Source organism: Actinomyces oris (assembly GCF_006546825.1).
In the GTDB taxonomy this organism is placed as follows: Bacteria; Actinomycetota; Actinomycetes; order Actinomycetales; family Actinomycetaceae; genus Actinomyces; species Actinomyces oris.
Map to the genome: position 1 here is coordinate 115,343 of NZ_VICC01000004.1, position 54,921 is coordinate 170,263.

Genomic DNA, 54,921 nt, shown 5'->3' on the forward strand with positions numbered 1-54,921 from the left:
GTGCGCTGGCGGGGGTCAGGCCTCGAGGAAGCCGCGCAGGCCGCGTTCGAGCAGGGCGCCGCGCACCTCGGCGACAAGATCCCGCATGGAGGACTCCGCCGCTGTGGCATCCCCGGTCGCGATCGCGCCGGCAACTCGCTCGTGGAGCTCGAGCGCCTCTGGCTGAGGCACCTGTACCTGGCCGGTGAGTCTGGCCCGTCCGGAGAGCACCTCCGCGACGACCTCGGTCAGTGCCTTGAAGGTGTCGTTGTGGCTGGCTTCCAGGATGAGCCGGTGGAAGGCGATGTCGTCGTCGAGATAGGAGGCGACGTTTCCGGTGGTTCCCTTGGTGCGGATCGTGGCAGCCAGTGCCAGCAGGCCGGAGCGCTGTTCCTCGGTGGCTCGGCGGGCGGCCGCCGCGGCGGCGACCGGCTCGATGGCGGCGCGCAGCTCGGTTAGGGCTCCGAGTGTGGGGCCGCGCGGATCGGCCTCGAGCTGCCAGCGCACGAGCTGAGGCGCCAGAGCTGACCAGTGCTCGCGTGGTAGGACCACAATGCCCACCCGACGTCGTGAGGTGACAACGCCGACGGACTCCAGGGCGTGGACGCAGTCGCGCGCCAGGGTTCGGGAGACGCCGTAGCGGGACTGGATCGCCTCCAGCGTCAGGCTCTGGCCCGGAGTCATCTCCCCGGTCACGATGGCGCGCCCGAGGGAGTCGAGGACGTCGCGACGTCGGTTGGTGGGGGACATGGATGTGCTCCCGGAGGGTGGTGCGAGATGTCTGTGGGAGATGCTATCCGACCCTTTTAAAAGTACTACGTTTGAGGTAGATTCGTCGTATCAGTTCACGACAACGGCGTCATCAAGGAGCAGATATGAGCCGATCCGTTGAGCACCTCGTCCTCATGGGAGTGTCCGGCTGCGGCAAGACCACGGCCGCGCTCAACCTTCACAACGCACTGGGGTGGCCTGTCGCCGAGGCCGACGACTTCCACCCCAAGGTCAACATCGACAAGATGAGCCGCGGCGTCGCCCTGACCGACGAGGACCGCTGGCCCTGGCTGGAGTCCATGCGCGACTGGATGAGCGAGCGCGCCGCAGACGGCGTCAAGACGATCGTCACCTGTTCCGCGCTCAAGCGCTCCTATCGCGACCTGCTCTCCGGCGCGCAGGGGCGAGTCTTCTTCATTCATCTGCTTGCCCAGGCCGATGAGCTCCAGGAGCGCATGGCTCATCGTGAGGGACACTTCATGCCCCCGAGCCTGCTGCCCTCCCAGTTCGCCGCCCTCGAGCCCCTGTCCGACGACGAGGACGGGGTCACCGTGGTCTCGCAGGCCACGCCGGAGGAGACCTTCGAGGCGATCCTCGCCGCACTTGAACGGGCCTCGTCCAACGCCGTGTGAGCACTGTTCCTCGCTGAGGATCGCCGGCGTCCATGCCAACCAGCCGGAGCGCGCGGTGCGCAGCCCCCCTGGCCCGCTGAGCCCAGCTCACGTTCACCCCGTCCTCACCCCACCTCCTCCCACTGACAACGGAGACAACAATGACGTTCACTCTTGCAGCTCAACCAGTTGCGTTGCCGGCCGCGGACACCGTGAGTCACACGGACAATCACGCCCAGCTCATCGCGGCCGCACTGCTCGGCATCGCCTCGATCATCGTGCTCATCGTCTGGCGCAAGATGCATCCCTTCCTCGCGCTGACTCTGGGCTCGGCGGTCCTGGCCATCGTCGCAGGCATCCCGCTGACCGATACCTTCACCGCCTTCACCAAGGGAATGGGCTCCACCATCGGCGACGTGGGCACCCTCATCGCCTTCGGGGCGATCATCGGCCGTCTCCTCATCGACTCCGGTGGTGCCGACCAGATCGTCGACACCGTCTTGGACCGCACTCCCGGCCCCCGCCTTCCCTGGGCGATGGCGTTCATCGCCTTCGTCGTCGGCATCCCGCTGTTCTTCGAGGTCGGCATCGTTCTGCTCATCCCCGTGGTCATGATCGTCGCCCGGCGGGCCCGTCAGTCCCTCATCCTGCTGGGCGTGCCCGCCCTGGCCGGTCTGTCCGCGCTCCACGGCCTCGTGCCGCCGCACCCCGGACCGCTCATCGCCATCAACGCCGTCAAGGCCGACCTGGGGCTCACCCTCGGACTGGGGCTCCTGGTCGCCGTGCCCACGGTCATCATCTCCGGGCCCGTTGCGGCTCGCTTCATGGCCAGGTGGGTGCCGATTGAGGCCCCCGAGCCTCTGGGAGCCTCGGACCAGGAGCACGACGGGCCGCGTCCCTCCTTCGCGACGTCGATCATGGTGGTCCTGCTGCCCGTGGGACTCATGCTTCTGCGCACCATCGTCGAGACCCTCGTCCCTGAGGACAGCGACAATCCGGCAGTCCACGCGGCCCTGTTCGTGGGCAAGCCGATCGTCGCCTTGCTGATGACGGTCCTGGTCGCCATGTACCTCTTCGGGACCCGTCTGGGCCTGGGTGCCGACGACGTCAGCGGACGGGTCGGGGCCTCGCTCGGGCCCATTGCCGGGATCCTGCTCATCGTCGGGGCTGGAGGAGGGTTCAAGCAGACCCTCGTCGACTCAGGGATCGCCGGCATCATCGCCGCATGGATCCAGCAGGCGGCCGTGCCCGCCCTCCTAGCCGGATGGCTCGTCGCCGTCGCCGTGCGCCTAGCCACCGGATCGGCGACGGTGGCCACCATCACCGCGGCCGGGATCATGGCTCCGCTGGCCAGCCACATGCCGCAGACCGGCGTCGCCCTCCTCGTCCTCGCGATCGGTGCCGGCTCCGTCTTCCTCTCTCACGTCAACGACGCCGGCTTCTGGCTGGTCAAGGAGTACTTCGGGATGACTGTGGGGCAGACCTTCAAGACCTGGTCGCTGATGGAGACGATCCTGTCCGTCGTCGCGATGGCCACGATCAGCCTCCTCGCACTCGCCCTGGGAGTCTTCTGAGGGGCCCTCAGGTGTCACGAATGGCGACTTTTCCGCTGGTTCTGCGGCCGCTGTTTCTCGGGCGTGCCGTAAAACCGCTGGTCACAGCGTTTCGCGGGTCGCCGCATCGAATGCCTGCACAGTGAATAGTCGCCCGTAGTGACACATTGCGGGATCTCGGGCAGGATGGCTCCCTGGTCCGGGCGCCGCCCGACCTGGCTGGTGCCCCGGCCCCGGCGCGCGTCGATTCACAGACGCCCCGCGCCGTTGAGCCGCGTACGCCGGCACCTCACGCACCGACGCGCACGCTGCCAGCGACACGCGCCGGCGTGCCCGCGGTCCCAAACGACAGGATCCTCGTGGCCGCACACCGCACCTCCGCCTCACACCGCTTCGCCTCCGGGAAGACCCCGGCCGCGGGTGAGCCCACCTTCGCCGACCTCGGCGTGGACTCAGACCTCGCCGCCGACCTCGACGCCCGCGGCTTTACCACGCCCTTCCCCATCCAGGCCGCCACCCTGCCCGACACCCTCGCCGGGCGTGACGTGCTCGGCCGCGGCCGCACCGGCTCGGGCAAGACCCTGGCCTTCAGCCTGCCGCTGGTCCAGCGTCTGGCGCAGCAGGACAAGGCCCGCCCCGGCCACCCCATCGGCCTGGTCCTGGCCCCCACCCGTGAGCTCGCCCTCCAGATCGCCGAGGTCATCGAGCCCCTGGCCCGCGTCGTCGACATGGACGTCACCACCATCTTCGGCGGGGTCTCCGCCAAGCCCCAGGAGAAGGCCCTCAAGGCGGGGGTCGACGTCGTCGTCGCCTGCCCCGGCCGGCTCCTGGACCTCATGGGGCAGGGACTCGTCAGCCTCGACGAGGTCGAGATCACCGTCCTGGACGAGGCCGACCACATGGCCGACCTCGGCTTCCTGCCTAACGTCCGCCGCATCCTGCGCGCCACCCCGCAGCGCGGCCAGCGCCTGCTGTTCTCCGCCACCCTGGACAACGGCGTGGACACCCTGGTCAAGGAGTTCCTCCACGACCCGCTGCAGCACTCCGTGGACCCCTCGACCTCGCCCGTGGACGCCATGACCCACCGTGTGTGGATGGTCGCGGACAAGACCGCCAAGGACGGCATCGTGCGGCGCCTGGCCTCGGGGGAGGGACAGCGCATCCTGTTCACCCGCACCAAGCACCTCGCCCGGCGCCTGGCCCGCAAGCTCGTCCAGGCCGGGATTCCGGCCGTCGAGCTGCAGGGCAACATGAGCCAGAACGCGCGCGAGCGCGCCATGCGGGCCTTCTCCACGGGGCAGGTGCACGTCATGGTCGCCACCGACATCGCCGCCCGGGGCATCGACGTCTCCGGCGTCGAGCTCGTGGTCCACGTCGACCCGCCCGCCGAGCACAAGGCCTACCTACACCGCTCGGGCCGCACCGCGCGCGCCGGGGCCGCCGGGAGCGTCATCACCCTGGTCCTGCCCGAGCAGAAGCACGATGTTCAGGTCCTGCTCAAGAAGGCGCGGATCCGAGCGGACATCGAGCGCATCCGTCCCGACGACGACGCCGTGTCCGCCCTCGTGGGGCAGGTCGCCGAGGCCGTCGCGCTGGAGGACATGCCCGAGGGCGTGGCCATCAAGGGCGGCAGCCCCAGCGGGCGGGCCTCCACCGGGCGTCCGAGGCACGGCCACGGAGAAGCGGCGCGCGGCCGGTCCGGTCGCGGGGCCAAGGGTGGTCAGGGCGGCCGGGGTGGCCGCAGCGGGGGAGCGCGCGGCGGGCGCGGCGGGAATGCTGGGCAAGGCGGGCGCAGTGCGAAGCGACGTGGCGGAAGCGGCGAGCAGGGCGCTGGGCAGTCCTCCGGTCGGGTTGGCCGCAGCGGCGGCTCCCGTGGACGTGGAGGCCGCGGTCGCGGGGCCAAGGGAGGTCAGGGCAGTCAGGGCACTCCCGCCTGAGGCGTCGCGTGAGGCGGCATTCGGCGCGCGCTCTTGGGTGTTGAAGGTGCCGCGCTCCCGCGCTGAGCCCCTACCCGCCTTGGTGAGCGGCGCCGGTGGCACGGTGGTTCAGCCCTCGCTCCGGCCGAGCGGAACCGGGATGCCGGTGCTACCGTCGAGTGGCTGACGGTGATCGGGAAGGTGGGTGGAGAGCGTGGCGGCGCACCTCTCTCGGCGAGCCCTGACCGGTACGATGGCGGGCCTCATCCTGGCCGGCTGCGCCTCTCGGGGTCCGCAGCGAGCGGCAACGCACTCGACTCCGCCGCCGTACCTGCGCTCGCGCGGGGACGGTGCTGCGCCGAGTCTGCGGCCGACGTCGGGTGACCTGTCGGTTCCCGCTGCGTTCTCCTACACCGATGACGAGGACGAGACCTCCGACTGCATCTTCTACGCGACTACGGGAGCACCGGTCGGACTGGTCGTCTACCTCGACGGCGACGGGCAGTCCTTTCACAGCCAGGGGAACCAGGACCAGGACGAGAGGTCCCGCGGTGGCCTGGCCGGCGCCGGGGGAATCGTCGAGGCGGCGAGCGCTCGCGGGTACGACGTGGTCTCGGTGCGCGCTCCCGGAGACGACGGAACCTGGTGGATGGAGGATCAGGACGGTAAGGTCCGCTACCTGGAGCAGGCGCTCGACTACGTGGTTGCCGAGTGCGGCGCCACCATGGATCGGGTCTGGCTCGTGGGCTACTCCGGCGGCTCGGAGTTCATCAGCCAGTGGTTCTTCCCGGCCTACGCCGAGCGCATGGCGGGCGGGGGCTTCCTGCTCTTCGGGGGCGGCGACGCGCCCGAGGAGCAAGCGGCGTTCTCCTCAGGCGCTAAGGAACGGCTCTGGCTGAACTGGGTGACCGGGACGCGTGATGTGCCCGCCAACAGCCTCGACGGATTCGACGGCAGCGGGCACGCCCGCAACAGCCTGGCCTACTACCGCTCGGCGGGCTTCGGCCATATCTGGAGCGAATGGCCCGACGATGACCACGGCAGCATCACCGAGAAGTTCGGCAGCTACGTCGGTCGCGTGCTCGACGCCGCCGCAAGCGGAAAATGACTGAGCTGCCGCGGAGGCTGGATGGTGAGTCCCCGGAGCAGTCCGCGATCCGCAAGGTGCGGTCCTCGTGCCTGGGTGTGTTGCTGTGGCTGCGTAATCAGTACTCGCATCCGGTTATCTGGGTGGTGTCAATCAAGCGAGGCTCAACGCGGGCGTTCTCTCCCGTTCCCGCTGGTCGAGGCGTCCGCCCCGCCTGGATTGTTGCCATCTGAGCTCACCGGATTTCCGCAACCATCACGTAGCCCGAAAGTATGTCCCGGTAGGGCGGCGTGAGTGCGATGCTGCCGGCGCCCCGGGTATGAAGAAGGCCCCGGTCTCTTCCGGGGCCGAGGCCGGTGCGGTACCCCCTGTGGGGCTCGAACCCACGACCTTCGGATTAAAAGTCCGGCGATGACTCATGCAATCAATCAGGGAGGCGTTGACTTTCCTTTGGAATCGTGCGGGTGGTGCCAGCGTGTCGTTCGCATACTACAGAGAGGGTGTGGCCCGTTGTGTAGCCATTGGTTGAGTGTGAGGAGCAGGCTATCGGCGGACTGTGGAGAGTCTCCCGGACAGCAAGACGAGATTGGGGCCCCTCCAGCCAACGGCTGGAGGGGCCCCAATCTAGCCTGGACGGTACAGATCATGAACCTGGCTGGCTGAGGTTGGCGAGGGCTTCTGCGATCAGTTTCTGGGCCTGCTCGAGGTCCTGGCGCATCGTCTCGGCCCACGCGGGGTCACAGGAGGCAGGATCCTCTGGCGTCCACTGAGTGAGTGCGCGGGCGATGGCGTCGGCGATCATCTGGCTGCCTCCAACGCAGTGACTCGCTCGTCGAGGCGGGCGTGGGCGCGCTCGGCCGAGGCGGTCAGGCTGCGGATGTCATCGCGCATCCCGTCAATCTGGTCCTCGGCACGGCGGTCCCGTCTTTCGCGAGTGTCGCGCTCCTCGATCCGGGCGAGCTCGGCTGCGTCCATCCGTCTGAGGATCGTGTCTACGGCGTCTCGTACCTCGTCGAGGTCGTCGCGGATGTGGGTGCCGTGACTGTTGGTGGTGGCATCCACTGCCTGCTCTGCTGCCTCTCTGGCTCCCTTGGCTCGGTCCCCCACCTCAGCGACCTGTGAGTGCAGGGCTCCGATCTGAGTCTCGACCCAGGCGCGCGCCCAGCGCACGCCCATCGTGGCCAGGCCGATGACGGCCAGGATGAAGACGCCCGCCGCCGCCGCGACCTCTTGCGAGGAGAAGATCTCCACGAAGGGGTGCGACGGCATGACGGTGTTCATCAGAGCTCCGTCCCACCCTGGGCGCCGGTTGCGTGGCGGGGAGTGTAGTCGGTGCGGGTTTCGCCGCCGGGGGTGAGGATTCCGGCCCACTCGATCACGGTGATGCCGTGGATCTTGATGTGGGACAGGGCCTGGAACGCGAGCCAGGCGAAGCCGAGGAAGCGGCCGGTCTGGGCGGCCAAGGTCTCGACGGCCAGGGGGTAGGCGCTGATGGCCCACGCGCCGGTCGTCAGGACAATGGCGGCTACGATGACGAGGGTGACGCGGCGGCCTCGGGTCCACCAGGGGCGGTCCAGGGCCGCCTGAATGAGGGGCCACAGAACCCCCAGGACGACGGTAGTGACGAACGGGTCAGAGAAGAGTGCCTTCACGGCTAGTCCTTTCGGTAGATGGTCACCAGAGGCGGCCGGAGCCAGCCCTGGAGTTGTTGAGTGCGCGCTGGAGGGCGCCAATGGTCGCCGGGCCGGCCTCCCCGTCCACCCAGTCGCCGAACTCCCAGTCCGGGGGCAGGTACTCCTTGTGCCAGGCGATGATGAGGTACTGGAGCGTGCGCCACGTGTCCGGGCCGAGCACGCCGTCGACGTCGAGCGCTGGCGAGTCGTTCAGCGCGACCTGCGTGTCCGCCGGCACCGCGGAGTTCAGGAACGCCTGGAGCCTCTCGATCGCAGGGCTACCGTCGTCGTCCAGGGCCCCGTCAACGGGCGTGCCCATGACCTGCTGGAGGCGACCAATCGTCGCGGGCCCGAAGACCCCGTTGCAGACAAGCTCGCCCTGGCCGTCCGACCGATTCCACTTGCCGGTGTAGGGGCTCGCCTGCGCCGCGGACGCGGCCGGGGCCGGGGCGTTGACCTGGCCGCCGCCGACCATCCGGTCCCAGGTAGCGCGGTCGCGCAGCCGGTTGAAGTCCAGCTCCCCGCCGTAGCCGGCCAGGCGCCCCCTCTGGGAGTACTGGTGAATCAACGGCTGCCCCCAGAACCGAAGCAAGGGGACGGCCGGGTCGATGTAGCCGATGTAGGTGGTGTTGTAGTTCGTCGGGTCGGCGTACCACAGCGGGTACCTCGCGGCGACGCCAGCCCAGTCGTAGTCGTTGACAGTGGAGCCGTTCATGTAGATGCCCGGCGTCGTGCCGGTAGCAGCTGCCACGGCGTCGAGCCAAGCCAGAGCCCACCCCGGTCCCTGGGCCGGGGCGTCGTCCTCCCAGTCCAGCCACAAGGTCGCCCGCCCGAGATAGGGCCTGGCAGCGGCCAGGAAGTACCGCACCTGGTCGGAGACGTCGCCGGGACGCGCGAAGTGATAGAGCCCCAATCTCTTGTCGCTGCTCAAGGTCGCCTGGGCCTGCGCGCCCATGCACGGGTTCGTGTACCCATCGCCCTCAGTGCACTTCACGATCACGAAGTCCGCCCACAGGTCCGCGATGTCGATTCCCTCCTGGTGGGAGGAGACGTCAATGCCGTGAGCATGAGCCGGCACCGACGGCGTCGCCGGCGTGGGGGTCGGCGTGGGCTTGGGCGTCGAGGTCGTCTTGGCGAACTCCGGCCACTGGGCCATGAACCGGTCGCTGTCGAAACGGTGGCAGCTCGTCCAAGCCCCCGACCTGGTGTACGGGTGCGTGCTGTAGGGGACGGTTCTGGTCTCACCCCCGGTCTGATCCCCTAGGTAGCCGTCAATGCTGCCGTCCTCGGCGATCCAGGCTTCGCTGAGGAGGTCGTTGGCGGCGTCGGTGATGATGATGACGTGCCCCTGGCCTCCCTCGCTGGCCACCGAGAGGACAACGTCGCCGGTCTGGAAACCACCATCCGGGTAAAGGTTGGCGTCCTCCCAGGGCACCTCCTGGAAGCCTCGGGCCTCCAGGCCGCCCCTCATATTGCCCGTCCAGAAATCATCAATCTCGAGCAGAGCCTTGTGCCCCCATGGGACACCAAAAGCATCATGCAAACCATAATTGACGGCCCCGCACACCAACGACGAGCAGTCAGCATTCTGCGGGCTCTTGACGTGACCCTCCCAGTCCGCCACCGAGTACCACGTTCTACGGCCCGGTTGCGAGTAACCAACATCCTCCACATCGCAGATACGACGTGCGATGCGGGCTGCGACTGACGCGACAGACATGCGAATCCTTCCTGATTCTGGGTACAGAAAACCCCGCCACCAGGCTGGCGCGGGGAGAGTTGACTGACTGGTTGTCAGTAGCCGATGGCTTGCCACATGAGTGAGTGTGCGGTGGATTGCTTCTCGCCGGGAAACATTACTCGAAACCCGGTCCTGTCTAGCCTGTCTACCATGGGTACAGCATTAGAGATAAATTTAAATTTCCCGCTATTGTTGTATAGTTTGGTGATGTTGATTGTTAGGCAGGCCTTTGGGAATGGCTGTGGGAACGGTTGGAATGAAAAGAATCCGGCTCCGTTTGCGTGTCCGTACGTTCCATTGGAGAGTCGACCGGTCTGCAGGATCATGATTTCGTTCGGACCTGGCTGGCTGTAGGCGATTCCGCTGTCTCCGGTCTGTTGGGTCTCGATGCGAAACCGGCTGGTTCCTGCCCAGCGAAGACCATCCCACACCAGAAGCGCTCTGATGTCTGAGCGCCACACGAATACGGGGTTGCTCTCAGTGATCTTAACTCCGGCAGCCTTGAGGGCATTGATGTGCTGGATAGCTGCTGTCTCTGAGTCGCAGGCTTTGACTGAAGGGACGGACTGAGAGAAGTCCAGAAGTGACTGGCGGGATGCTGGCTCGCTCCCATTTGGCACCAGATGGCCTCTGACGTCGATCGATGGCATATGCGATTACTCCTCTCCCTCTGAGGGGGTGGTCGTGGAATCTGTTGTCTCTGACTCGTCTGTTCGGGTGTTTTCTCCCGCATCGGATTTTGGTGTGTGTTGGAGGGCTTCCACGATCTCGAGTACGCCAGTCTCGTGCCAATAGACGTGACCAGGAATGTCAGCGACAACGACGCCGCACAGGCCGCACACCGACCAACCGCCGCTCATGACTCAACCTCGCACTCCAGGGATAGCACCATCGATTCGCCTTGCCCGCGGATACCGCCGTAGACGGCGCCCACCAGAGCGATTCCCTGGCCCGCAAGCAGGCCGGCCGCGAGCGCGGTGATGTCGATGCTGCTGGTTTGGTTGCTGGTGATGGTTCCGGTGGCCTGGGGGCCTGTGGGTTGGGGGCCGGCGTCGGTGTAGGTGGCGCATTGGAGGACTGCGTTCCAGGTGTTGGGGTTGGCGCCGTTGCCTACTGCGGTGAGGATGGCCCGGGTGATGCTGGTGGTGCCGATGGCGGGGATCTGTTGGCCGTAGGTGGCTAGGCCTGTCAGGGTGCCGGTGCCGGCGTCTCCTTGGCTGAGGTCACGAGGGTGGCCGACAATGGCGGCGCCGAAGCGGTTCCATCCGGTTGGGGCGTGGGTGCCGGTCCAGGTGGGGTGGGCGGTGCAGGTGACGGTGTTGGTGGTGGCCTCGGGTGGGCTGAAGGACATCGGGCCGGTCTTGGGGGCTGGGGCTGGGCCGAGGACGTGGATCGGGCGTCCGGTGTCGGGGTCGAGGAGGACGTAGGCAGTTTCGACGCCTGTCCAGGTGGAGGCGGTGGCTGGCAGGGTGATGCCCGCGGAGCCGAGGAGAGAGACGGTGACTGTGGTGCCGCCGTTGGCGACGTCGAGCACGCGGGCGACGGCGATCATGGCGCGGTCGGATCCTGGGCGTGGTCCTTCGTCTGCTGGCGCGGAGCTGAGGAGGTCGAGGATGGGCAGGCTCATGATGTGGTCACCACCTCGACGTCGGAGCGTGACGTCCCGCTGTAGACGAGGGGGATCTCGGTTGAAGTGACGATTCCCCACTGGGTGATCGTGGCTGCGCCGTCGATGTTGGCGGTGATGAGCTCGACCGGGGTGTCCAGAGTGAGAGTCGGGTTCGGTGTGTGGGTGACGGGGACCGTGGTCTTCTGTCTGACTGAGGTTGCGAGCATCGTGGTGGCGGAGTTGAGTGCCGCCTGTTTGGAGGTGATGAGGGGTGAGCTGAAGAACCTGGTGACGATGCCGTAGGGGCCGGAGGTGCGTAGGGGGCCGGTGGTCTGGTCGATGATGGCTTGGAAGCGCGGTTGCCCAGCATCGTCCTGCTCCTGTCCTCGGGCGACGATGCGGTTGAATATCCCGGCGCGGGAGCCTTGGCGGGTGACGCCGATGACGGTGCCGGCGTCGCCGTCGGTCAGGGTTGTCTCCGGGTGCTCGGTAATAGCCGGAACGGGTGGGAGGACGTAGAGGACCCCATCGGGGCCCTCGCGCAGGCGGGCCGGCCAGGCGTCGGCGATCTCGTAGACGGCGTCGATGCGGGACTCTCCCCAGGACATCGAGGGACAGGGCCGGTTGGTGAGAGTGTCACTGACGATGACGCCCATGTGGCCTCCCACCAGGCGGCGCAGCTCGGAGGCGAGTGTGCCGCCCGAGTAGGGGACGGTCGGTGAGGTGAGGCGGTCGTCCTCAAGGTGCTGGAACAGTGACTTGCCCGTGATGCGGATATCGGTTGCCCCGACCTCCCACTGGGTGATGAGGAAACGGCCGAGGGGGATGTCCCATCGGTCGGTGGAGACGAGGGAAGCGACGGTCACCTGCACATGGAGGACCTGTCCCATAGTCGCGAGCGGGGAGTCAGGCGCGAGCGGGGTCCAGTCGCGGGCTCCTTCATCTTGGCTGACGGCGCCGATCCTGGGCACTGTCAGGCTCAGGGTGCCCTGGACCTGCTGGCTGGTCGTCCAGGTGACGGATCCGGCCTTGACGGGCACCCGGCCCAGCCAGGTCTGGCCGAGCCATGAGTCCACGCGAGCCTCCCAGGAGAACGCGCTGCTCAGGGCTTCGGCGGGAATCTTGGGGCGCTGGAGCATCGGCTACCGGACCTCCTGCCAGATTGTGGCGTCGAAGTCGTCCCAGGACAGGTCCATGGCGTCGAGGCGTACCCAGGTCAGAGCCGCCGCGTCGAAGTCGTCCCAGACGGACAGGCCGACGATGCGCTGCGGCTCCGGGACCGAGCAGATGGTTCCTTTGATGGTCCAGGCACGCTCCGCTTGATCCTGGCGGGGCGTGCGTGCCTGCGACACTGAAGTCAGGGCCATGACCGTCGTCAGCGGTACGTCGCAGACCCCGCGGCGGCACTGGAAGCACCTGGCGGGATTGTGGAACAGGAGCGCGATAGTCGGGCGGGCGGCCAGAGCTGTCATCGTCTGCGTGTGAGCCCCACTCGTGCGGGCCGTCAGCGAGACCGTGCCAGCCCCCATGACTGGGGCGAAGGCCAACACCGGGGTTGGGCGCCCGGGGATCTCATGAGCGGTGATCCGCTGGTCCGGCGCACGAGAGTCGTCTCCCTGCCAGATCAGGTCCAGACGGCCGCCCCCGATGACGTCGGTCATCAGAGACCGCCCCGACCACGGGCGTGTCACCGGCGTCGACTCGACCGTCTGCCCGTCCCAAGACCGCACGATACGGTACGTCAACGGCGTGTTGACGGGTGCAAGCGCGTCACCGAGCACCAGCTGGGAGTCGTTGCCCATGCTGCCACTGCCACGCACCGTCCAGGAGAACCCGTTCTCGGCGTGGCCGGTGACTCTCACCTGGGTTCCCGATCGTGCATAGAGGCCAGGCACGATCACCTGCACGACTGGGGCGTCCCCGTCGGGGATGATCGCGGTCAGGGTGAAGATCGGCCACCGGCCGACCTCTTCACGCGACGGAGAGCCTCCCGGCACCCCGGTCCAGGAGTAGACCAATGCCTTCCCGGTGTCGCCGATCCTGACCGGACGGGTGTCGCCGTCGAAGAAGGACGTGTCCGATACGTCCCCCTGCGCGTCCCCGAGCTGGAGGATCGTGTTGTCTGCCCAGAGGGTCTGGGTGGTCTCGTCCACCACCTCGACGCGGGTGAACGTCGCCCCTGCCGCAAGAAAGACGACCGGGTAGACGACCTCGACGCCGTCTTCAGCCAGGGTCTCGGCTGAAGGAATGGTGACGGAGTCCTGATAGGTGGTCTCCGTATCCGTCAGCCCCTGGAAGCCCCTGGCGAGGTAGGACTTCTTCAGAATGCCGTCGGCAGTGACACCATAGAAGCCGCCTCGTTGGACGAGGGCTCCAGCCACGGTCGTTGAGGCGCTCCACGACAGGCCCAGGGTGTGGCCGGCGACAGCCGCCGCTGGGACGCCCATGCTGAGAGTCCCGGTGACAGTCGCCTTCCCATCAGACACATCGGCCCCTGCTGGCACGACCCAGGCCCCGGCGGCGACCCCGTCAGCGGCCTGGACCGCCGCTCCCAGTTCCCACGCGTCCCGAGACGAGAGCGGAGGATAGGCGGCAGCCACGCCGCCGGTTGAAGCGGACAGGGCAGCCTGCACCGTGGTGGCGCCAGCCGGTGCCTGCGCGGTCACGACGACGCGGCCCGTGCTCCCGGCGGGAGCGGACGCCCTCGGTGCCGGGCCGTCTGTGCCGGCAAACCGTAGGCACAGGTCCACCGTGGAATCGCCTGCGGTGATGTCCGCAGCCAGGGACACCCACTGGCCCGGGGTCACCGGCGTCGAGTCCGAGGACACTGTCCACGAGCTCGACGACGGGATCACCCGCATCCGCCCGGAGTCTGCGGAGATCGTCGCCTGCTCGGCAGTCCAGCCGGTCACTCCGCTTCTGAATGCCCCGTTGAGCAGGAGGTTCGTCCGGGTCATCAGCGTCGTCCCCTTCCCAGAGTCCGTGCGCGGCGATCCAGGACCCCGGCGGCGATAACCTCAACATGCGCGTCCAGTGCCGTGGAGTCATCGACGACGAGGCGGACCTCAGTTCCGTCCAGACCTGCCAGCAGAGCCTCGTTCGAGGCCCCCTGGGCGGCGAGCTTGGAGACATCCGACCACTGCCGTGCGGTCAGGACCGCCTCCCGGCTGCGGGTCTGGTTGACCGCGGTGTGCGCACCCGGGGGCAGCCAGCCGCCGGCGTCGTACTTCCGGGCGCCACCGTAGCGGCCGACCGTGGGGGAGCCCCAGATGGAGATCTCACGGCCGGACAGCCCCTCCCGAGGCTCCTCAACCATCTTGCCGCCGCCGGCGAAGATGGCGACATGGTGCGCCGGTGAACCCCAGAACAGGAGATCGCCGGGCACGGCCGCGTTCCATGAGATCGGCGTCGACCCGGACTGGTATCCGGCCGCAGTCAGCCTCGGCCAGCCCAGTCCGAGCTGCTTCGCAGCCCAGTAGACCAGGCCGCTGCAATCCAGACCCGGTGGGATCGAGCTGCCACCCCAGACGTAGGGCACACCTATTGCCTTGCGTGCGGCCCCGACCAAGCCGGAGCCGCCGGACAGGCCTGCCTCCTCGGTCTTGGACTTGAAGAGGTTCTTCAGCGACTCGAACCACAAGGGCGGCATCGCGCCCACCGTCTGCGCCCAGAAGCTCGAGCCGACAGACTTGAGGAGCTCCTTCGCTGGGGAGATCACCAGGTTAGTGACCGCACCGATCGGGTCAGAGACTATGTCCGCGACCGCCGAGGCCGTGTTCTTCACCCAGCTGATCGACGAGGACACCGATCCCTTGACGCGGTCCCAGATACCTCCCTTGGCGAAGGCGACCTGGCCGCGTCTTGTGCCGGTGTCACCGACATTGGCCAGGCCCTTGCCCCGGGAGGCGTTGACCCGATCCAGCCAAGGCTTGCCGCCCAGGGCCCGCAGCGAGTCCGGCCGGATGATCCCCTCTCCACCCGACAAGCGCAGGGAGCCGCCGCCGTCGGGTGAGAAGAAGGTGAACACATCCCTGCCCGGCGTGTAGCCGGGCGTCATTGTCCGCCACTGACCACCCGAGGCGTACCCCGGGATCGTGCTCACGCTCGGCAGGCGCAAGGACAGGCCGACCTTCTCCGCAATCGTGTCGAACGCCTTCTTGATGCCGTCGCGATAAACCGTGCCGATCACGAAGTTGATCGGTGTCGCTGCGGCGCCCTTGATGGCGTTCATCGCCGTCTGTACGCCCGACTTGAAGGTATCGAAACCGGACTTGGCGTTGTCGATCGCGGTCTTGATCTTCGGGAAGACGGTATTAGACAGGAAGTTCACTACCGTGGAGATGGTCGTGGAGATACCCTGCCAGACCGGCTTGACGACGTTATTCCAGAGGAAGGTGAAGATCGGTGCCAGGACGTTCGAGATGAATGCCCACAGCCCCATGAGCGCAGGCTTGATGACCCACTCCCAGGCGGTCTGGATCGCCGCGCCGATGAGCCGGAAGACCGGCTGCACCACGTTGGCCCACAGGAACTGGATGATCGGTACAAGCACCCCGGTGATGAACGACCACATCGCCGACAGAGCCGGGGAGATGACGTTGGCCCAGGCAGAGGCGATGAAGTTAGAGACGGCTGACCACACGGGCTGAACCACGCTGGTCCAGAACTCCTGGAGCGCGGGCGCCAGCGTGTTCTTGACCCACCCCCAGAATGCCGACAGAGCCGGATAGATCACCGAGTTCCAGGCGTCTGAGATCACCGAGGAGATCGACTGCCACACGGGCTGGACCGTGTTCCACAGCCCCTGCAGCGCCGGCACCAGGGAAGTCGTCAGCCAACCCCACAGGGCGGACAGGGCAGGGTAGATCACCGAGTTCCAGGCCGTGGAGACCACCGTGGCGAACCCGTTCCAGAGAGGCTGGACCACGTTCGTCCAGAGGAACTGGAGCACCGGGATCAGCACGTTCGAGATGAACGACCACAGGCCGCTCAGCACCGGCGAGATGACGCTCGTCCAGGCCGTAGAGACCACGGTGGCGAACCCGTTCCAGAGAGGCTGGACCACACCGGTCCAGAAGTTCGCTAGCGCCGGCGCCAGGGTCCCCGTGACCCATGACCAGAGGTCAGACAGGGCCGGCTGGATGACGTTGGTCCAGGCGTTCGAGATCGCCTCCCCGGTCGCGATCGCCCCCTCACGCAGGGTGAGGAGGAAGTCGACGAACGCAGAGTCCTCCTCCAGCCCGAACAGGTTCCCGTCAAAGTCACCCTTCGTTAGGAGATTCCAGATCGACTGAATGCCGGGGATAAGAGTGCCGGATAGCCATCCCCATACCTCGATCGCGGTGTCGCGGACACTGAGGAGGAAATCAATGACCGCGGAGTCCTCCTCCAACCCGAACAGGTTCCCGTCAAAGTCACCCTTCGTCAGAAGGTCCCAGACCGACTGGATGCCGGGAAGCAGGGTCCCGGAGATCCACTCCCATACAGCCGAGATGGCCGGCTGAATGTGTTGCTGCCAGATCTCGACGACGGTCCTGCCGAGCTCCTGCACTTTGAGGCGGAAGGCCTCGTTCTTCTTGTACAGGAGCACCAGGCCGGTGACCAACAGGGCGATCGCGGTGACGACGAATCCGATGGGGTTGGCCTTGAACGCCGCGTTCAGGCCGTGCTGGACCAGGGTGAGGCCCTTGATCCAGCCGATGACCGTGGGGATGATGGAGAAGCCCGCGTACGCGGCGACGGCGACGCCCACGCCGATGGCGAGGGCCTGCATCTCATCCTTGTGCTGCTTGATCCAGGTGACGGATCCGCCGATGGCATCGGCCAGCCACCCCATCAGACCGGTGATGGCAGGCTTGACGTAGTCGATGAGGTCCTTGATCGCGCCGACGACGGTGGCCTGGAGGTTGCCTGCGGCGCCCTCGATCGTTTTGGTGGACCTGGCGGCCGCGACCGCCGTCTCGTCGGAGCCGAGCTGGAGGATCGCGGCGTTGAACTCGTCAGCCGAGATCTCCCCTTTCTGCATCGCGTCCCTGAAGTTGCCGGTGTAGGCGCCCATATCGAGCAGGGCCTTCTGGATTTTTCCAGAAGCACCAGGAATGGCATCGGAAAGTTGATTAAAATTTTCCGTCGTCAGCTTTCCTTGCCCGGCGGTCTGGGTCATGACCATTCCGACGGACTTGAAAGTGTTCGCATTTCCGCCTGCGACAGCATTTAAATTGCCTGCCGCCTCTGCCAGCTTGTCGAATCCGTCGACGCCGTTTGACGCCAGCTGTGCGGTGATCTGCTGAATATCGGCCAGGTCGTAAACGGTCTCGTCAGCGTACTTCTGGGCAGACTCCTTGAGCCGGTCAATGGTCGAGGTGTCCAGGCCGGAGAACTGGAGCGTGGAGACGAACTTGTCGGTGGCGTCGGACGCCTCGATGGCCTCTGAGGCGAAGCCGCCGATTCCGACGGCCGCGCCGAGGGCGAGCATTGGAGCGATCGCTGAGCGGGCCAAGGAACTGATGGAGGAGACCTTGGCGCCCGTCTGAGCGGTGGCCGCGCCGGCCTTCTCTGCAGCTGTGTCGACGTGGTCGAGGTTGGTGGCGTATGTCTTCAGCGCGGGGTTGGCCTCGGCGACCTCACGCTTGGTCTTGCCCGTCTTGGAGGCCAGGGCGCCGACGGCCTGGTCCGTGTCGCGGGCGGCGGTCTCGACCTTGCCCATGGCCCGGGAGTGGTCGGCTGCGGCCTGGTCCGCGGCCTTGTTCGCCGCCTTGGAGCGGTCCAGAGCCTGGGCGTAGCCCTCCTCGGCGCGTGCGATCTGGGCGGTGTTGCCTGAGGAACGGGCCTGGTGGAGGGTGTTCTCCGCGGTGACCAGGGACTTGGCGGCGGCCTCCTCGCGACTGCGGGCCTGTGCCAGGTTGCCCGAGGAGGCGGCGACCTCCTTCTGGGCGGAGGCGAGCGCCTGGCCGGCGGCAGTTGCCTCCTGCTTGAGGCGGGCGGTGGTCTTGCCGAGCGGGTCGGCGAAGGAGTTGGCGATGTCGGCGCCGGTGGTGGAGGTGGTCTTCTTGAAGGCGTCAGCGAAGGAGCGGGCCGCCTCGTTGCCGGCCGTGGGCATCTGGGCCTTGACGTCGGCGTTGATCTCCTTGAGGAAGCCCTTCATGGAGGGGACGACGTCGACGAAGACGGTGCCTGCCTGGAAGCCTGCCATGGGGGCACCACCACCTCTCGTGAGCTGCGTGGTGCCCCTATGGGGCGGGTTACTCGAGCGCCCAGGGGGTCAGGACGGCGATGACGCCGTTCGCGGCCGCCAGCGTCTGGGAGGTACGCATCTCCTCGACGACGGCGGTCACGATGGGTACGGGCCGGGGGTAGGTCTCCTTGCCTCCGGCTGTGGCGATGAGGATGTCGGCGATGTCCTGGAGTATGCGGACCTCTGGGGTCTGACCGACCAGAGAGGTGCTCTCCTCCCCGACGTCGTCGTCCTCGTCCTCCTGGGCGAGGATCGTCTCGGCCATCAGCCCGGCCCGGTCGGTGTCGTTGAGGATGGCTGAGATGGTGCGCGAGTGGCTGGGCAGTCCGTCGATGAGGTCGAGCAGGAAGGTCCAGCGCCGCGCGCGGAACAGGGCGGGCATGTCCCAGCCCTGTTCCGCGAGGTCCTGGGTGATGGGCCTCCGGTACCGGGTCAGGCGGTCGCGGAGGCGCTGCCTTCCCCCTCGTCGCCCAGGAACGACGCGTAGTGCTTCCTGACCTGTGCGAGCAGGACTCGGGTCTTGCGGACGCTGAGGCTCTTGATGACGAGCTCGGCGTCCTCCTCGCTGAGCCACCGGTTCAGGGTCGCCTTGATCGACGTGGTCCCCTCAAGGTCGGCCATGAGGCTCTCGCTCTCCTCGATGCTCAGTGCGAAGGGGTCGGGGAAGGTGACGATCTTGGACTTGAGCCCGAGGGTGAAGGGTTCCGGGTCGGCGGCGCCGTCGATCTTCTCCAGGGCGGACAGGGTCAGGGTCGGCTTCGTGGTCATGGGTGATCTCCCTTGTGTGGTTGGTGGTCAGGACAGCTTGGTGAGGGCGTTGGTCAAAGCTGCCGGCACGGGCGGTGCGGGCGGAGTGGGTTTGGGGCCCGATCCGGCCTCGTCATCGGTGTCGTCGGAGACCTGCTCCCATCCCGAGGCGCGCAGGGTGGTGATCTCGGCGGGGTCGTCGGTGACGCGCTCGAGGGTGAGGTCCTCACCGTTGTCGGTCGTGATGGTCTTGGTCAGTGCGGGCACGGGTTCCTCCTTGCGTGCGGGATCTCCCGTGTGGGGTGGTGGTCGAGCCGGCGGCCGGGGAGATCAGCGGCCGCCGGCTCGACGATGAGGCGAGAGGCCGGGCTCAGGCGGCCTTCTCGAAGCCGATGGCGTCCAGGTGCTTGATCGCACCAGTACCGCCCAGGTAGTGGCGGCAGGGCGTGCCCAGGACCTCGTCGGAGAACACGGAGAGCTCCAGGTCGAACTGGACCGGGTCGGACGACTTCCACGCCTCCTCAGGGATCGTGCCGAGCTTGACGCGGGGGAAGCCCCGGCCGACAAGCCACTCGTCGTCGGCAGGGCCGTCGGACATGATGGCGAGCAGCCGGAACTCCTCGAGCAGGGGCAACGGGGCCTCGTCGAAGACGATCTCGCCGGTGTCCTTGTTGGCCTTGACCTGGGAGAGGTCGACGCCGTAGACGAGCTGCTGCAGGTGCTTGCGGTAGGGCTCGAGCACACTGAACTTGACGGTCTTGGGCGCCTTGACCAGGTCGGTGCGCACGGACTCGACGTAGCCGAGCGCCTCGACCTCCTCGACGCTGGCGTCGGCGGAGAACGCCATGCCGTCCTTGGTCAGCAGGCCGACCGGCAGCCAGCCGGCAGGCAGCTCCTTGAGCTGGCCACCGGCGTCGGTCAGGGCATCGGGCAGATCGACGGTGGTAGGAGCCAGGAACGCGACGGCGTTCAGACCCTTGCGGACGTTGCCACGCCGGTTGTGCTTCTTCTTCAGCGCGGCGATGGTGGTGGTTGCCATGAGGCGAGTTCCTTTCGGAGCGGGGTCAGGTGAGCGGACGGTGAGTGACGGACAGGACCATCGAGACGACCTCAACCGCCTCGAAGTAAGGGCGCACCCCCAGGCAGCTCGTCACCTCCACGGAGTCCACGAAGCCCTCACTGGTCACCACCGGCGACTCACCCAGGGCGGACAGCAGACGCTCCGCGAGCGCGGTGGCGCCGTCCTGGTGGGGGCCGGTGGGGGTGGTGGCGTAGATGTCGATGCCGATGGTGTCGGTGCGGTCGACGTCGTCGGTGGGGCCTGTGTTGAGGAGGTGGACGTGGGCCAGGGGCATGGGGCCGGTGGTGAAGGTGGCGTCCAGGATCCTGGTGGTGGGGGCTGCGGTGGCCTGGGTGGTGGCGGCTCGTAGGACGGCGACGGGGTCGGTGAAGGTGGTCATGTGCGTCTCCTGCCTCGGGCGGACTGGGCGGCGGCGAGGAGGCCGAGCGTGTGGGCGCCGGGTACGGGAGTACCGGCCTGGGTGGCGTGGCCGAACTCGGTGGCGGCGGCGTGGGGGACGTCGGCGATGACGCGGCCGGAGGCGCGGCGGCTGGTGCCGCCTCTGGTCTTGATGGTGGCGGTGGTGGACTCGGTGTGGAAGGAGGCGGCCAGGGCGCCTGAGGCTCTGGGGGCGCGGCGGGCGGCCTCGGCTGCGACGTCTTGGCCGGCGGCGAGCATGGCTGCCTGCATCGGTCCGGAGACCAGGAGGGCGGCGATACCGGCGCTGTTGGGTTTGAAGCTCGTGGACACGGCTCATCTCCTTGCGAGGGGGACGGCCAGACCCAGGGGGTATGGGGCCGGAGTCGCCTCGACCGTCCATCTGCCCGCGAGCGCGTGGGTGGTGGGGACGGTGACGGTGTCGCGTTGGCGGATCCGTGCGTCTGGTGGGGTGTAGAGGGTGGCTGTGTCGTCGGGGGCCTCTACGGTGGCCCGGGAGGTCACGCCGGTGGCGTCGGAGCTGCCGGGGGCCAGGAGGCAGCCTTCGATGGTGACCGGGTCGCCCGTGGTGGTCAGGTAGCCGTCGGCGTTGCGGTGGGTGGGGCCAGTGACCTGGACGTCGACGACCCAGCTGCGGGGGAAGGTGTCGATGATGCTCATCGTGTGCCTGCCACCCAGACGTTGCCGTTTCGGCGGGGGCGGTACTGGCGGGCCAGGGCGATGTCGTCGGGTGAGAGCATCGCCTGGCCGCCGATGGTCCAGGATGCGAAGGTCGCGGACTGGGAGAAGGGGCCGGTGGTTGTGCTGGCCTGGGTGGCGCCGGCGGCGGCCTTGGGGTCGATCTTAAGGATCCGGGCGACGGAGTCGGCGATCTGGGCGGCGACGACGTCGGGGACCTCGGTGTAGCCGGCCTGGTAGGTCATGGTGACGAACCGGTCAGAGGGGAGGTCGACGTCGACGTATCCGTGGCGGAGGGTGAACGGTACGGGCTGGGCGTCGTCGTCGACGACGGAGGTGACGGCGATGAGGGGGAGTCGTTGGGGGCGGGCGTGACGCCCGTTGACCTTGACCCGGTGGGTGTAGGTGACCGGGGTGAAGGTGGTTCGGGCCTCCTGGCAGAACTTGGCCGACAGGATGGTCAGCAGGTGCTCAGCGCGCTTGCTCTCCTCGTCGGTCAGGTCCCGTCCGAGTGCCTGGGCCACGGCTTCCTTGGTCGCGAACTTCACGGTTTCCCCGCCCCCTCTCCGTCGTCTCCTCGTTAGGTTGTCTTGCCGCCCTTGGGCGGCTTCTGCGGGGCTGGGTCGGTGCCGGCGTCCGGGTCGTTGTCCGGGGTCTCGTCGTTGCTGGCCGGGGTGGTGGGCAGTGTCTGCTCGTCGGGGACCTGCTCGACGTAGCCGGCGGCGATGAGGCCGGTGGCGACGGTGTCGACGACGTCGAAGATCAGCCCGTTGTCTCCTTTGACTCGCATGTCACGCCGCCTTGAAGACCTGGACGGCGGTGGGGCGCGTGATCTTGCCGCCGTAGACATGCAAGCCGCGGACGCGGTCGGCGAACTTGTTCTCCGCCCGCATGGACTCGGTCTTGTTGACCTGAGAGATGAAGGCCAACGCCGGCGTGTAGATGCCGGCCGCGGTGGGCTTGGAGTCGTCGACCCAGGGGGAGACGACCACGTCGAAGCCGAGGAGACGGCCGATGACCGCCTCGCGCAGGCCCTCGGTGGTGTTGGACTTGTCGAAGGCGGTGAGCTTCGAGCCGTCGGAGAGGAGGAACTCCTCGAAGGCGGCGTTGACCAGCAGGGTCCGGTTGGCCTGGGGGACCTTGGCCGATGTCAGCCGGCGGCGCAGGCCACGGACGACGTCGTAGGCCGTCTCCCAGTTGGTCGGCGCGGTCAGGCCGGTGGCGGCGGTGCCGCTGGTCAGGGTCATGGTCGTCAGGAAGGTCTCGGCGTCCTCGACCAGGCCGGCGGCCGCGGACTCGGAGTACTTGTCCATGACCGGCTGGTTGGCCTGGGCGGCGTCGATGTCGTCGACGATGAAGTCGAAGGACTTCTCCTGGTCGACCTTGATCTCGATGCCGGTGTCGGAGACCTCGTCCGGCGCGGTGGTGCGCGGCAGGGTGCCGCCTCCACCGGGCTTGGTGACCACACCCGTCTTGTAGTCCTTGACCTGGATGTCGACGATGCCGGGGATGTGGACGGTGTTTCCGGCCTTGAGGTCGCCCTCGTAGTCGCGGTTGGCCAGGCCGGTCAGGACCGCCTTGTTGCGGAAGTTCTCGAGGATGGAGGCCGCCCATACCTCGGGGATGAAGTGGCTGGTGGACACTGTGGCTCCTTTTCGGGAAGGGGGCGTCAGGAGACGCCCATGATCTGGTTGAGCTGCCCGTCGCGACGGGCCTTGTTGATCTGCTCCGGCGTCATCGCCTTGAGGTCCTCGCGCGTCAGCTGACGGGGCCCGGCGACGTTGTCCCCGCGCTGGCCGGCGTCCGCCGAGGAGGTGGAGGCCGGCGGGGTGACGGGGCCGCGCCAGGCGAGCAGACGGTCAGCGGAGGCGGTGATCTCCTCCTGCGTGGTGCCGGTGAGCAGATCCACGTCAACGCCCTTGGAGGCGGCGATACGGGCCTTGAGGGAAGCGGTCTCAGCGGCGGCGGCACGCTTCTCCGCGGCTTCCTTGGCCTCCAGGAGCTTCTGCATCTCGCTCTTGGACTGCTCCTCGATCGCGTCGAACTGCTTGGCTTTGTCCGCGTTGGCCTTCGCCCGCTCTTCGTTCTGCCGGGACAGGGCCTTCCACTTCTCCGCCTCGGCCTTCCAATCGACCGTTGCGGTCTCCTGGGGCGCCTGAGCGGAGGGGCTGGTGCCGGTGGGGCTGCTGGCGCTCTGTCTTGTGGGCTCCACAGTGGTGGCGCCATTAGCGGTCTGACCAGCGGACGGCGTGGGGGTGTTGACGTGCATGGTGGTTCCTTCCCGTTTCGGGCATGACAAAGGCCCCTGCCGTTTCGGTAGGGGCCGGTGGTGGGCGCCCGCGAGCGCGGGCAAGCTTGTGGGCCGAGATGGGTCTCAGCGGATGGAGGCGGCGTTGCCTCGGGGCAGCGATGAAGGCGACTGGGAGACCCGCAGTGCTTTCGCACCCTGGTGGGACGCCTGTCGCCTTCACCAACAGAGTATCACCGGTGCTCGAAGGCTGCCACCGTGCCGTCGTGGCTGATGACGATGACGCGGGTGATTCGTGTCTGCCCGCGAAAACGGCGCTCGATCTGCTCGATCGCGACCTCATCGGAGAGGCCGCAGCGGCGCAGGTCGATGACGAGGCGGGACGCCTGCTTGCGTGCCTTCTTGAACTGGTCGGAGATCGTGTTCTTCTCTGAGGCGCCCCTGGGTGCCTTGAACTCCCAGATCTCGCCGTCTATCTCGACGTCGGGGTTCTTGACCCCGGGGGTGTTGTCGACCATGCGGAATCGAACTGTGTGGCCGAGGTCGGCCAGGGCCTGGGCAGTGCGTACCTCGTGGTCCTGGAGGATCGTTCCTTCCGGGACGTCGACCTTCCCGCTGCCTCCGGGGCGAAGCCACCTGGGTTCCCCGGCGCTGTGGGGACTGGCGTGCGCGCCCGTCGTCGACGCCTTCGGTGCCAAGGCCCTGCGGCGGTCCTGTCTCGTCTCCTTGAAGGAGATGACCGGCCCGTACTCGCCGTGCTCGGTGGTCAGGATGATGTCCTTGTACTCCGGCAGGCGGCCACCCCGGTCGGAGGCTCCGGTGCGGGCCTCGACAGCCTTGTGGGCGGCCTCCAGGGTCTCCTCGTCGATGACCTGTTCCACAGCCATGCCCGCGGGCAGGGGACCGACGTTGCAGTCGCATCCCGGATGGATGGGTAGCAGGTTCTCGACGTGGTAGCGCTGAGTGGAGGCGATGACGCACAGGGCGCAGTTCTCGCGGCCGGTCAGGATGCGCCGGTAGTACCGGCCGCCGGTGGCTCGCATCGTGTCGCGGGACTGGACGCGCTTGGCGTTCTGAAGGTCCCCTCCGATGAGCTGCGTCAGCCGCAGCCCGCCGGCTGAGACGGCCTGGTCGAGCGTCTTGCCCCTGGACAGTGCCGTCCACGTGGTCATGCCCGGACGCTGGTAGACCGTCAGCGGGTCCACGCCGCGCATCCCGGTGACCGCCTCCCGGTCGATGGCGGGGACGGTGACCGTGAGCCCGAGCTCGCTGGCACAGCCAATGAGGTAGGCACGGGTCAGCTCGGCGGTCTGGAGCTGGCCGGCGAGGACCCTGGGGGCCAAGGCCTGCGCCATGGCCTCGACGGCCTCGTCCCGGTAGTCGGGCATGGACGCCCACATCTGGGAGGCGAAGGCTGTCAGATCCTGACGGATCTCGTGGACCGCGGCGTCGTAGGCGCGTGCCAGAGCGTCGAGGCGGTCCAGGTCAGCCATGCCCGCCCCCTATGTCGTCGCTCAGACGGTTCGCCGGCTCGGGAGGCCAGGTGCGTCCGCGTTCCCGATCGGCTGCATCTCCTCCGACGTCGTCGGTGGCGGCTGGGTGGTCAGATTGAGTGCCAGCGCGAGCTGCTCCTCCGCGCGCCTCTGCTTGTCCTGGGCGATCTGCTCGGGGCTGTAGCCCAGGATGTTCTCCTGGATCGTCTCCAGGGCCTCGCCGGCGGCCTTGGCCTGCGCCGCGGCCGCGTACCGCTCGGTCATAGTCACGGTGGCCGGCGGCGCGAACTTGACCTCGACCGTGTCGCCCGCCAGGGACTCTCCCTCGACCTGCAGGGCCTTGACGAGCATCACCGCCAGGGCCGGTTTGAACCGCAGGATGCGGTCCTGGGCCTTGAAGACGAGCTGCTGCATCGGTTGCTCGGCACCGGAGGCAGACTGGTTGGCGGCGTCCGGAAGCATCGCCGAGACCGGGGTGTGGGTCTCGGCGGCGAGCTCGCGCCAATCGTCCTTGACCGCACTGAGCATCGGGGTCAGGTCAACGGTCTGCGACTCCCAGATCTCGACGCCAGGAGGCAGCTCCCACAGCGCCCCCGGGCCCGGCTCGAACATCTCCTGGTAGTCAATGTCGTCGCCGTCGGGCCCCTCCTCGGGCAAGCCCGTACCAGGATCCGTGGAGATGGTCTTAAGGGCCCGCTGCCGGTAGGTCTGCATCGCCATCGTGACCAGGCGGTAGAGGATCCCAGTGTTGATGCGGTCTATGAGGCCGGTGTGAGCCTCGAACTCCCCCATGCCGTCCTTGTTGCCCAGCAGCACGATCGGCGGGTCACCGTCGTAGACGTCGAGGCCGTCCAGGTCCCACCTACCCTGCACACGGCTGATGAGCTGGTTGCGCTCGTTGTAGACGGACCGGGAGTAGGTGGCCTTGACCCCGTCGACCCAGACGATCATGTGGTCGGCGCCCTCGGACACGGACCGCCAGACCTTGACCGCCGCGAGCGCCTTCCACGGGCGGACGGGGTCGGGCTCTGCGTAGAGCTGCTCGGGCATTTCCCGGGTGATGACGGCCTCGCCGTTGTCGTCTCGGGTGACCAGGAGGTAGCCGGTGCCGAAAGTGAAGGCGTCGCGGGCGGCGTCCTTGAAAGCGACGTCGAGGCGGTTGTCCCGCCAGATGCGGCGGGCCCGGACGGCTCGGGGGCCGTCGGGGGACTCTCCGACCAGGATCCCGTTGGGGATGAGGCGCTCGACGAGGGTGTCGACGATGAGCGCGCCGGCGTTAGCCAGGGCGCGTCGCTGGAAGGCCTCCCAGGACTTGCGCAGGTTGGGGCCCATCTCCGGCAGGGGCGCGTTGCCGTTGGTGTAGCCGCGCAGGCGGTCCACGCGGGGCCGTGCGGCGTCCATCCGGGAGGTCAGGAAGGTGACCCACTGGTCGAGCGTCTTGCTCATGGTCCTCCCTATCCGTAGAGCCGGCGGGGCTTGCGTCGTCGCTGCGGGCGAGTGGCGCCCTTGCCGACGGCGTCCAGGCCCGCCCGGTAGGCGAACATGGCGCCCCAGGCGGCGTCGATCTTGGAGTAGTCCTGGTCATCGGCCGGCTTGGTGAGCACGTAGCCCGCCTGGCGTGGTGAGCGCCGGGCGTTGAGGAAGTGAGCGGTCATCTGCGGGTCACCGTCGTAGGTGACGCGGCCCTGCTGGATGGCGGAGAGCAACTGGGCGAAGGCCTCGCAGGTGGCTGAGACATTGCGCTGGGGGTAGCGGATGGGCTCGGCGGCGCTGATGCGGGCACGCAGGCGCCGCGAGTAGGCGGCCTCCCAGGTCTTGACGTCCTGCGCCCAGCCGGCTGAGGGGTCGGCGTAGAAGCCGACGACGTTGTAGCGCTCGAAGGTCTTCCGGACGGTCTGCTCGATCTCGAGGCGCGGTGGCTGCCAGCCTTCGCCCTTGGGGCCGTCGGGCTGGGACCAGACGCCGATCTTGAACAGGTGCTGCTGGGTGACCGAGTAGCCGATGAGGACCGTGGAGTCGGCGATGCCGATCTTGCGGCCCTCGGAGCCGTCGAAGCCGAGGGTGATGGGCTCGTTGGTGGTGATGGTCTTGCTGTGGTCCTCGATGGCGCGCAGCTCGGGCATGGTCAGCCAGGCGTCGGAGGCGGCGCCGATCTGGTTGAGGAAGTCGGCGCACATCTCGGCGGGGTCGTTGTCCGTCTCCCAGAAGTCGTCGGCGGTGCGCTCGATGTCGACCCAGCCCGGTGAGCAAGCAGGCTCGTGGATGGCGCACCCGCGTGGGTCGGCTGAGGCGTCGCCGTAGGCGATGCGCAGGCCCTCGATGAGGCTGTCGCGGTCGGAGATGTCGGTGTCCAGCGGCGCGGCCCTGTGGTCGTACAGGAGGCGCCTGGCAGCGGCCTCCTTGACCTTGCCCGCCTTGATCTGCTCGGCGTAGCGAGCCGTCGTCTCGGCGACCGAGTTCTCGCCGATCGTGTAGGCGTTGGGAGTCTCGATCGTGACACCGCCGAGCTTCGTGGCGTTGTTGCGCAGCGTCTTGGCGAGCTTGGGGCCGCCGTTGCTGGGCACCCAAGTCTCGGTCTGGTCCAGGACCGCCATGACGGCGCGGGCGCCCTTGACCGAGGTCGCCGAGGAGGTCCGCTTCTCGATCCTGCCGCGGCGCATCGTAACGAAGGAGTCCAGCGGGTCGACGTCGTACTCATCCTGGGCCGGCGAGCCCCGCAGCATCTCCAGCAGCGGCGCCCAGGTGTTCGAGGTCTGGTCATCGGTGGTGGCCGTGACCTGCACCAGCGGAGTCCGCCTGGTCGCCCACGGCACGCCCACCGGCTGGCCGGCGGCATCCCACCCATCGCACAGCACGGGCCCCATGGCCTCAACACAGCAGACCGCCGCCACGAACGGGCTCTTACCCCATCCACGAGGACGAGAGAGGACCGCGCGGGACTTCACACGCCTGCCCGTAAGCGGGTCGAGCTCGTAGAGCCGCACCAGGAAGTCCAGCTCCTCCTGCGTCGGGACGAAGGGCAGCAGCTCGTCGCAGTCGGGCTGCAGGAGGAAGTCAGTCATCCAGTCGGCGACGTCGTACCCCAGGGTCGGGAACTCATCATCCTCATCCAGCGGGGACCACGGCATCCGGCCGCACCCCCTACATCAGTCGACGACGCGCAGCACCTTCGAGCGAGCCCGCGAGCGCGATCCCGACGCGGCGGCGGGCTCTGCGACCTCAACAGCGCCTCCTGCCTCGGCGCTATCGGCGACGGCGAAGGTGATGCGCAGGCGGGCGCGGTCCTCGGGGGTGGCGCCGAACTTGGCGACGCGCAGGCGCAGCTCGGGGCCGAGCCTGACATCGCCCTTCCAGTAGCGGGCGTGGAGCAGAGCCGTATCCATCAGGAACGCCCAGTCGACGTCGGTGTAGTCAGTCGACAGCGGCGACTCGGCCCACATGCGCCACCAGCGCTCGGTGATGGCCGGCCAGTGGAAGCGCTTCTTGTGGACCGTCCCGTCGTCGTCGGTGACGTCGACGTAGATGGTCGGCAACCTCGGCTGGGTGACCGGCACAGCGGGTAGGACCTTGAGCGGCTCCGGATCTTTGTTACGGCGCGCCCGCTTGGACGGATCCTTGGGCTGCGGCCCCCTGCCTGCCACCTTTCCACACCCCCAAATCCCTGTTATTCCAACGAATTAGCCGTTACACTTGAGTCTATGAGGACATGCGGCAGGCCGGGGTGCGACCGCCAGATCAGCGGCTCGAAGCGGGCCGATACCCGCTTCTGCTCGACACGCTGCCGCGTAGCCGCGCACCGCGAGCGCCGCCGTCGCGCCGCCAAGGCCTGCCCCGTACCCGCAGAGATGCTGACGATGCCGAGATGGGTCAACCACGACGAGCACAAGCGCCCCATCTGCCCGTCCACCGGCCGGTGGGCGTCAGTGACCGACCCATCGACCTGGGACACCTGGCAGGCCGCGAGCAAGCGCGACAGCCGAATCGGCTTCGTGCTCGGCGGAGGTATCGGGTGCATCGACCTGGACCACTGCCTGGACGCCCATGGGCGACCGAGCGAGGCAGTGGTCGAGCTGCTCGAGTTCTACGCCGGCTCCTACGTCGAGGTCTCGCCGTCGGGAGACGGGCTGCACGTGTGGGGCACGGCCCCGGAGCGCCGCGGTTTCCGACGCACCTGGAAGGGCCAGTCGGTGGAGTTCTACTCCCAGGACCGCTACGTAACAGTCACCGGGCGAGTTTTCCGCCCCGGGGCGCTGCTGCCCCTCTGAACGCCCTCACACGCAGCCTCAACGGCATCCCAGCCAGGCGGCAGGGGTGCCATATTTCGTTGCAATCGCAGCGGAAAGTCGTGTTCTCAGAATCCCCAGACCCGTACACAGAAAAAACGACAGCATCTCACGGTGCTGGGGCCGGGCGGGGTACGGGGTCCCCACCCCCGTCGGTGGTCGGGATGAGCCCGGGATGCGGTGGCCGGCGTGGTGCTCGGGCCGCGCGCAGCGCCGCGAGGTCGGCACGCGACTCCTGCTGCGTCTTGCGCTTGTGATGCCATGAGCACAGCCACTGCAAGTTGGAGACGTCGTGATCGTCTCCGCGCTCGATGTGGTCGCACTCTCTGCCAGGCTCGACGCACCTTGTTCCATCGCCCATGACACCTTCGCACTGACCGCCTGCGCGCTGAGCGACGAAGGCGCGACGCAGCTGCCAGTCATCGGGAAGACGTGAAGAGCGGTCACTGCTCTGCCACGCCACCATGACAACCTCCCTTGGTTGAAGCGGCTGGGCGCAAGTGTCCCGCTGACACCAAGGATGCAATACGATCGAACGCCTGTCCAGACGGTGGTGCGCACGGCGTGTCACACCAAGACCAAAGGAGCGCTGTGCTGCCGCAAGGTGCAGCGTAAAATCATCCAGCCCGCTCAATGGTGAGAAAGGAACAACGATGTTCGGACGTAAGAAGGAACGACCTATCAGCTTCTTCTTCTCGGCGAAGGATGGGGCCCTGCATCTCTACCCCGACCGGCTGGAGAAGAAGGGGGGTGGGTCCGTTGAGACCCTCCCCCTCAGTCAGCTAGAGGGGGTACGTCTTGAGGACGGGGAGGAGCTATCCTCCCGGGTCACGATGACCCGGCTGGTCACCCTCGGGGTGTTCGCCCTCGCTGCCAAGAAGAAGACTGGGGGCGAGAAGTTCCTGACCATCGAGAGCCCAGACATCTTCTGGACGATCGAGGTCCCCCGAAAGAACATCGGCGCAGCGCAGCGATTCATCGGCGACATCGAGCAGCAACGCCGCCGGCTCTGACCTCTCGCCCGCAAGCACGTAGATCCCCCTGGCGTTGCGTTTGCCAGGGGGATCTACGTGCCGGGCACAGGCTACTGGCTGCAGGTAGCGCGACGGCCGCGTTTCCAGTCTGCGCGGTGCGCGGCCGCCTCCCGCTCGAGGACGTCGGGCCAGGCCACCCACACCTGGCCGGCGGAGCGCAGACTCCTCACCCTCTTCCGACGCCGCCAGGACTGAAGAGTGCGGTAGCTCAGACCCGGAATCCGCTCCCGGACCTCAGCCGCAGTCACCCACTCCACCCCGTCAGGTCCGGTCACGCTCACGCCGCGGCCGCCTCGGCCTGGGCGTCGGCGAGCGCCTGGCTCAGGGCCTGCTCCCAGTCCTCCTCGGTGAGCACGCTCCCGCACGAGGGCACGATGCAGCGCACCAGGCGATCGGCTCCCGGCACCGAGGGCGGGACGATCACCAGCGACCATGCTTCGCACGACGGGCAGCGCACCTCGGTGACCCTGCGCTCCGGCTCCTGGACCGGCCAACGGTCGAGCGCTCTGCTCGCGGCCGGAGCCAGGTCGGCGATCATGTCCGCGGCCCAAGGCTGGGAGGCGACCCACTCCAGGTGCGGGTCCAGCCAGGCAACGAGACGACGTGTGTCCTCCGGCTCCCGAGGACCGAGGATCACCGGGTCGGCAACGCCGTCAGCGACGTCGGCCCAGTCCAACGGCCCGGCTACCGGGCGCCCCTCCGACCAGCGGCACAGGCCCACCGGCAGGCTGCCGGCAGTCGGGTGCTCCACCGCGACCTCCTGCGCCCAGGTACCCAGGATCGCGTGCAGCTCATCAGCCGCCACCAGCGCACCGGAGTACAAGCACCCAGACCCCGGCGTTGACCGGCCACCACCAGCCCGGCCCAGCGGGCTCCGCAGGGAGGGCGCACCCATATCGAACAGGTGTTCAACCAGGGACGGCAGGGTGCGGACTGAGGACTGAAGACGCCCCCAGCACCAGGAGCACAGCAGCCCAAACTCCGCCTGACGAGGCAGGCAACCAGCGCACTCAACCTCCTCCGGCTCCCCGTACTCATCCCGCCCCCAGGCCCAGCCGTCGCACTCGGCCAGGTGATGGCCGCGAATCGCGCAGCCCGACGCGCACTGACTCATCGCATGTCTCCTTGCAGCTTCACTCGGTTCATCTTCTGGCCCTTCGCCGTCGTCGTGGTCTTCTCCGACCAGTGCCAGGGGGCGCGCCTCCCAGCCCGGGCCCAGTCCCGGACAGGCCCCTCCCAGGACCCGAGGCCCGGCCCTGCCCGTCCCTACCCGACCCGGCGTATCCAGATTCCGTACCCGGCGGATCTGTCTCGATCTGTCCGGATCTGACCTGATCTGGCAGATCCGGACAGATCGAGGGAGTCGACCGCGCCCCAGGGGCTGCGCGTGCGGCGTCCTGCGGCCCGCCGGCGGGGTCAACCGTCTCCACGTGTGTCTCATCATCACCGCGCGCTGACGGGCTGCCCAGCTGGCTGCTGGACGGCCTGCCCCAGTGGAGCTGGGGTGCTCGACCCGGCCGTGTCCCTGCCTGGCTGGCAGGTCGGCTGGGGAACGTGTCTGGCGCGCGGGAGGCCTCGGCCGCTGGGGCGGGCCTCTCCTCACCGGTGGTGAGGGGCTCAACCCGACCAACGCGGTCCGACTGGCTGTCGGCGCGTCCGGGGAGCCTGCGATGAGCTGCCTGGCCCGACTGGCTGCCGGGCAGGTGGGATGTGGAGACGGGTCCAGGCCGGGGCGGCTGGCTGCCGGCCCCGACTCCGTCGACGGTCTGCGAGGACGTCCGCACGTCGCTACCCGCACGCAGAGGCTTGGTCCCCTCCGCAGCGAGCTCGGGCGGGCGCATGTCGTGAAGCGCCAGGACGTCGGCGTGGCTGTTGAGCCACTCACGGGTCCGGGGCGAGTAGTACGGGCGGTCCGGAGGAGTCAGCAGCGGCCGGATGCGATCGGCCGCCGCCATTCCCTCCGATGGGGGCAGCCCTTTGGAGGCGTTGCCCCGGATCGAGTTGCACGACCGGCAGGCCACGACCTCGCTGTGCCACGTGCCCGACTGGCCAGGCAGGCGATGGTCGTAGGTACCGCCCTTGCCGCCCTTGCGGTCGGCCCAGTTGACGACCTTCCCGCAGTAGCGGCACGCGTCGCCATCGCGCCAGCGCACCGGCACGATGATCGACAGGTCCCCGTTGTTCGCCTTACGGTCGCGCTCCCACGCGACCTCCTCGGCGGTCTTGATGTGGACGAAGTCCGGATCCGCCACCAGGCGGAAGAAGCGTCTCCCGGATCCGGGTTCAACGTCCTGCACCCCGTAGCCGGCGAAGGCCGCCAGCTCGAGCAGGTGATCGGCCTGAGACTTCGAGCCGGCCATCTGCACAGCGGACGAGTACCAGAACACGTAGTCCGTCAGGTACTGCGCGCTCATCGCCGCCAGGCGCAGCATGAACCCGAACACCTCGTTGACCGACCTGTCATCGGCATCCGGGTGCTCCGCGACCGCCAGCACGATCGGGTGCGTGGCCGCGGTGTCAGTCAAACGTGCCCAAGGCATGGAACGGGGATCTTTCTACTCACAAAACAACAGGACATCTACGGCGCCGGGCGGCTCTCGGCCGCGAGCGCGATGGCGTCTCATGGGGACTCCACTCAGAACGGGGGCTCGTCTCGGAAGGCTGCTTGCCCGCCCGTGGCCCACGGGTCGTTCGGGGTGCCGCCTTGGGGCGCCTGCCAGGTTCCGGCCGCTGGCGGCTGGACTGGGGCCTGCTGTTGGGGCTGGCCGATGCCGGAGCCGAAGGCCGTGGGGCTGGCCTGGCCGCCGCCGAAGCCACCCTGGCCGCTGCTGCGGGGCTGGCGGGTGACCTGGGCCTTGGCGTAGCGCAGGGAGGGACCGATCTCGTCGACCTGCATCTCCACGACCGTGCGGTTCTCGCCCTCACGGGTGGTGTAGGAGCGCTGGACCAGCCGGCCCTGGACGATGACGCGCGTGCCCTTGGTCAGCGACTCGGCCACGTTCTCCGCAGCAGCGCGCCAGATCGAGCAGCGCATGAACAGGGCCTGGCCGTCCTTCCGCTCGCCGGCCTGGCGGTCGAAGGTACGCGGCGTGGAGGCGACCGTGAAGGAGGCCACCGCTGCCCCGGAGGGCGTGAAACGTATCTCGGGGTCCGCGGTGAGATTCCCGACCAGAGTCAGCACGGTCTCACCGGCCATCAGCTGCGCCCCTCATGCGGTGGTGGGCGAGGCGGCGGCCCAGGACGACCACGGCCGCGACGATGACGACGACGCTCATGCCTCCCCAGCCTCCTGGGTTTTCTCTGCCTTCTCCTTGACCATCCCCAGGACTACAGCGACGGCGCAGAGCAGAGAGTCCGTCGGGTAATCACTGTCGTGCTGCGCGCGGTAGTAGTTGTCGCGGAGCATGCTGATGACCGCCCGAGGCACCTCGACCGTGCTGGCCTCATCGATGAGGCCGAGCTCCTCCGACACCGAGTCCACGAGCTCTTCAGCGGCGCGCTCGAGGCCCTGGTGGTCATCATCCGGGTCGAGCAGCGCCTTGTTCAGGTTGAGCAGGGCCTCCTCGTGAACCGGGACCACGGGTTTCCGCTCCTCGATCATGGTCTCGATGTCGGCCTCCTGGACGGAGGCCACGTCCTCGATGACCCTGCACACGGTCGTCGACAGCGGCACCTCGGCGATCAGGTCCTTCTTGGAGTAGAGGCGGACCCGGGTGGACTTGCCCATCATGAGTAAGTTGTTCGCTGTGGCATCGATCTCAGCGACGCGGGTGATCTTCTCGGGGACTCCTCCGGCGAGGACGGTGTCGCCGGGGCAGACCTCGGTGGCGCTGATGGTCTCGATGGTGAAGGTGGACATGGAGGTCTCCTTGTCTGGTCAGTCGGAGCACCGGCACTCGCCGGTGAGGGGGTTGATGGGGCGTCCGCAGGAGAAGCAGAGGTTCTCCGTCGGGGGCCGGTAGTCGAAACGGTGGCGCGGTCGACGCCGAGGAACCGCTTTGGGTGTCGGAGCGGCTTTGGTGGGGGAGAGGGGCTGCTCGACGGCGCCGGCCGGCCGCTTCTCTTCGGTCTCTCTCTCATCCGCGTGCCCCGCCTCGGCCGTCGCCGGGGTGGCGCAGCTCTTGCACTCTCCGGCGCGTCCGTAGGGGACGGTCGAGGTCGGCCAGCCGTTGGTGATGCCCTCACTGGGGCGCATGACGGCGCCGCAGGAGCGGCAGTGGACCTGGCCGGAGGAGAAGTCGATCAGGACATGACGGGCGCGACGGCCTGTGCTGGTGGGCACGAGGTCCTCCTTTCGATGTGGGGGTAGTCGGAGCGGGCCAGCAGGCCCAGGGTGTGGTTGACTGCCCGGTCGTGGTCCTTGCAGTGGACGATGTGGTCTACCTGGCCGTTGGCGATCACCTCGCCGGTGCGGTGATCCAGGGACCTGACGGTGTCGCCGACACGGATCTCGTAGAAGGTCACCGGCGCCCAGGTGGTGCTCATGAGAGGCCTCCCCGGTCGTAGAGGGAGAGGTGGAACTCGTAGACGGGCTGGGCCAGACGCTTCTTGGTGACCTCCGGGTGGCGGCGCAGGTCCGGGCCGAGCAGGTGCTTGGCGTCGTCGTCGGGCAGGACGCCGGCGTCGACCAGGCCGTCGACGATGGGCTTGACTGTGGCCATGTAGTTGTGGGGGTCACGCCGACGGCGGTCGGGGAAGGCAATCTCCACCACCAAACGGGCTCGCTCAAGGCTCGGCGCATGAGAGAACCTCGCGGTCTGTTCAGCGAGCTTGCGAATCAACCGACGCTTGGGCGCCGTGTACCCCCAGTGGTTCCTCGAGTCATTGAGGTTCAGCACGTCACTGGCGGCCAGGCGGATCACCGCCTGCCAGGTGGGTTCCGGGCTCATGAGGCCACCTCCTGCACCTGGCTTGTGGGGGCAGCAGGCTTGAGTGGGCCGAAGTCGACCCGGATACCGTTGTCACGCAGCCACTGCCCCAAGGAGTCGCCGCCCCGGACACGTCCCTGGAGGGCGTCATCGAGGAAGCTCAGTAAGGAGAATGCCTGGGCGACCTCGCAGTCCTTGGTGGCCACGACGTCGGAGCGCGAGGAAGCGTCGACGGACTGTGCGGGAGCGGTCAGGGTCGCCTCGATCCCATCCTGGTGATCGAGCTCGACACGGATAGTGATCCTCATGCCGCGTCACCCCCGAACGGGACTTCGTCGTCGGTGAGGTAGCGGCTGATGAGGTCTGGGCGGTGGCCCTGCCAGGAGGTGATGATGCGCCGCCCCGACCCCGGCGCCCGCAGAACGACCGCCGGCGTGGTGGTGATGCCCCGGGAGAGCAGCAGGCTCTGGTGGCTCTCGGCGGACATCTCGGTGAACGTGACGCCCTCCTCGCCCAGGAGGCGGGTGGTCGCACGGCACGCCTCATGCCCCTGGGCGGTGTAGACCTCGACCAGGACCAGCCCGTTGGCTGGCGAGGCGTGGCCGGCCACGAGGTCCAGGGCGGTCAGCTCACCGTCCCGCTTCCGGTCATACCAGGCCGGCGCGTCACTGATGCCGGCGACACCTGCCATCGGTGTGCGCAGGGTACGGGCGGTGAACTGGACTCCCTGGTCGGTGAGCTCGTCGATACCGTCACGGTCCAGAGCGTCACCGTCGAGGTAGCTGGTGATGATCTTCAGGATCTGGGAAACCACACGGACCTCACGGCGCTGGCCGGCGACAACGTCGTCCCGGCTGGTCGCGTCAACGCTGGGCGCCGGAGCGGTCGCGGTCATCTCCATGCCCTCGGACAGATCGGCGTCAATGCTCAGGTGCACTCTCATGCCGCGTCACCCCCGAACGGGCCCTCAGCGCCCTCGTCACCCTCGGCGTTCCCGGAGGTCTCGGTGGTGCTGGTTTGGGTGTGGATCCAGTTCTGGATCTCGGTGACCAGGGCGTGCTCGGCCTCGCGGGCAGGCTCTCCGCCGGGTGGGGTGCCATCCAGGAGAAGGTCCATGAGGGCCTCAACAGCGGGGCCGTCGCAGGCGGGCACGCCCAAGGACGCCTCGCTGGTGCCGTAGGCGTCGCCGGTGGCCAGGACGGTCAGGCCCATCAGGGACTCCAGCGCCCCGCAGGCCACCAGCAGGTGGCCGGTGGCGGTGGCCACCAGGGGCAGGCCGCCCAGGGCGGTGGCCGTGGCCTTCCAGGCAGCGAGCTGGTCCTCGGGGATCAGGAAGGAGGCCTCCTGGGCGATCGGCTCGGCGCACACGCGCAGCACAGCGGCGGCACCGTCGACGCGGTCCAGGCCGCTCTCGTCGAAGTACTCCCCCTGGGCATGGATACGGATGGTGCGGCCCTCCAGGAGCCCGTCGACGTCGGTGGCCTGCAGGGTCTGGGCGGTGATGTCCAGGCTCAAGCGCTCGGTACCGGTGGACTTGAACACCTGGGTGATGACCTTCAGCGCAGGAGCGGTGAAGTCCAATCCCTCGGTCGTGTCCGTCTCGGCGTCCAGCTCGGTGGGGTCGTCGACCTCCAGCAGCGGGACCAGCGCGACCGCCGCCCGCTGCCGGTTGGTCGCGACCAGCGCCAGGCGCATGCGCTCGGCGTCGGCGACCACGCGGACGCGCTCCACCCCGCCGCCGTCCTTCTCCTTACCCGTGTGCGGGATGACCGCCTTGATCGCTGCGGTCAGGTCCTCTGCCCGGCACACGGCCGATACCGTGGCCCTCAGCCCCGGTGCCATTGTTGGTGTCATGACTGGCCCTCCTCGGCCTGGTCCGTCCTGGTGGTCTTGGTGGTGGGTTTAGTGCCGGGGACCTGGTGCAGGTCACTGTCGTCGGTGGCGTCCTCGACGTCCTGGCAGTAGTCGGCCTCGACGTCGGAGAGGGTGTAGCCGAGCTGCTCGAGGAAGCGCAGGTGCAGGCGGGTCATCATGGCGGACACGCCCCTGGTGTCGGTCCAGGTGTCCTTCTCGATGGAGCCCTCCATCGCTGCCAGCGCGAAGGTCAGCAGGGCCACCTCAGCGGCAGGCGCCGTCGGCAGCACCGCCCTCAGCGAGGGCAGGTCGCAGGCCAGCCGCTCCCTGCCCTTCTCCAGGGCGATGGACGACACACTCATGTGGGTCCAGCGCAGCACCGGGAAGAGGTACAGCGGCAGCCTGGAGCGCCAGGCCACCGCCGGGAGGCGGGTGCCCGAGGTCAGCAGCCGGTCCTGGATCCACTGGCGGCGCACGCCGTTGGCGGCATCCATGGCCTTGTTGCGGCGGATCTTCTCCGCCCTGGCCTTGCGCTGCTCGTCCTCCATGGGCCCTGAGGTCGCCCCGGAGGTGTTGCGGGCCCACCGATTGCGGTGCCCGTGGGCCCTCCAGTCGGTGCACCACAAGGTGACCCGTGTTCCGGTGACCTTGCGCTGGTCACCCTCCCAGGTGACGTCGGGGTATACCACGGCGGCGTGGCCGGGACAGGAGGAGTGCGTCGCCTCGGTCAGGACCTCACCATGGTCGTCGACCAGGGAGTCCAGGCGCTGACCCTTGTCATAGAGGGACCACTCCTTGGCATCCTCAATGGCCCGGATCCCCTGGGCCTCGAGCTCGGCGCGCTTGTCGGCCAAGATCCGTTCCTCCTCGGCCTCAGCCCGAGCCCGGGCGACGATGTGCTCGACCTGGTCGGGCCGCTCGATCGCATCGGCGACGGCCTTGGCCACCACCGATGAGTCCTCCACGGCGTCGGTGGCGAGCTCAGCCAGGTGACCGAGCCCCACCAGGTCGATCTGCGGGCGCTCGACGGCGGCCTGGCGTACGGCCTGCGGGGCGCTTGCTACGGCCCTGGCGGCCGCGACCTCCTCACCCCGGATACCCCGCCTGCGCAGGTCCTGGGCAGGTACGCCCAGGAGCACGAGCTGCTGGATCGCGTCGGCCCGCTCCGCGCTGTTGCAGTGCTCTGCCTCGTCATTGACCATCAGCTGGCTGGCAATCCGCTCAGCCTCGTCATCGACCCGCACCACCCGCACCGGCACACTCTCCAGGTGCAGGGCCAGGGCCGCGTCCAGGCGGCGGTGACCGTCCAGGACCACCAGGCCCGTCAAGGTCACGTAGACGTCGATGTCCTTGACCACGCCGTGAGCGCGGACCGTCTCCAGGAAGCCCTTGCCCGCCCGCAGGTCACGGCGCACGTTCTCCCCGGCCTGCAGGTACTCGGGGCTGACCAGGTAGCGGGCCCCCTCCACAACATGGTCCAGAGGATGGGTGGCCTCCTCGTGAGACAGGACCCTGGGGCCCCGCTCCACCACGGCCGGCAAGGCAGGCTCCGGCGGGGTCAGACCCACGTCTCGGCAGGTCTGCGCCAGGCCGGCGATCCCGTAGACAGCCGGGCTGTTAGGGGTCGCGGGGCGCTCCACGCCCACCCAGCCGGCCGCCTCCAACCGGTCCAGCACCCGGCGCAAGGTCCGACGGTCCAGCCCGGTGCTCTGAGCCAGCACCGCCTGGGAGACCTCCACCGCCGGCTCCCCGCCGGCCGCATCAAGCAGCGCGAACACCACCAGGCGGGCCTGCTCGTCATCGACGCCGATCACCGGCCGCTCCACTGTCGTAGTCATGAGAAAAGTCCTTCCTGAACACTGGTCCTGCGCTGCCTGGCGCGCACCCGCGCGCCCTCCTCGAGCCACCTCGACGACACCGACTCCGTGTCACCGACCAGCCTCATCGGCCCAGTCAGCTCACGTGCCGCCCACAGCACATGGGCCTCCACCTGAGGGGCCACCCGCCCGGCCTCAGCCAGGCAGGACGCCACCGCCTGCGCCGACCCCGACACGGCCGCCGCAATCACCGCCACCGTCAACCGCAACGCCTCCGACTGCTGCAAAGGCGTCAATGCCTGCCACAGATCCCGACGCCGCCCCGACTGCACATTCCCACTCACGCAGCCACCGCCGTCCGTGCCGCTCGTGAGAGTTGGCGAAGAGGAGTATCCCGGACACGGAAGACCGCCGAGATGAACGGGTTCTGGCCGTGATGAACTGTGAGCGCCGCCCGTCCCGTCACCCGGTACCTGAGGCGTTCCAACTCCGTTCGCGCCCAGCGCTCCAGATCCCGCTTCTCCCGCCCGAGCAAGGTCCCCTCAGCCGGCAGCGGCCAGAACACCGTCGCCGCAGAGCCCCGGATCGTCATCTCAGGTCTCCCCCAACGGGTACGCAGCCGCTCGGAGAGACGTTCCTCGGCTATAGCGGCCTGCTGCCAGTGCTTGAAACACATGCCATGGCTCTTGTGCCGCACGGTGTTCGCCCACTCGCCCTCGGCGCGCTGGCTACTGGGACGCAGCATCGTGGTGCAGCCCCGGGCGACGCACTGGACCGGGCCGTGGGACCAGTCGATCTTCCTAGACCTCCGCCGGCTCATGCCGCCACCCCCGACGGGTTATCCGAGCCAGCAGTCTCAACAGAACTGGCGTCACCGATGCCAGGCTCCTCCCACCAGGGGCGTACGCCGGCCTCCGGTGAGAGCTCCAGCATGACCACCCCCGTGCCCACAAGGACGACGGCGGGGATCGCCAGCCCGGAGAAGGCCCACGCTCGGGTCAGGCAAACGACCAGGTTCCCGACGATCAGCAGGGCGCCCAAGGCCAGCAGGACAGAGCCCCACCGGGCCTGCCGAGACGACAGTGACGGCGTCGGGACCCTTCCGCGCTCCTCGGCCAGGACATCGAGAATGCTCACCTCTCGGTACTCCCAGCGCGGACGCAGGGCCCTACGAACAGACACGGCCATAGCCGACAGTCGGGACCTGCGCTGGTGACGCGGCGTGTAACGGGTTTCCATGGGTATACTCCTTCGTGGATTCATTGGTTGATTCCTTCGCCCCGTCGCTGACGCACACAGCGCGGGGCGCCCTCTTGCCAGGGCAGATGCGCACGGTCACCCGCGCAGCTCGTGGCTCTCGATCCACAGGTCGAGGTCATGAGGACGGACCACCTTGGTCCTCTCCCCGAACTCGATCGAGGGCAGATCCTCGGTCCGGATGGCAGCCAGCACCGCCTTCCTAGGCAGTCCGGTCAGGCGACACACCTCCGTCACGCTGAGAGTGCGCACTTCTTCCACGGCGCCCGCCAGCAACAGCTTTTCAAGGCGATCCAGACGTTCCGCGAGCGCGTCCAGTGTCATTGCGCTCATCGCTTGCCCCTATCGTCGAGCAGGCCCTGATGCCTAGTGCCGACAGTGCCAGCGGCGTCACACTCCTGGGCGCTGTAAGTAGTGAGCTCCGCGAGGTCGAGGCTACGAAGCCTGCGTTCCTCATCCCTGAGCCACTGACTACCGAGCCCCTCGTCGATGGCCCGCATAGCGGCGACGCGGTACGCGTCGAAGTAGGCCTCTTGCCGCGGCGAAGACACAGACTCCTGCGCAGCCAAGCCGTTCTCGTAGTCGAGGATCTCCTCCTCGGACCATCCAGTCACGTCAGGCATCACTCAGCCTCCTCTGCGGAAGCGGACGCCGACGGCGAGGCTACGAGCGCGGGAGCCATGGCTCGCGAACGTGACGACGTGTTGAAGAACCGTTCTTCCGCTTCGGCGGTGAGTGCGGAAGCGGTGAGACCTAGGCGCTCGGCGACGACGGCGAGCTCGGATGGGGAGAAGGCCACTTGGCCGCGGCATTTGCGACCGAATACGTTGGGGTGCATGCCGATCTCAGAGGCCATCTCCCCCTGACTGATGCGAGCGCGTCCGAGCTCGGCGCGGACGACGCCCGACACCTCCTGGTCGAGAGTGACGAACCGAATTGGGTTTGAGGACATGGCAGTATGATGGAACCCAATTCGGTTCCCGTCAAACCCACTTCGGTTGCGCTTCGGTAACGACTGTGTCACTGTGGACCCATGGCACGCGCAAAGCAGCTCAGGCCCGTTGACCACCTGACCCAGTCGCTACTTGCTGACGCGGTGCGTGAGACCGGCGCCAAGCATGCGGATGTCGGCGAGAAGGCGGGCATGTCGCAGAACCGGGTTTCGATCATTCTGCGTCTCGGAACGCCCCCTGCGACGGTTGGCGAGATCTCTGCGATCGCCAGGGCGATCGGCCGGAGTGGATCGGAGTTCATAGCCGCCGCTGAAGCGGAAGTGGCGTCGGCAGTGGCTCGTTCGAGTTCGGACCGTACCGGTTCGGTTGCACCTTCACTAAGGTCGAGTAACGGTGCTCGCGACGGTGGGGGTAGCGATGTGGCTGTCTCCGATGGTGCGCAGGTGCTGTCGCTTCGTCCTGATGTGCCGCCGCCCCCGCCGCTCGACCAGGCTGCGGCCCGCACTGTGGGTCACCGCCCTGAGTGGGAGATGGAGAAGGCTTGCCGTGAGCGCGAAGCGAATGTGCAGCACGAAGGCGACTAACTTACGGGTAACAATTTAGATACAACCTCAAATAAGCCGGTCTAATCAGCCCAATTCAGGCCGTGCGGAGGCAAGATAGGCCCACCTATTCACCTGTCCGGTTTCCTCCGGGCCTTCCCCTTCCTTAACTAACATGTCCCAAACAGATTGCGGGGCGCGCACGCAGCGCCCCTGGAGCACCCTGCTCTCAGCCCATCCCAACACCGACGTCTGGCCCACCAACTCTCTCCCGCCCACCGTCCTAGGGTGCACCGACGGAACTTCCATCTGGCTTACCGTCGAGCAGACCGTTGCCGAAGCGCGATGCACCCTCGTCCATGAACTCATCCACCTCGAGCGCGGGCACCGCACCTGCCAGCCTCCTGACGTCGAGGCCGACGTCGCACGTGAAGCCGCCCAACGGCTCATCCCCATCGATGAGCTCGTCGATGCGCTCACCCAGGCGCGCAGCGAGCTCGAGGCCGCAGAACTGCTCTGGGTTGACGTCGACACCCTGCGAACCCGCCTCGCCTTCCTCGACGACGTCGAGTACTCCCGCCTTGGCCTGGCGCACGACCTCGCCTGCTAAGGCCCAGGAACAGTGAGGCGGCCCACCGCCCGAGATGGGTGGTGGGCCGCCTCACCGTCTTGTCTGTCAGCTGTTCGGCTTATTTGAGCGACTCGCCGCGATGATCTGGGGGCCAGCCGATACGGCTGTGGCTACTCCCGTCAAGGTCGCGGCAACGGGCTGGCCGTAGATCCCAAGGATGACTGTCGCCACAAGGAGCCCCCAAGGGAGGAAGGCGACAGCCCAGGCCGAACCAAGGAAGGCCCGAGCTTCAGCGCGTGTCGTCAGCCGCTGGTTCTCAATCTCGGCGGCTTGTCGATTCTCAGCCATCGTCAAGATGCGATCCGCGGCCCCGGGCTGCGTCCGTTCGAAGGCGCCGAAATCGCTCGGCGCAGGAAGTGGACCGGTGTAGGCCTGCGTCAGCTGGAACGACGACTGGAAGCCTGCGAGCGGCCCTCCGTCTGCATCGCCGAGGACAGGCTGCGACCAACTGACTCCCACGCCTTCGACGTCACGTCTCGCTGAGGAGTCCTCAACCGCCTGTAGTTCCCCATGCTCGGGTTCATGGCGAGGCGGAACCCCCGAGTCGCGCCGGACCGGATCGCTGCGGACATCGTCGCTACCGTCATGGTTCGCCTCCTCTGCGGTCGTGCTCATGACATCACCATCATAGGTGCGGGGGCGTTGCCCCATGGGGGTAATCGATCCATTTGAGATTTTCCTTTCAGCAGATGGGAACAGGGATGGGGGAGTCATACATCAGGTGATGGCGCCAGCAATCTCTTCCAACGAGGCAGCCTGGAGCTCCAGGCTGGGATGCTGGTAGCGGGCCGTCGTCAGAGCCTGCGTCTGCCCAAGAATCTCCTGTGCGGTCCTCAGCGAGACTCCCGCCTCGAGCAGCAGCGTTGCTGCCGTATGGCGCGCCGAATGCAGCCTCATCGTAGGCAACCCCTCCTCCTTCAGCGCCGTCTTCCAGTCCTCGTGGTCGCGGCGAGGATCGACGGGGACCCCTGGCTGTGACTCGAAGACGAACCTGGTTGGCCTAGCTGTCTCAAGATGTTCGGCGAGCGAATCGGCCAGAACCTGCGGTAAGGCGACGCGGCGTTGTGAGCCAATGGTCTTGGGACGCAGGAGCCACAGGCCGCCGTGAACCTGCTCTGCTTCCATGTGCGACGGGACCGGCGCCTCACGATCAGGGCAGTCGCCCGCCCTCCGGTAGCCACATGGCCAGGCTCCCAGAGCCTTGATCCCGCACCCGTGCTCCCAAGTCACCCTGCGCAGTTCCCAGGCGAGATCCACCCAGGGCATCGCATCGTCGAGGTGGAGGTGATCGAGCTGCAGGCCGAGCGCCTCACCCTGACGCTCTCCGACCATGAGCGCCAACGACCACCTCGCATGATCGCCTCGCGAGCGCCTCGCCCTCAGGAACCTGCGGGCCTCCTCAGCGCTCATCGCACGAGGCGGCTGCGACAACGTCGGCGGGGCCTTCACCAGACGCGCCACGTTCCTGGGAGCCACCCCCTCACGCTCGGCAGCCGCGAGCGCAGCGCGCAGGACTCGGTGGACTTTGGCGGCGGTGGAAGAGGATCTGCCTGACTGAGAGATGTAGCGGTGGAGGGTTCGGATGTCGCTGGAGGAGAGGCGGTCGATCCGGCAGCGACCGATAGCTGGGACGATGTGTGTGCGAGTGAGGGAGCGATAGTCGGCTGTTGTGGCGGGCTTTCGGATCGGGGCGACGTCCTGGTCGATCCACTGCTCCATCCACTCGGCAACGGTCACAGGGCGGTTGGTGGAGACGTTCCCGGTGCGGGCGAGTTCGTTCTGCGTCTCTCGCATCTTGCGCAGTGCTTCGACCTTGGAGCGGGTGCGGAATACCTTGCGGCGCCGGCGGCCGGTGGCTGGGTCCGGTGGGAGCGGGACTGCGGCCACCCACCGGCCCTGGGCGTCCTTGTAGACGGATCCCTCGCCTTTGCCCCGTCTCGCGCCCATCCCTGTTCCTCCTTGGCTGGCTACCATGTAGCCCATCGTGTAGCCAAAGGATACCGGAAATAGCCGACATGGGCGTCTCTAGTGAGTTGGGGGAAGCGCCGGTATTCCGCGGTGTGACGGCTTTTCGTTGGTACCCCCTGTGGGGCTCGAACCCACGACCTTCGGATTAAAAGTCCGCAGCTCTGACCAACTGAGCTAAGGGGGCGCACCAACGGCCGGAAGCAGAGTCCAGACGCCGTCGGCAGGGGTCAGCATAACCGGACAACCGACCACTGTGTCGAACCCGCCGCGCGGCTGGCCGCCGGCCCCTCCGTCGTCGGCCGGAAGTGAACCGGTGGGGGAGGGCCTGCCCGCTCGCGAGACAATGGGAGCGAGCGTCGTCGCCGGCGCGCCCGCACCGCGTGAGGAGTCCCCATGGCCCGCCAGTTCCACCGCCCCGCCCGACTTGACCCCGAGGCCGCCGAACAGATCGAGGGCAGCACCGACACCGCCGTCGCCTCCGAGCTCGCCCATCGCGCCGCCCAGGCCCTCATCGGCGGCTTCCCCGGCACCGAGACCGAGGACGACCCCATCACCCGCTCCGGCATCGTCGCCGCGGTCGCCACCAACGGCATCGACGACATCGCCGAGCTGTGGGCCGACTCCCCGGCCACCACCCTGCCCGGCACCCTGTGGCGCCTCTTCCTCGTGCGCGAGTGGATCCGCCGCGACCCCGAGCTCGTCGCCCGCCGCTATGCCACCGTCATCGACCTCACCGAGGCTGACGACGCCACCAACGCCCGCCTCGAGTCCGCCCTCGGCGAGGCGCGCCCCGCGCCCTCCCCGACCGACCTGCGCGAGCGTCTCGACGCCGTCCTGGCCGGCAGCGTCGAGGGCTCCGTTACCGAGATCGCCCCGCTGCTGAGCGCCACCGCCGGATTCCTGCGCGCCCTGGCGGCCGGCTCCAACCCCGTGTGGATCGAGGACGACGCCGACGAGCTCGCCGACCGCGTCACCCGCCGCGACTCCGCCCTCCTGGCCACCGCCGATGAGCTCACCGACGCCGCCCGCCGCGCCGCCACCGGACTCCTCGACTGAGAGGGCCTTGCGCAGGGGCGATCCGGGCGCGAGATGTCCAAATCGGATACAAAGGCCCGAAGTGAGTGTGTGAAGGTAGATCAGAACCGCATGATTCCGCGGATCTGTTGACGGTGTGAAGAGTGCGCAAGCTCCTTTGTCTCCGATTTGGACACGATCGGCACCATTGGCGAGATCATGCGCGCTTCGTTGGACGAGACGTGGGGGAGCGCGCAGCGGGGGCGCCTACCACCCGTGAGTCCCAAAGAGCGGGCGTGAGCTGCGGCGCCTCGCATATTCGCTGAACTGGGGCGGACCCCCGCCCCACAAGGCCGCCCGGACGTGGGACCATGTGGCCATGACCAACGACGCCCCCCACTCCGCCCCCACCCCGCTCTCCCGCTTCCTGGGCGGGTGGATGCGTCACCCCAGCCCCCAGGAGCCCGAGCAGGTGCCCGACGACGCCGAGGCGACCGAGGCTGCCGAAACTGTTGAAGCCGCGGAAGCCACTGAGGCCGCCGAGTCGGCGGCCTCGCCCGAGGCCGCGAGCACCGACGGGCCGGCCGTCTCCGCCGAGGTCCCCGGCCCCGACGCCCAGGGCGAGCCCGACGCCGCCCCGACCGCCCTCGGCGGCTCCTCCACCGCTGACGAGACCCCCGTGGGGCAGGAGGCCCCCGAGCGCGCCGAGGCCACGGAAGAATCCCCCAGCCCGGCCGACCCGCACGGCTCCGAACGCGCTGACGACCCGGCCGACTCCACCAACCCCGACGACCCCGAGGGTGCCGAGGAGACGGTCGAGGAGGAGCACGTCATCGAGGTCGCCGACCCGCGCGACTTCGCCGACGACTCCGGCCCCCAGTACGAGGACGAGGACTTCGACGACATCGTCGACGGTGAGGCGGCCCCCGCCCCCGGCCCTATCGGCATCGCGACCCCCGCCATCGCCCCCTCCTCCATCACCTCCGCCAGCTCGCACTCGGCCCCGTCTGCCGCCGAGGCCCAGGCGGCGCCGGCTGCCGTGGCGCCGGGGGACCCGGGTCTGCCCGCTCCCGGCAGCGTCCCCAGTGCGGGCCCCGCCGCCGGCTCCGCCAGCGCCCCCTCCGCAGCCTCCTCACTGAGCACGGCCGGTGCGGCCGGTGCCAGCACTGCCGACGCCGCGGCCTCAGCCGCTTCCGCCGACACCGCCCAGGTGGACCCCGAGGATCTCCTGCCGCCCCTGGAGTCCTTCAAGAACCGCTTCATCGACCGGGAGCTGACCTGGCTGGACTTCAACGAGCGCGTCCTGGAGCAGGCCGAGGACCACACCCTGCCCCTGCTGGAGCGCGCCTGGTTCCTGTCGATCTTCTCCTCCAACCTGGACGAGTTCTACATGGTGCGCGTCGCCGGGCTCATGCGCCGCATCAAGGCCGGCATCACCCCGGTGCGCGCCTCCGGCCTGGACGCCCACCAGGTCTTGGCCCAGGTCACCAGCCGCACCAAGGAGCTCACCGCCCGCCAGGCCGCCCTCTTCCAGGAGGACATCCGTCCGGCCCTGGCCGAGCGCAACGTGAAGATCCTGGGCTGGGACGAGCTCAACTCCGACCAGCAGGAGCGCCTGACCCGCTACTTCCGCCACCAGATCTACCCGGTCCTCACCCCGCTGGCGGTCGACCCCTCCCACCCCTTCCCCTACATCTCGGGCCTGTCCCTCAACCTCGCCGTCATCCTGCGCAATCCGCGCAGCGGCAAGGAGCACTTCGCCCGCATCAAGGTGCCCGACTCCCTGCCGCGCCTCATCCAGGTCCCCGGCCGCGAGCTCGACGCCGCGGACAAGGCCGCCGGCTGCGCCGTCATCCCCATCGAGATCGTCATCGGCCAGCACCTCGACCACCTCTTCCCGGGCATGGACATCCTGGAGCACCACCTCTTCCGGGTTACCCGCAACGAGGACCTCGAGGTCGAGGAGGACGACGCCGAGAACCTCCTCAAGGCCATGGAGAAGGAGCTCGAGCGGCGCCGCTTCGGCGACTGTGTGCGCCTGGAGGTGGAGGACACCATCTCCCCCTTCGCCCGCCGCTACCTGGTGCGCGCCCTGGGCCTCAAGGGCGACGACGTCTTCGAGCTCCCCGCCCCCCTGGACCTGACCTGCCTCAACCAGCTCCACGACCTGGACATCCCCGACCTGAAGTACCCGCGCTTTGTGCCGGTGACGGCCGCGGGCCTGGCCGCCTACGAGTCCTCCTCCGCTCCGGACGTCTTCGCCGCCATGCGCGAGCACGACGTCCTGCTGCACCACCCCTACGACTCCTTCTCCACTTCGGTCCAGGAGTTCGTGGCCCAGGCCGCCGCCGACCCCAAGGTCCTGGCCATCAAGCAGACCCTCTACCGCACCTCCGGTGATTCCCCGATCGTGGACGCCCTCATCGAGGCCGCCGATGCCGGCAAGCAGGTCGTGGCCATCGTGGAGATCAAGGCCCGTTTCGATGAGGAGGCCAACATCTCCTGGGCCCGCAAGCTCGAGCGCGCCGGCGTCCACGTCGTCTACGGCATGGTCGGCCTCAAGACGCACTGCAAGCTGCTGCTGGTCGTGCGCCAGGAGTCCGACGGCCTGCGCCGCTACTGCCACGTCGGCACCGGCAACTACCATCCCAAGACCGCCCGCGGCTACGAGGACCTGGGGCTGCTGACCTGCGACCGCGACGTCGCCCAGGACCTGACCACCCTGTTCAACCAGCTCTCCGGCTACGCCCCGCGCGCCCGCTTCCGCCGCCTGCTCGTGGCCCCCCGCGGCCTGCGCGACGGGCTCGTGGAGCACATCGAGCAGGAGATCGCCAACCGGAAGGCCGGCCTGCCCGCCTGGATCCGCATCAAGGTCAACTCCATCGTCGACGAGACCGTCATCGACGCCCTCTACCGCGCCTCGCGCGCCGGGGTACCGGTCGACATCGTCGTGCGCGGCATCTGCGGCCTGCGCGCCGGCGTCGAAGGCCTCAGCGAGAACATCCGCGTGCGCTCCATCCTGGGGCGCTTCCTGGAGCACTCGCGCATCTACGCCTTCGCGGCCGGCGGCCAGACCAAGCTGTTCATCGGCTCGGCCGACCTCATGCACCGCAACCTCGACCGCCGCGTCGAGGCGCTGGTGCGCATCACCGACCCCGCCATGGTCGAGGACCTCGAGTGGCTGGTCACCCACTGTGCCTCCGACGACGTCGCCTCCTGGCACCTCCAGCCCGACGGATCCTGGGAGCGTCGCCTCCTCGACGCCGAGGGCAACCGCCTCGAGGACATCCAGGACAGCCTCATGGCCCGGGCGCGCTCGCGCGTCAAGGGCCGGCACTGAGACGGCCGTGCCATGAGCCCCTCCAGCAAGAAGAACAGACCGCGCGAGACCGTGAAGGCCGCCGGCGCCCTCGTGTGGCGTGAGAACGGCAAGCACCTCGAGGTGCTCCTGGTCCACCGTCCCCGCTACGACGACTGGTCCATTCCCAAGGGCAAGGTCGAGTCCTGCGAGTCGGTGCGCACCTGCGCCGTACGTGAGGTCGCTGAGGAGACCGGCGTCCAGGTCATCCTGGGCCAGCCCCTCAGCCGCGTGCGCTACAAGATCGGCGACGGCTCGCGCAAAGAGGTCCACTACTGGGCCGCCCGCGTCGCCCCCGAGGCCTCGGCCGCCGTCGCCGCCCGTTGCGCCGTCAAGCCCGCCTCGGCCAAGGAGATCGACGGCGTCGAGTGGCTGCGCGTGGGTCAGGCCCGCAAGCGCCTGACCTACTCCTACGACCGCGACCTGCTCGGAGAGCTCGTCGACCTGTGGGAGGACGGCAAGCTCGACACCTGGACCCTGGTCCTCGTGCGCCACGGCCGCGCCGTCAAGCGCTCCGTGTGGAACCGCCCCAAGGAGCGGGACAAGGAGACCGACGAGGCCACCCGCCCCCTGACCCACGACCAGGGCGAGACCCGGGCTCGTGCCCTGGTCCCGATCCTGGCCGCCTACGGGGTCGGGCGCGTCATCACCAGCCCCTGGAAGCGCTGCGTGGACACGGTCGCCCCCTACGCCGCGGCCGCGGGCCTGAACCTGGAGACGGCCGGGGCCTTCACCGAGATGGCCCACGCCCAGAGCCCCAAGGGCGTGCGCTCCGTGGTCAAGAAGGTTCTGCGCGTGCGCGAGGAGCCGACGGCGCTGTGCACCCACCGGCCCGTCCTGCCCACGATCATGGAGGTCGTCTCCCAGTACGCCCCCGGCCGGCTCCTGCGCTCCGTGCCCGACCGGGACCCCTGGCTCAAGACCGGCGAGATCCTAGTGGTCCACATGGCCCGCCGCCCCCGCGGCAAGATCCGCGCCGTCGCCATCGAGAAGCAGCGCCCCGTCCTGTCCGAAGGCCGCTGACCGGCGCCCTGGTTACTCAGGCTGCGAGCGGGACCTGCGCCATGCCAGGAAGGCGAGGACGTCGAGGGCCAGGAGGCTGAGCAGTGAGGCGTGCGCGGCGAACCAGAACGGTGTGGCGTGGGGCAGTAGCCGGCTGGGGTCGAAACCGTGCTCCTCGGCACGGTTGACCGCCTCGGCGTCGGCATTGCTCCACAGCACGAAGAAGCTGATGACCGAGATGTTGAGCGCCGCCAGCACGGAGAGGAACGCGGGGCGTGAGGAGATCGTGAGGTTGCGGTCGTGCGTCATGTCGATGTCCTTCATCTGAAGTTGCCGTCTGCCCACCACCGTATCGACATATGACCGTCCTCACGGGAGGTGTTTACCAACCGTTTACCCCGGTCACCCGGAACCTTCATCCGGGGCGCCTATCGTGACCGCTGCCTGACAATCACCCGGTATCCGACTGGACCCCCGACCCCCTCTGACTGAGCGAGGAGAGCCTGTGCTCCTGACCCGTCGCGGCGCCCTGGGCGCCCTGAGCGTGGCCACCCTGACCGCGCTGACCGCCTGCGGGCGCGACGCCGGCGCCGCCGACCCCAACGCCTCCAGCGACCTGGTGGGGGAGATCCGCGGCGCGGGCGCCACCTCCCAGTCCGACGCGCAGGACGCCTGGATGAACACCTTCATGGGTGCCAACCTGCGCGCCACCGTCGACTACGCCGGCGGCGGCTCCGGGGCCGGGCGCACCAAGCTCGTCGAGGGCGCCATCGACTTCGCCGGCACCGACACCCCCATGACCGCCGACGAGATCAGCCGGATCGGCGGCGCCGTCGAGCTGCCCCTTTACATCTCCCCGATCGCCGTGGCCTACAACCTGCCCGGCTTCACCGGCGAGTCCCACGTCAACATGACCGGCGAGGTCCTCGCCAAGGTCCTCTCCGGGGCCATCACCCGCTGGAACGATCCCGCCCTGGCCGCCCTCAACCCCGGCGCCGCCCTGCCCGACCTGCGGATCATCGTCGTGGGCCGCTCCGACGACTCCGGCACCACTAAGGCCCTGACCACCTACCTGGCCACCGTCGCCCCCAAGGCCTGGCCCCACGAGCCCGAGGAGACCTGGCCGCTGCGCGGCGGCCAGTCCGGTGACGGCACCGCCGGCATGATCCAGACCGTTTCCGCGGCCACCGGCACCATCGGCTACGCCGACGCCTCCAAGGTCCCCGCCACCCTGGGCACCGTCGCTGTCGGCTCCAACGGGGCCTACGTGCCCGTCTCCGCTAAGGCCGCGGCCGCCGCCCTCGACGCCGCCACCCTGGGCTCCGAGGCCGACGAGACCCGCCTGCTCTACCAGCCCAGCCACGACGCCGAGGGCGCCTACCCCATCGTCCTGGTCTCCTACCTCGCCGCCCGCCTGCGCTATGACGACGCCCGGATCGCCGCCGTCGTCAAGGCCTACCTGCGCTTCGCCGCCTCCACCCGGGGGCAGGACGCCTCCACCAAGGCCACCGGCTGCGCCCCCATCACCCGCGAGATGCGCGAGAAGATCAACGCCGCCATCGAGAAGATCGCCGCCTGAGGCCGCCCGGCGGCCCGACGCCGCACCGAACCACATGACCAGCCAGCACCCGCCCGCCCAGCCGCCGCCCCAGACACCCCGAGGAGGGTCAGCCGTGGCCAGCACCACCGCACCGCCGTCGTCGCCGCCCCCAGCGGGCACCGCGACCGCCTCCAGCAGCGCTGACGACGCCATCATCCAGCCCGGCAAGGCCCCCGGGCAGACCGGCAACCGGATCTTCACCGGCCTGTCCTTCGGCGCCGGCACCTTCATCATGGTGGTGCTCGCCCTCGTGGCCGCCTTCCTCATCCGGGAGGCGCTGCCCGCCCTGACGGCCTCGCGCGAGACCCTGGAGTCGGTCTCCTTCATGCGCGACCGCAGCCTGTGGGGCTACGTGGCCCCGCTCGTCTTCGGCACGCTGCTGTCCTCGACCATCGCCCTGGGCGTCGCGGTGCCGCTGAGCATCGGGGTGGCCCTGTTCATCTCCCACTTCGCCCCGCGCCGCCTGGCCCAGGCCCTGGGCTACATGGTGGACCTGCTGGCCGCGATCCCCTCTGTGGTCTTCGGCCTGTGGGGCTTCCTGTGGCTGGTGCCCCTGCTCGACCCCCTCAACACCTGGCTGAGCGAGCACCTCGGCTTCATCCCGCTGTTCGCCGACTACACGGCCCCGGCCAAGAACATCACCACCGCCTCCCTGGTCCTGGCCGTCATGATCCTGCCGATCATCACCGCCACCATCCGCGAGATCTTCCTCCAGACGCCCACCCTCCAGGAGGAGGCCTCCCTGGCCCTGGGCGCCACCCGCTACGAGATGATCCGCCAGGCCGTCCTGCCCTTCGGCCGCTCCGGCATCATCTCCGCCTCCATGCTGGGGCTCGGGCGCGCCCTGGGGGAGACCATGGCCGTCCTCATGATCCTCTCGCCCGGGATGGGGCTGAACCTCCGTATCCTCCAGGCCGGCCAGCACCAGACCATCGCCGCCAACATCGCCTCGCAGTTCCGCGAGGCCTACGGATTGAGCGTCAACGTGCTCATCGCCACCGGCCTGGTCCTGTTCATCATCACCTTCGCGGTCAACTCCCTGGCGCGGTGGATCATCGCGCGCCGCTCCGAGTTCTCAGGAGCCAGCTGACATGACGTCCACGAACACCCCCGAGCCCCCCGCCGACGCCGCTCCCGACGGTGCGGCGTCCCGCCCCGCCCCGGCTGCTGCTGCCGGTGCAGCCGGCGAGACCGGTGCTCCCGCGCCCAAGTCCCTCAAGGCCGCGCTCGCGGCCGCCGAGGCCCCGGCCGCCCCCGTCGACCCGCTGGCCGACCCGCCCTCCATCGAGGGCGTGCCCCTGACCTCCTACCGCCTGCCCGACTGGTTCATCTGGGCGGCGCTGGGAGCCGCCTTCGTCGTCGTCGGCGGGATAGGTCTGCTGGCCGGGTGGAGCATCGCCGCCGTCGTCACCCTGACCGCCGTCGTGTGGGTGGTGGGCGCCACCGCCGTGTCCTGGGTGCGCGAGGGCGAGCGCTGGGGCCGCAACACGCTGGTGACCCTCCTCATCTACCTGTCCTTCGCCGTCGTCATGGTGCCGCTGGTCTCCCTGGTGTGGATGGTCCTGTCCGGCGGCTCGGCCCGCTTCGGCTACGACTTCCTGACCACGAACATGCGCGGCGCCGACGCCTCCAACGGCGGCTTCTACCACGGCATCGTCGGCACCCTCCAGATCACCGGGATCGCCACCCTCATCTCGGTGCCCCTGGGACTGTTCACCGCCGTCTTCCTCGTGGAGTACAACGGCGGCTGGATCGCCCGGGTCATCACCTTCCTCGTCGACGTCATGACCGGCATCCCCTCGATCGTGGCCGGGCTGTTCGCCTATTCGATCTTCCTCATCATGGCCGGTCCCCGCTACCAGGCCGGCATCATCGGGGCCGTCGCCTTAAGCGTCCTCATGACGCCGGTGGTCATCCGCGGCGTGGAGGAGATGCTCAAGCTCGTCCCCTCCCACCTGCGCGAGGCCTCCTACGCGCTGGGCGTGCCCAAGTGGCTCACCATCGTCAAGGTCGTGCTGCGCACCGCGGTGGCCGGCATCACCACCTCTGTCATGATCGCCATCGCCCGCGTCATTGGCGAGACCGCCCCGCTGCTCATCACCGTGGGCCTGACGATCCGCACCAACACCAACCCGCTGGACGGCTCCATGTCCACCCTGCCGGTGCTCGTCTACGACCAGTACTCCCGCGGGGAGGCCGCCGCCATGGAGCGGGCCTGGGCCGGGGCGCTGACCCTCATCATCCTGGTCATGCTGCTCAACCTCGCGGCCCGCCTCATCTCCAAGTACTTCAGCCCCAAGGGCGGCCGGCGCTAGCCCGGTCGGAGCCACCGGGGCCACCGCGCCCGCAGCGCCCCCAGCGACCCCAGAGCCCTCAGCAGTCCACCTCAGGTAAAGGAACCGACGTGTCCAAGCGCATCGACGTCATCGGCGAGAACATCTACTACGGCGACTTCCTGGCCGTGAAGGACGTCAACGTCGTCATCGAGCCCAAGTCCGTCACCGCCCTCATCGGCCCCTCCGGCTGCGGGAAGTCCACCTTCCTGCGCACCCTCAACCGCATGCACGAGACCATCCCCGGTGCCCGAGTCGAGGGCCAGGTCATCGTCGATGGCGTCAACCTCTACGGTCCCGGCGTCGATGCCGTCCAGGTGCGCCGCGCCATCGGCATGGTCTTCCAGCGGCCCAACCCCTTCCCCACCATGTCCATCGCCGAGAACGTCCTGGCCGGCGTGCGCCTCAACAACCGCCGCATCAAGAAGTCCGATGCCGACGACCTGGTGGAGGCCTCCCTGCGCGGGGCCAACCTGTGGGACGAGGTCAAGGACCGTCTGGACCGGCCGGGCCTGGGCCTGTCCGGCGGCCAGCAGCAGCGCCTGTGCATCGCCCGCGCCATCGCGGTCAAACCCGCCGTCCTGCTCATGGACGAGCCCTGCTCCGCCCTGGACCCCATCTCCACGCTCGCCATCGAGGACCTCATCTCCGAGCTCAAGACGGACTACACAATCGTCATCGTCACCCACAACATGCAGCAGGCCTCGCGCGTGAGCGACATGACCGGCTTCTTCAACCTGGAGGCCACCGGTAAGCCGGGGCACCTCGTCGAGTACGACTCCACCGACAAGATCTTCTCCGCCCCCAGCCAGCAGGCCACCGAGGACTACATCTCCGGCCGCTTCGGCTGAGGATCGAGGGGCCAGGTGTCACGAATGGCGACTTTTCAGGCCGCCCGAGGCCGGTCTGAGCGTCCCCTGATTCACGTCCCCGCAGGTCAGCGCATGACGCGTTGACTCAGGAGCTCCTACTGCGCAGGTAAAAGTCGCCCGGAGTGACACTTCTGGGCGCCGTGCGTGACACGGCGGTGCGACACGAGGGGGAAACGGGCGACAGGCCGCTGGGGAGAGATGGGGACGTCGGGCCGGAGAGCGCCAGTCGGCGCGAATGCCGCTCGCGGCGGCTTGAGTTGGAGCCCGGGGCCCGTCACGGCCCGACGCCGCCCACGAGTGTACAGGCCCAGGCTCCGGGCCGCGGCGGTGTCCACCCAGTGAATCTACCCTGCGGTCGGGCAGGCGTTTGCCCCTTGGCTGGGCCGGCCCGGGCCTTCTCAGGCTCCCCGGGGCCGGCGTGCTCAGGCGTCCTCGGGGGCGTCCAGGCGGTAGCCGACGTTGCGCACCGTGCCGATGAGGTTGTCGTGCTCGGTGCCCAGCTTGGCGCGCAGGCGACGGATGTGCACGTCCACCGTGCGCGAGCCGCCGATGTAGTCCTCGCCCCACACCTCGTGCAGGAGCGCGTCTCGGGTCAGGACCCGCCCCCGGTTGGCGGCCAGGAACTTCAGCAGCTCGAACTCCTTGTAGGTCAGGTCCAGGATCGTGCCGCGCAGTCGGGCCGTGTAGGCGGTGACGT

61 protein-coding genes and 2 tRNA genes (1 of these 63 running past the window's edge) are annotated in these 54,921 nt (G+C 68.4%); 16 read left to right on the plus strand and 47 right to left on the minus strand.

The features are described 5' to 3' along the window. Positions 1 to 15 precede the first annotated feature (15 nt). A complete protein-coding gene (locus FK267_RS04740) occupies positions 16 to 729 on the minus strand; it encodes a FadR/GntR family transcriptional regulator (protein ID WP_141406464.1) in 714 nt (237 codons plus the stop codon). Between the two features lie 125 nt (positions 730 to 854). Between FK267_RS04740 and FK267_RS04745 the strand changes: the two genes are divergently transcribed. The 4 genes from FK267_RS04745 to FK267_RS04760 all read left to right on the plus strand — a co-directional run bounded on the left by FK267_RS04745 (position 855) and on the right by FK267_RS04760 (position 5,938). Beyond that, positions 855 to 1,382, plus strand: a complete 528-nt coding sequence (locus FK267_RS04745) for a gluconokinase (RefSeq protein WP_141406465.1) — start codon at positions 855 to 857, stop codon at positions 1,380 to 1,382. Positions 1,383 to 1,522: 140 nt separating this feature from the next. Continuing rightward, positions 1,523 to 2,935 carry a GntP family permease gene (locus FK267_RS04750; RefSeq protein ID WP_141406466.1) on the plus strand — a complete coding sequence of 471 codons (1,413 nt, stop codon included), beginning with the start codon at positions 1,523 to 1,525 and terminating at the stop codon, positions 2,933 to 2,935. Between the two features lie 338 nt (positions 2,936 to 3,273). Next, positions 3,274 to 4,851 carry a DEAD/DEAH box helicase gene (locus tag FK267_RS04755; protein ID WP_141406467.1) on the plus strand — a complete coding sequence of 526 codons (1,578 nt, stop codon included), beginning with the start codon at positions 3,274 to 3,276 and terminating at the stop codon, positions 4,849 to 4,851. A gap of 232 nt (positions 4,852 to 5,083) precedes the next feature. Further along, positions 5,084 to 5,938, plus strand: coding sequence for an alpha/beta hydrolase (locus tag FK267_RS04760; protein ID WP_141406656.1), 855 nt, complete (start codon positions 5,084 to 5,086; stop codon positions 5,936 to 5,938). A 341-nt stretch (positions 5,939 to 6,279) separates the two neighbouring features. Here the strand turns inward: FK267_RS04760 and FK267_RS04765 are convergent. The 25 genes from FK267_RS04765 to FK267_RS04875 form a co-directional block, all read right to left on the minus strand. Next, positions 6,280 to 6,355 (minus strand) — tRNA-Lys (locus FK267_RS04765). Between the two features lie 205 nt (positions 6,356 to 6,560). Further along, a complete protein-coding gene (locus tag FK267_RS13400) occupies positions 6,561 to 6,719 on the minus strand; it encodes a hypothetical protein (protein ID WP_170198593.1) in 159 nt (52 codons plus the stop codon). Continuing rightward, positions 6,716 to 7,198: a hypothetical protein gene (locus FK267_RS04770; protein ID WP_141406468.1), complete on the minus strand. Its 483-nt coding sequence runs from the start codon at positions 7,196 to 7,198 to the stop codon at positions 6,716 to 6,718. Before FK267_RS04770 ends, FK267_RS13400 begins: the two co-directional genes overlap by 4 nt. Beyond that, complete coding sequence (locus tag FK267_RS04775; RefSeq protein ID WP_232622510.1) at positions 7,198 to 7,569, minus strand: hypothetical protein; 372 nt, start codon at positions 7,567 to 7,569, stop codon at positions 7,198 to 7,200. The genes FK267_RS04770 and FK267_RS04775 overlap by 1 nt, the downstream gene beginning before the upstream one ends. A gap of 22 nt (positions 7,570 to 7,591) precedes the next feature. Next, positions 7,592 to 9,310: a GH25 family lysozyme gene (locus FK267_RS04780; protein WP_141406469.1), complete on the minus strand. Its 1,719-nt coding sequence runs from the start codon at positions 9,308 to 9,310 to the stop codon at positions 7,592 to 7,594. 74 nt (positions 9,311 to 9,384) lie between these two features. Next, entirely contained in the window at positions 9,385 to 9,981 is a 597-nt protein-coding gene (locus FK267_RS04785) for a gp53-like domain-containing protein (protein ID WP_141406470.1), read from the minus strand. Positions 9,982 to 10,187: 206 nt separating this feature from the next. Beyond that, positions 10,188 to 10,958, minus strand: a complete 771-nt coding sequence (locus FK267_RS04790; protein ID WP_141406471.1) for a hypothetical protein — start codon at positions 10,956 to 10,958, stop codon at positions 10,188 to 10,190. Continuing rightward, positions 10,955 to 12,079, minus strand: coding sequence for a hypothetical protein (locus FK267_RS04795; protein WP_141406472.1), 1,125 nt, complete (start codon positions 12,077 to 12,079; stop codon positions 10,955 to 10,957). Before FK267_RS04795 ends, FK267_RS04790 begins: the two co-directional genes overlap by 4 nt. Positions 12,080 to 12,082: 3 nt before the next feature. Then, positions 12,083 to 13,897, minus strand: coding sequence for a hypothetical protein (locus tag FK267_RS04800; protein WP_141406473.1), 1,815 nt, complete (start codon positions 13,895 to 13,897; stop codon positions 12,083 to 12,085). Further along, the gene (locus FK267_RS04805; RefSeq protein WP_141406474.1) at positions 13,897 to 18,132 is read right to left on the minus strand and encodes a tape measure protein; all 4,236 of its coding nucleotides are present in this window, start codon (positions 18,130 to 18,132) and stop codon (positions 13,897 to 13,899) included. The genes FK267_RS04800 and FK267_RS04805 overlap by 1 nt, the downstream gene beginning before the upstream one ends. Before the next feature lie 49 nt (positions 18,133 to 18,181). After that, positions 18,182 to 18,556: a hypothetical protein gene (locus FK267_RS04810; protein ID WP_141406475.1), complete on the minus strand. Its 375-nt coding sequence runs from the start codon at positions 18,554 to 18,556 to the stop codon at positions 18,182 to 18,184. A 50-nt stretch (positions 18,557 to 18,606) separates the two neighbouring features. Further along, complete coding sequence (locus FK267_RS04815) at positions 18,607 to 18,942, minus strand: hypothetical protein (RefSeq protein ID WP_141406476.1); 336 nt, start codon at positions 18,940 to 18,942, stop codon at positions 18,607 to 18,609. Positions 18,943 to 18,969: 27 nt separating this feature from the next. Beyond that, a complete protein-coding gene (locus FK267_RS04820) occupies positions 18,970 to 19,188 on the minus strand; it encodes a hypothetical protein (protein WP_141406477.1) in 219 nt (72 codons plus the stop codon). A gap of 103 nt (positions 19,189 to 19,291) precedes the next feature. Continuing rightward, on the minus strand, positions 19,292 to 19,960 hold the full coding sequence (locus tag FK267_RS04825) for a hypothetical protein (protein WP_141406478.1): 669 nt from the start codon (positions 19,958 to 19,960) through the stop codon (positions 19,292 to 19,294). 25 nt (positions 19,961 to 19,985) lie between these two features. Next, complete coding sequence (locus FK267_RS04830) at positions 19,986 to 20,381, minus strand: hypothetical protein (protein ID WP_170198595.1); 396 nt, start codon at positions 20,379 to 20,381, stop codon at positions 19,986 to 19,988. Continuing rightward, positions 20,378 to 20,731, minus strand: coding sequence for an HK97 gp10 family phage protein (locus FK267_RS04835; protein WP_141406480.1), 354 nt, complete (start codon positions 20,729 to 20,731; stop codon positions 20,378 to 20,380). The genes FK267_RS04830 and FK267_RS04835 overlap by 4 nt, the downstream gene beginning before the upstream one ends. Positions 20,732 to 20,734: 3 nt before the next feature. Further along, on the minus strand, positions 20,735 to 21,079 hold the full coding sequence (locus FK267_RS04840) for a hypothetical protein (RefSeq protein ID WP_141406481.1): 345 nt from the start codon (positions 21,077 to 21,079) through the stop codon (positions 20,735 to 20,737). Beyond that, positions 21,076 to 21,645 (minus strand): hypothetical protein, encoded by a 570-nt coding sequence (locus tag FK267_RS04845; protein WP_141406482.1) that lies wholly within the window; start codon positions 21,643 to 21,645, stop codon positions 21,076 to 21,078. Before FK267_RS04845 ends, FK267_RS04840 begins: the two co-directional genes overlap by 4 nt. 32 nt (positions 21,646 to 21,677) lie before the next feature. Beyond that, positions 21,678 to 21,887, minus strand: a complete 210-nt coding sequence (locus FK267_RS04850) for a hypothetical protein (protein WP_141406483.1) — start codon at positions 21,885 to 21,887, stop codon at positions 21,678 to 21,680. A 1-nt stretch (position 21,888) separates the two neighbouring features. Next, entirely contained in the window at positions 21,889 to 22,740 is an 852-nt protein-coding gene (locus FK267_RS04855) for a phage major capsid protein (RefSeq protein ID WP_170198596.1), read from the minus strand. Between the two features lie 26 nt (positions 22,741 to 22,766). Then, complete coding sequence (locus tag FK267_RS13405; RefSeq protein ID WP_170198597.1) at positions 22,767 to 23,366, minus strand: hypothetical protein; 600 nt, start codon at positions 23,364 to 23,366, stop codon at positions 22,767 to 22,769. A 212-nt stretch (positions 23,367 to 23,578) separates the two neighbouring features. Continuing rightward, positions 23,579 to 24,838, minus strand: coding sequence for a CdiA C-terminal domain-containing protein (locus FK267_RS04860; protein WP_141406485.1), 1,260 nt, complete (start codon positions 24,836 to 24,838; stop codon positions 23,579 to 23,581). Between the two features lie 21 nt (positions 24,839 to 24,859). Then, entirely contained in the window at positions 24,860 to 26,284 is a 1,425-nt protein-coding gene (locus FK267_RS04865) for a phage portal protein (RefSeq protein WP_198498132.1), read from the minus strand. 8 nt (positions 26,285 to 26,292) lie between these two features. Next, a complete protein-coding gene (locus tag FK267_RS04870) occupies positions 26,293 to 27,966 on the minus strand; it encodes a terminase (protein ID WP_141406486.1) in 1,674 nt (557 codons plus the stop codon). Between the two features lie 18 nt (positions 27,967 to 27,984). Continuing rightward, entirely contained in the window at positions 27,985 to 28,479 is a 495-nt protein-coding gene (locus tag FK267_RS04875; protein ID WP_444876266.1) for a phage terminase small subunit, read from the minus strand. A gap of 57 nt (positions 28,480 to 28,536) precedes the next feature. Here FK267_RS04875 and FK267_RS04880 point away from each other — a divergent pair, with 57 nt between their 5' ends. The 3 genes from FK267_RS04880 (at position 28,537) to FK267_RS04885 (ending at position 30,134) form a co-directional block, all read left to right on the plus strand. Next, positions 28,537 to 29,103: a DNA primase gene (locus FK267_RS04880; protein ID WP_141406488.1), complete on the plus strand. Its 567-nt coding sequence runs from the start codon at positions 28,537 to 28,539 to the stop codon at positions 29,101 to 29,103. Positions 29,104 to 29,413: 310 nt separating this feature from the next. Then, positions 29,414 to 29,557 carry a hypothetical protein gene (locus FK267_RS13410; protein WP_170198598.1) on the plus strand — a complete coding sequence of 48 codons (144 nt, stop codon included), beginning with the start codon at positions 29,414 to 29,416 and terminating at the stop codon, positions 29,555 to 29,557. 217 nt (positions 29,558 to 29,774) lie between these two features. Beyond that, complete coding sequence (locus FK267_RS04885) at positions 29,775 to 30,134, plus strand: hypothetical protein (protein WP_141406489.1); 360 nt, start codon at positions 29,775 to 29,777, stop codon at positions 30,132 to 30,134. A gap of 71 nt (positions 30,135 to 30,205) precedes the next feature. Here the strand turns inward: FK267_RS04885 and FK267_RS04890 are convergent, their stop codons facing one another. From FK267_RS04890 to FK267_RS04965, 16 genes are all read right to left on the minus strand, one after another. Continuing rightward, positions 30,206 to 30,436: a hypothetical protein gene (locus tag FK267_RS04890; RefSeq protein WP_141406490.1), complete on the minus strand. Its 231-nt coding sequence runs from the start codon at positions 30,434 to 30,436 to the stop codon at positions 30,206 to 30,208. Next, positions 30,433 to 31,269: a hypothetical protein gene (locus FK267_RS04895; protein ID WP_141406491.1), complete on the minus strand. Its 837-nt coding sequence runs from the start codon at positions 31,267 to 31,269 to the stop codon at positions 30,433 to 30,435. Before FK267_RS04895 ends, FK267_RS04890 begins: the two co-directional genes overlap by 4 nt. A 28-nt stretch (positions 31,270 to 31,297) precedes the next feature. Next, positions 31,298 to 32,695: an HNH endonuclease gene (locus FK267_RS04900; RefSeq protein WP_141406492.1), complete on the minus strand. Its 1,398-nt coding sequence runs from the start codon at positions 32,693 to 32,695 to the stop codon at positions 31,298 to 31,300. Between the two features lie 95 nt (positions 32,696 to 32,790). Then, a complete protein-coding gene (locus FK267_RS04905; RefSeq protein WP_141406493.1) occupies positions 32,791 to 33,351 on the minus strand; it encodes a single-stranded DNA-binding protein in 561 nt (186 codons plus the stop codon). Positions 33,352 to 33,426: 75 nt separating this feature from the next. Then, positions 33,427 to 34,014 (minus strand): hypothetical protein, encoded by a 588-nt coding sequence (locus FK267_RS04910; protein WP_141406494.1) that lies wholly within the window; start codon positions 34,012 to 34,014, stop codon positions 33,427 to 33,429. An 18-nt stretch (positions 34,015 to 34,032) separates the two neighbouring features. Next, positions 34,033 to 34,437, minus strand: coding sequence for a hypothetical protein (locus FK267_RS04915; protein ID WP_141406495.1), 405 nt, complete (start codon positions 34,435 to 34,437; stop codon positions 34,033 to 34,035). Next, positions 34,398 to 34,640: a hypothetical protein gene (locus FK267_RS04920; RefSeq protein WP_141406496.1), complete on the minus strand. Its 243-nt coding sequence runs from the start codon at positions 34,638 to 34,640 to the stop codon at positions 34,398 to 34,400. The genes FK267_RS04915 and FK267_RS04920 overlap by 40 nt, the downstream gene beginning before the upstream one ends. Then, a complete protein-coding gene (locus FK267_RS04925; RefSeq protein ID WP_141406497.1) occupies positions 34,637 to 35,044 on the minus strand; it encodes a hypothetical protein in 408 nt (135 codons plus the stop codon). The genes FK267_RS04920 and FK267_RS04925 overlap by 4 nt, the downstream gene beginning before the upstream one ends. Further along, positions 35,041 to 35,331, minus strand: coding sequence for a hypothetical protein (locus FK267_RS04930; protein ID WP_141406498.1), 291 nt, complete (start codon positions 35,329 to 35,331; stop codon positions 35,041 to 35,043). The genes FK267_RS04925 and FK267_RS04930 overlap by 4 nt, the downstream gene beginning before the upstream one ends. Then, entirely contained in the window at positions 35,328 to 35,966 is a 639-nt protein-coding gene (locus FK267_RS04935) for a hypothetical protein (RefSeq protein WP_141406499.1), read from the minus strand. Before FK267_RS04935 ends, FK267_RS04930 begins: the two co-directional genes overlap by 4 nt. Next, positions 35,963 to 36,877 carry a hypothetical protein gene (locus FK267_RS04940; protein WP_141406500.1) on the minus strand — a complete coding sequence of 305 codons (915 nt, stop codon included), beginning with the start codon at positions 36,875 to 36,877 and terminating at the stop codon, positions 35,963 to 35,965. Before FK267_RS04940 ends, FK267_RS04935 begins: the two co-directional genes overlap by 4 nt. Continuing rightward, positions 36,874 to 38,715, minus strand: coding sequence for a ParB N-terminal domain-containing protein (locus FK267_RS04945; RefSeq protein WP_141406501.1), 1,842 nt, complete (start codon positions 38,713 to 38,715; stop codon positions 36,874 to 36,876). The genes FK267_RS04940 and FK267_RS04945 overlap by 4 nt, the downstream gene beginning before the upstream one ends. 795 nt (positions 38,716 to 39,510) lie before the next feature. Further along, a complete protein-coding gene (locus FK267_RS04950) occupies positions 39,511 to 39,933 on the minus strand; it encodes a hypothetical protein (protein WP_170198599.1) in 423 nt (140 codons plus the stop codon). Positions 39,934 to 40,029: 96 nt separating this feature from the next. Next, positions 40,030 to 40,284, minus strand: coding sequence for a helix-turn-helix transcriptional regulator (locus tag FK267_RS04955; RefSeq protein WP_141406503.1), 255 nt, complete (start codon positions 40,282 to 40,284; stop codon positions 40,030 to 40,032). Continuing rightward, positions 40,281 to 40,574 (minus strand): hypothetical protein, encoded by a 294-nt coding sequence (locus tag FK267_RS04960; protein ID WP_141406504.1) that lies wholly within the window; start codon positions 40,572 to 40,574, stop codon positions 40,281 to 40,283. Before FK267_RS04960 ends, FK267_RS04955 begins: the two co-directional genes overlap by 4 nt. Next, positions 40,574 to 40,903, minus strand: a complete 330-nt coding sequence (locus tag FK267_RS04965; RefSeq protein ID WP_141406505.1) for a helix-turn-helix domain-containing protein — start codon at positions 40,901 to 40,903, stop codon at positions 40,574 to 40,576. Before FK267_RS04965 ends, FK267_RS04960 begins: the two co-directional genes overlap by 1 nt. Before the next feature lie 81 nt (positions 40,904 to 40,984). Between FK267_RS04965 and FK267_RS04970 the strand changes: the two genes are divergently transcribed. Further along, complete coding sequence (locus FK267_RS04970) at positions 40,985 to 41,488, plus strand: hypothetical protein (RefSeq protein ID WP_141406506.1); 504 nt, start codon at positions 40,985 to 40,987, stop codon at positions 41,486 to 41,488. Positions 41,489 to 41,621: 133 nt separating this feature from the next. Further along, a complete protein-coding gene (locus FK267_RS04975) occupies positions 41,622 to 42,056 on the plus strand; it encodes a hypothetical protein (protein ID WP_141406507.1) in 435 nt (144 codons plus the stop codon). 66 nt (positions 42,057 to 42,122) lie between these two features. Here FK267_RS04975 and FK267_RS04980 read toward each other — a convergent pair whose 3' ends face one another. The 3 genes from FK267_RS04980 to FK267_RS04990 form a co-directional block, all read right to left on the minus strand. Beyond that, complete coding sequence (locus FK267_RS04980; RefSeq protein ID WP_170198600.1) at positions 42,123 to 42,692, minus strand: DUF2335 domain-containing protein; 570 nt, start codon at positions 42,690 to 42,692, stop codon at positions 42,123 to 42,125. Positions 42,693 to 42,794: 102 nt separating this feature from the next. After that, a complete protein-coding gene (locus FK267_RS04985; protein WP_170198601.1) occupies positions 42,795 to 43,814 on the minus strand; it encodes a tyrosine-type recombinase/integrase in 1,020 nt (339 codons plus the stop codon). A 338-nt stretch (positions 43,815 to 44,152) separates the two neighbouring features. Then, a tRNA-Lys gene (locus FK267_RS04990) sits at positions 44,153 to 44,229 on the minus strand. A gap of 209 nt (positions 44,230 to 44,438) precedes the next feature. Between FK267_RS04990 and FK267_RS04995 the strand changes: the two genes are divergently transcribed. From FK267_RS04995 to FK267_RS05005, 3 genes are all read left to right on the plus strand, one after another. After that, on the plus strand, positions 44,439 to 45,101 hold the full coding sequence (locus FK267_RS04995; protein WP_141406510.1) for a hypothetical protein: 663 nt from the start codon (positions 44,439 to 44,441) through the stop codon (positions 45,099 to 45,101). A gap of 337 nt (positions 45,102 to 45,438) precedes the next feature. Further along, on the plus strand, positions 45,439 to 48,399 hold the full coding sequence (locus tag FK267_RS05000; protein WP_141406511.1) for an RNA degradosome polyphosphate kinase: 2,961 nt from the start codon (positions 45,439 to 45,441) through the stop codon (positions 48,397 to 48,399). Between the two features lie 12 nt (positions 48,400 to 48,411). Beyond that, on the plus strand, positions 48,412 to 49,440 hold the full coding sequence (locus FK267_RS05005; protein ID WP_141406512.1) for an NUDIX hydrolase: 1,029 nt from the start codon (positions 48,412 to 48,414) through the stop codon (positions 49,438 to 49,440). 12 nt (positions 49,441 to 49,452) lie between these two features. Here the strand turns inward: FK267_RS05005 and FK267_RS05010 are convergent, their stop codons facing one another. Next, positions 49,453 to 49,728, minus strand: coding sequence for a cell surface protein (locus tag FK267_RS05010; protein WP_232622511.1), 276 nt, complete (start codon positions 49,726 to 49,728; stop codon positions 49,453 to 49,455). A gap of 196 nt (positions 49,729 to 49,924) precedes the next feature. Between FK267_RS05010 and pstS the strand changes: the two genes are divergently transcribed. From pstS to pstB, 4 genes are all read left to right on the plus strand, one after another. Continuing rightward, on the plus strand, positions 49,925 to 50,998 hold the full coding sequence (gene pstS, locus FK267_RS05015; protein ID WP_141406514.1) for a phosphate ABC transporter substrate-binding protein PstS: 1,074 nt from the start codon (positions 49,925 to 49,927) through the stop codon (positions 50,996 to 50,998). Positions 50,999 to 51,092: 94 nt separating this feature from the next. Then, positions 51,093 to 52,109 (plus strand): phosphate ABC transporter permease subunit PstC, encoded by a 1,017-nt coding sequence (gene pstC / locus FK267_RS05020; RefSeq protein WP_075414083.1) that lies wholly within the window; start codon positions 51,093 to 51,095, stop codon positions 52,107 to 52,109. A gap of 1 nt (position 52,110) precedes the next feature. Further along, on the plus strand, positions 52,111 to 53,334 hold the full coding sequence (gene pstA, locus FK267_RS05025; RefSeq protein ID WP_198498133.1) for a phosphate ABC transporter permease PstA: 1,224 nt from the start codon (positions 52,111 to 52,113) through the stop codon (positions 53,332 to 53,334). 89 nt (positions 53,335 to 53,423) lie between these two features. After that, positions 53,424 to 54,203 (plus strand): phosphate ABC transporter ATP-binding protein PstB, encoded by a 780-nt coding sequence (gene pstB / locus FK267_RS05030; RefSeq protein WP_003781705.1) that lies wholly within the window; start codon positions 53,424 to 53,426, stop codon positions 54,201 to 54,203. 443 nt (positions 54,204 to 54,646) lie between these two features. On the opposite strand, the gene FK267_RS05035 is transcribed toward pstB, so the two are convergent. Further along, positions 54,647 to 54,921, minus strand: partial view of a winged helix-turn-helix domain-containing protein gene (locus FK267_RS05035; RefSeq protein ID WP_075374805.1) — the final stretch only. 397 nt of this gene lie beyond the right edge of the window; 275 of the gene's 672 nt are visible here — the last part of the coding sequence; its start codon lies off the right edge, out of view; the stop codon is at positions 54,647 to 54,649.

Bases quoted from the DNA above. Each gene is read 5' to 3' on its own strand.
- FK267_RS04750 (WP_141406466.1), top strand. From the start codon at position 1,523: ATGACGTTCACTCTTGCAGCTCAACCAGTTGCGTTGCCGGCCGCGGAC.
- FK267_RS13405 (WP_170198597.1), bottom strand. From the start codon at position 23,366: ATGCACGTCAACACCCCCACGCCGTCCGCTGGTCAGACCGCTAATGGC.
- FK267_RS04780 (WP_141406469.1), bottom strand. From the start codon at position 9,310: ATGTCTGTCGCGTCAGTCGCAGCCCGCATCGCACGTCGTATCTGCGAT.
- FK267_RS04860 (WP_141406485.1), bottom strand. From the start codon at position 24,838: ATGGCTGACCTGGACCGCCTCGACGCTCTGGCACGCGCCTACGACGCC.
- FK267_RS05005 (WP_141406512.1), top strand. From the start codon at position 48,412: ATGAGCCCCTCCAGCAAGAAGAACAGACCGCGCGAGACCGTGAAGGCC.
- FK267_RS04770 (WP_141406468.1), bottom strand. From the start codon at position 7,198: ATGAACACCGTCATGCCGTCGCACCCCTTCGTGGAGATCTTCTCCTCG.
- FK267_RS04975 (WP_141406507.1), top strand. From the start codon at position 41,622: ATGTCCCAAACAGATTGCGGGGCGCGCACGCAGCGCCCCTGGAGCACC.
- FK267_RS04785 (WP_141406470.1), bottom strand. From the start codon at position 9,981: ATGCCATCGATCGACGTCAGAGGCCATCTGGTGCCAAATGGGAGCGAG.
- FK267_RS04965 (WP_141406505.1), bottom strand. From the start codon at position 40,903: ATGTCCTCAAACCCAATTCGGTTCGTCACTCTCGACCAGGAGGTGTCG.
- FK267_RS05000 (WP_141406511.1), top strand. From the start codon at position 45,439: ATGACCAACGACGCCCCCCACTCCGCCCCCACCCCGCTCTCCCGCTTC.
- FK267_RS04905 (WP_141406493.1), bottom strand. From the start codon at position 33,351: ATGGCCGGTGAGACCGTGCTGACTCTGGTCGGGAATCTCACCGCGGAC.
- FK267_RS04920 (WP_141406496.1), bottom strand. From the start codon at position 34,640: ATGAGCACCACCTGGGCGCCGGTGACCTTCTACGAGATCCGTGTCGGC.
- FK267_RS04830 (WP_170198595.1), bottom strand. From the start codon at position 20,381: ATGACCACCTTCACCGACCCCGTCGCCGTCCTACGAGCCGCCACCACC.
- FK267_RS04745 (WP_141406465.1), top strand. From the start codon at position 855: ATGAGCCGATCCGTTGAGCACCTCGTCCTCATGGGAGTGTCCGGCTGC.
- pstA (WP_198498133.1), top strand. From the start codon at position 52,111: ATGACGTCCACGAACACCCCCGAGCCCCCCGCCGACGCCGCTCCCGAC.
- FK267_RS04930 (WP_141406498.1), bottom strand. From the start codon at position 35,331: ATGAGGATCACTATCCGTGTCGAGCTCGATCACCAGGATGGGATCGAG.
- FK267_RS04815 (WP_141406476.1), bottom strand. From the start codon at position 18,942: ATGACCACGAAGCCGACCCTGACCCTGTCCGCCCTGGAGAAGATCGAC.
- FK267_RS04960 (WP_141406504.1), bottom strand. From the start codon at position 40,574: ATGCCTGACGTGACTGGATGGTCCGAGGAGGAGATCCTCGACTACGAG.
- FK267_RS04880 (WP_141406488.1), top strand. From the start codon at position 28,537: ATGAGGACATGCGGCAGGCCGGGGTGCGACCGCCAGATCAGCGGCTCG.
- FK267_RS05010 (WP_232622511.1), bottom strand. From the start codon at position 49,728: ATGACGCACGACCGCAACCTCACGATCTCCTCACGCCCCGCGTTCCTC.
- FK267_RS04950 (WP_170198599.1), bottom strand. From the start codon at position 39,933: ATGGAAACCCGTTACACGCCGCGTCACCAGCGCAGGTCCCGACTGTCG.
- FK267_RS04865 (WP_198498132.1), bottom strand. From the start codon at position 26,284: ATGAGCAAGACGCTCGACCAGTGGGTCACCTTCCTGACCTCCCGGATG.
- FK267_RS04955 (WP_141406503.1), bottom strand. From the start codon at position 40,284: ATGAGCGCAATGACACTGGACGCGCTCGCGGAACGTCTGGATCGCCTT.
- FK267_RS04980 (WP_170198600.1), bottom strand. From the start codon at position 42,692: ATGAGCACGACCGCAGAGGAGGCGAACCATGACGGTAGCGACGATGTC.
- FK267_RS04945 (WP_141406501.1), bottom strand. From the start codon at position 38,715: ATGACTACGACAGTGGAGCGGCCGGTGATCGGCGTCGATGACGAGCAG.
- FK267_RS04895 (WP_141406491.1), bottom strand. From the start codon at position 31,269: ATGAGTCAGTGCGCGTCGGGCTGCGCGATTCGCGGCCATCACCTGGCC.
- FK267_RS04885 (WP_141406489.1), top strand. From the start codon at position 29,775: ATGTTCGGACGTAAGAAGGAACGACCTATCAGCTTCTTCTTCTCGGCG.
- FK267_RS04900 (WP_141406492.1), bottom strand. From the start codon at position 32,695: ATGCCTTGGGCACGTTTGACTGACACCGCGGCCACGCACCCGATCGTG.
- FK267_RS04795 (WP_141406472.1), bottom strand. From the start codon at position 12,079: ATGCTCCAGCGCCCCAAGATTCCCGCCGAAGCCCTGAGCAGCGCGTTC.
- FK267_RS04995 (WP_141406510.1), top strand. From the start codon at position 44,439: ATGGCCCGCCAGTTCCACCGCCCCGCCCGACTTGACCCCGAGGCCGCC.
- FK267_RS04800 (WP_141406473.1), bottom strand. From the start codon at position 13,897: ATGACCCGGACGAACCTCCTGCTCAACGGGGCATTCAGAAGCGGAGTG.
- FK267_RS13400 (WP_170198593.1), bottom strand. From the start codon at position 6,719: ATGATCGCCGACGCCATCGCCCGCGCACTCACTCAGTGGACGCCAGAG.
- FK267_RS04810 (WP_141406475.1), bottom strand. From the start codon at position 18,556: ATGCCCGCCCTGTTCCGCGCGCGGCGCTGGACCTTCCTGCTCGACCTC.
- FK267_RS04910 (WP_141406494.1), bottom strand. From the start codon at position 34,014: ATGTCCACCTTCACCATCGAGACCATCAGCGCCACCGAGGTCTGCCCC.
- FK267_RS04935 (WP_141406499.1), bottom strand. From the start codon at position 35,966: ATGAGAGTGCACCTGAGCATTGACGCCGATCTGTCCGAGGGCATGGAG.
- FK267_RS04970 (WP_141406506.1), top strand. From the start codon at position 40,985: ATGGCACGCGCAAAGCAGCTCAGGCCCGTTGACCACCTGACCCAGTCG.
- FK267_RS04925 (WP_141406497.1), bottom strand. From the start codon at position 35,044: ATGAGCCCGGAACCCACCTGGCAGGCGGTGATCCGCCTGGCCGCCAGT.
- FK267_RS04840 (WP_141406481.1), bottom strand. From the start codon at position 21,079: ATGAGCATCATCGACACCTTCCCCCGCAGCTGGGTCGTCGACGTCCAG.
- FK267_RS04940 (WP_141406500.1), bottom strand. From the start codon at position 36,877: ATGACACCAACAATGGCACCGGGGCTGAGGGCCACGGTATCGGCCGTG.
- FK267_RS04790 (WP_141406471.1), bottom strand. From the start codon at position 10,958: ATGAGCCTGCCCATCCTCGACCTCCTCAGCTCCGCGCCAGCAGACGAA.
- FK267_RS04805 (WP_141406474.1), bottom strand. From the start codon at position 18,132: ATGGCAGGCTTCCAGGCAGGCACCGTCTTCGTCGACGTCGTCCCCTCC.
- FK267_RS04850 (WP_141406483.1), bottom strand. From the start codon at position 21,887: ATGCGAGTCAAAGGAGACAACGGGCTGATCTTCGACGTCGTCGACACC.
- FK267_RS04870 (WP_141406486.1), bottom strand. From the start codon at position 27,966: ATGCCGTGGTCCCCGCTGGATGAGGATGATGAGTTCCCGACCCTGGGG.
- FK267_RS04825 (WP_141406478.1), bottom strand. From the start codon at position 19,960: ATGGCAACCACCACCATCGCCGCGCTGAAGAAGAAGCACAACCGGCGT.
- FK267_RS04760 (WP_141406656.1), top strand. From the start codon at position 5,084: ATGGCGGGCCTCATCCTGGCCGGCTGCGCCTCTCGGGGTCCGCAGCGA.
- FK267_RS04740 (WP_141406464.1), bottom strand. From the start codon at position 729: ATGTCCCCCACCAACCGACGTCGCGACGTCCTCGACTCCCTCGGGCGC.